The sequence below is a fragment of the Caulobacter sp. Root343 genome (assembly GCF_001425745.1).
Classification (GTDB): domain Bacteria; phylum Pseudomonadota; class Alphaproteobacteria; order Caulobacterales; family Caulobacteraceae; genus Caulobacter.
This window is the reverse complement of sequence record NZ_LMDF01000011.1, coordinates 217,244-273,043: the sequence shown is the minus strand read 5'-3', so window position 1 is coordinate 273,043 and position 55,800 is coordinate 217,244. Positions and strand designations below refer to the sequence as shown.

General features: G+C 69.2%; 52 protein-coding genes and 1 pseudogene (1 of these 53 running past the window's edge). 24 read left to right on the top strand and 29 right to left on the bottom strand.

Annotated elements, in window-relative coordinates:
• The 6 genes and pseudogenes from ASC70_RS23090 to ASC70_RS23065 form a co-directional block, all read right to left on the bottom strand.
• Positions 1–53 carry the 5' portion of a hypothetical protein gene (locus tag ASC70_RS23090; RefSeq protein ID WP_056055170.1) on the bottom strand. It extends 502 nt beyond the left edge of the window, so 53 of the gene's 555 nt are visible here — the first part of the coding sequence; the start codon lies at positions 51–53; its stop codon lies beyond the left edge, outside the window.
• On the bottom strand, positions 50–1,624 hold the full coding sequence (locus ASC70_RS23085; protein ID WP_056055168.1) for a hypothetical protein: 1,575 nt from the start codon (positions 1,622–1,624) through the stop codon (positions 50–52). The genes ASC70_RS23090 and ASC70_RS23085 overlap by 4 nt, the downstream gene beginning before the upstream one ends.
• The gene (locus ASC70_RS23080) at positions 1,621–3,159 is read right to left on the bottom strand and encodes a hypothetical protein (RefSeq protein WP_056055164.1); all 1,539 of its coding nucleotides are present in this window, start codon (positions 3,157–3,159) and stop codon (positions 1,621–1,623) included. The genes ASC70_RS23085 and ASC70_RS23080 overlap by 4 nt, the downstream gene beginning before the upstream one ends.
• Complete coding sequence (locus ASC70_RS23075) at positions 3,156–3,785, bottom strand: hypothetical protein (RefSeq protein ID WP_056055161.1); 630 nt, start codon at positions 3,783–3,785, stop codon at positions 3,156–3,158. Before ASC70_RS23075 ends, ASC70_RS23080 begins: the two co-directional genes overlap by 4 nt.
• Before the next feature lie 258 nt (positions 3,786–4,043).
• Positions 4,044–4,493, bottom strand: a complete 450-nt coding sequence (locus ASC70_RS26065) for a metallopeptidase family protein (protein WP_235522743.1) — start codon at positions 4,491–4,493, stop codon at positions 4,044–4,046.
• Positions 4,473–4,793 (bottom strand): annotated as a pseudogene (locus tag ASC70_RS23065) (metallopeptidase family protein); the annotation flags it as partial. The pseudogene ASC70_RS23065 and the gene ASC70_RS26065, both read right to left, overlap by 21 nt.
• A gap of 154 nt (positions 4,794–4,947) precedes the next feature.
• Between ASC70_RS23065 and ASC70_RS23060 the strand changes: the two are divergent.
• The 6 genes from ASC70_RS23060 (at position 4,948) to ASC70_RS23035 (ending at position 12,835) form a co-directional block, all read left to right on the top strand.
• The gene (locus ASC70_RS23060; RefSeq protein ID WP_056055158.1) at positions 4,948–7,260 is read left to right on the top strand and encodes an ATP-binding protein; all 2,313 of its coding nucleotides are present in this window, start codon (positions 4,948–4,950) and stop codon (positions 7,258–7,260) included.
• 1 nt (position 7,261) lies between these two features.
• Entirely contained in the window at positions 7,262–8,317 is a 1,056-nt protein-coding gene (locus ASC70_RS23055) for a DUF1176 domain-containing protein (RefSeq protein ID WP_056055155.1), read from the top strand.
• A 130-nt stretch (positions 8,318–8,447) separates the two neighbouring features.
• The gene (ahcY, locus tag ASC70_RS23050; RefSeq protein ID WP_056055152.1) at positions 8,448–9,839 is read left to right on the top strand and encodes an adenosylhomocysteinase; all 1,392 of its coding nucleotides are present in this window, start codon (positions 8,448–8,450) and stop codon (positions 9,837–9,839) included.
• A 166-nt stretch (positions 9,840–10,005) separates the two neighbouring features.
• Positions 10,006–10,854 carry a pyridoxal kinase gene (locus ASC70_RS23045; protein ID WP_056055150.1) on the top strand — a complete coding sequence of 283 codons (849 nt, stop codon included), beginning with the start codon at positions 10,006–10,008 and terminating at the stop codon, positions 10,852–10,854.
• Positions 10,851–11,975 carry a serine hydrolase domain-containing protein gene (locus ASC70_RS23040; protein WP_056055148.1) on the top strand — a complete coding sequence of 375 codons (1,125 nt, stop codon included), beginning with the start codon at positions 10,851–10,853 and terminating at the stop codon, positions 11,973–11,975. The genes ASC70_RS23045 and ASC70_RS23040 overlap by 4 nt, the downstream gene beginning before the upstream one ends.
• Positions 11,976–12,034: 59 nt before the next feature.
• The gene (locus ASC70_RS23035; RefSeq protein WP_056055143.1) at positions 12,035–12,835 is read left to right on the top strand and encodes a transporter; all 801 of its coding nucleotides are present in this window, start codon (positions 12,035–12,037) and stop codon (positions 12,833–12,835) included.
• Here ASC70_RS23035 and ASC70_RS23030 read toward each other — a convergent pair.
• The 5 genes from ASC70_RS23030 to ASC70_RS23010 all read right to left on the bottom strand — a co-directional run bounded on the left by ASC70_RS23030 (position 12,780) and on the right by ASC70_RS23010 (position 19,062).
• Positions 12,780–14,210: an MFS transporter gene (locus ASC70_RS23030; RefSeq protein ID WP_056055140.1), complete on the bottom strand. Its 1,431-nt coding sequence runs from the start codon at positions 14,208–14,210 to the stop codon at positions 12,780–12,782. The two genes, ASC70_RS23035 and ASC70_RS23030, sit on opposite strands and share 56 nt — an antisense overlap.
• A 33-nt stretch (positions 14,211–14,243) precedes the next feature.
• Positions 14,244–15,542 carry a serine hydrolase gene (locus ASC70_RS23025; protein ID WP_056055138.1) on the bottom strand — a complete coding sequence of 433 codons (1,299 nt, stop codon included), beginning with the start codon at positions 15,540–15,542 and terminating at the stop codon, positions 14,244–14,246.
• Between the two features lie 18 nt (positions 15,543–15,560).
• On the bottom strand, positions 15,561–16,475 hold the full coding sequence (gene rarD / locus ASC70_RS23020; protein WP_056055323.1) for an EamA family transporter RarD: 915 nt from the start codon (positions 16,473–16,475) through the stop codon (positions 15,561–15,563).
• Between the two features lie 94 nt (positions 16,476–16,569).
• Entirely contained in the window at positions 16,570–17,598 is a 1,029-nt protein-coding gene (locus tag ASC70_RS23015) for an aspartate-semialdehyde dehydrogenase (RefSeq protein WP_056055135.1), read from the bottom strand.
• A gap of 114 nt (positions 17,599–17,712) precedes the next feature.
• Entirely contained in the window at positions 17,713–19,062 is a 1,350-nt protein-coding gene (locus tag ASC70_RS23010; protein WP_056055132.1) for a TonB family protein, read from the bottom strand.
• 151 nt (positions 19,063–19,213) lie between these two features.
• On the opposite strand from ASC70_RS23010, the gene polA reads away from it, so the two are divergent.
• Positions 19,214–22,105, top strand: coding sequence for a DNA polymerase I (gene polA / locus ASC70_RS23005; protein ID WP_162247257.1), 2,892 nt, complete (start codon positions 19,214–19,216; stop codon positions 22,103–22,105).
• Between the two features lie 264 nt (positions 22,106–22,369).
• The gene (locus ASC70_RS23000) at positions 22,370–24,262 is read left to right on the top strand and encodes a methyl-accepting chemotaxis protein (RefSeq protein WP_056055127.1); all 1,893 of its coding nucleotides are present in this window, start codon (positions 22,370–22,372) and stop codon (positions 24,260–24,262) included.
• A gap of 61 nt (positions 24,263–24,323) precedes the next feature.
• On the opposite strand, the gene ASC70_RS25805 is transcribed toward ASC70_RS23000, so the two are convergent.
• Both ASC70_RS25805 and ASC70_RS22995 read right to left on the bottom strand, forming a co-directional pair.
• Positions 24,324–24,458: a hypothetical protein gene (locus ASC70_RS25805; RefSeq protein ID WP_255355057.1), complete on the bottom strand. Its 135-nt coding sequence runs from the start codon at positions 24,456–24,458 to the stop codon at positions 24,324–24,326.
• 297 nt (positions 24,459–24,755) lie between these two features.
• Positions 24,756–25,943, bottom strand: a complete 1,188-nt coding sequence (locus tag ASC70_RS22995; RefSeq protein ID WP_056055124.1) for an acetyl-CoA C-acyltransferase — start codon at positions 25,941–25,943, stop codon at positions 24,756–24,758.
• Positions 25,944–26,207: 264 nt separating this feature from the next.
• Between ASC70_RS22995 and ASC70_RS22990 the strand changes: the two genes are divergently transcribed.
• Positions 26,208–28,616 (top strand): TonB-dependent receptor, encoded by a 2,409-nt coding sequence (locus ASC70_RS22990; RefSeq protein WP_056055121.1) that lies wholly within the window; start codon positions 26,208–26,210, stop codon positions 28,614–28,616.
• Between the two features lie 36 nt (positions 28,617–28,652).
• Here the strand turns inward: ASC70_RS22990 and ASC70_RS22985 are convergent, their stop codons facing one another.
• From ASC70_RS22985 to ASC70_RS22970, 4 genes are all read right to left on the bottom strand, one after another.
• A complete protein-coding gene (locus ASC70_RS22985; protein WP_056055119.1) occupies positions 28,653–29,072 on the bottom strand; it encodes a DUF4440 domain-containing protein in 420 nt (139 codons plus the stop codon).
• 72 nt (positions 29,073–29,144) lie between these two features.
• Positions 29,145–29,846: a TPM domain-containing protein gene (locus ASC70_RS22980; protein ID WP_056055116.1), complete on the bottom strand. Its 702-nt coding sequence runs from the start codon at positions 29,844–29,846 to the stop codon at positions 29,145–29,147.
• 1 nt (position 29,847) lies between these two features.
• Positions 29,848–30,684 (bottom strand): YgcG family protein, encoded by an 837-nt coding sequence (locus tag ASC70_RS22975; RefSeq protein WP_082539912.1) that lies wholly within the window; start codon positions 30,682–30,684, stop codon positions 29,848–29,850.
• Positions 30,685–30,694: 10 nt separating this feature from the next.
• On the bottom strand, positions 30,695–31,345 hold the full coding sequence (locus tag ASC70_RS22970; protein WP_082539913.1) for a LemA family protein: 651 nt from the start codon (positions 31,343–31,345) through the stop codon (positions 30,695–30,697).
• Positions 31,346–31,651: 306 nt separating this feature from the next.
• On the opposite strand from ASC70_RS22970, the gene ASC70_RS22965 reads away from it, so the two are divergent.
• The 11 genes from ASC70_RS22965 to sugE all read left to right on the top strand — a co-directional run bounded on the left by ASC70_RS22965 (position 31,652) and on the right by sugE (position 40,007).
• Positions 31,652–32,068: a hypothetical protein gene (locus ASC70_RS22965; protein ID WP_082009404.1), complete on the top strand. Its 417-nt coding sequence runs from the start codon at positions 31,652–31,654 to the stop codon at positions 32,066–32,068.
• A gap of 444 nt (positions 32,069–32,512) precedes the next feature.
• A complete protein-coding gene (locus ASC70_RS22960; RefSeq protein ID WP_047412023.1) occupies positions 32,513–32,851 on the top strand; it encodes a hypothetical protein in 339 nt (112 codons plus the stop codon).
• Positions 32,852–33,004: 153 nt separating this feature from the next.
• Positions 33,005–33,244, top strand: a complete 240-nt coding sequence (locus tag ASC70_RS22955; RefSeq protein WP_047412020.1) for a hotdog domain-containing protein — start codon at positions 33,005–33,007, stop codon at positions 33,242–33,244.
• 181 nt (positions 33,245–33,425) lie between these two features.
• A complete protein-coding gene (locus ASC70_RS22950; RefSeq protein ID WP_047412017.1) occupies positions 33,426–33,980 on the top strand; it encodes a F0F1 ATP synthase subunit delta in 555 nt (184 codons plus the stop codon).
• Between the two features lie 53 nt (positions 33,981–34,033).
• Entirely contained in the window at positions 34,034–35,566 is a 1,533-nt protein-coding gene (atpA, locus tag ASC70_RS22945) for a F0F1 ATP synthase subunit alpha (RefSeq protein WP_056055111.1), read from the top strand.
• A gap of 34 nt (positions 35,567–35,600) precedes the next feature.
• A complete protein-coding gene (locus ASC70_RS22940; RefSeq protein ID WP_056055108.1) occupies positions 35,601–36,476 on the top strand; it encodes a F0F1 ATP synthase subunit gamma in 876 nt (291 codons plus the stop codon).
• Positions 36,477–36,523: 47 nt separating this feature from the next.
• The gene (gene atpD, locus ASC70_RS22935; protein ID WP_056055105.1) at positions 36,524–38,149 is read left to right on the top strand and encodes a F0F1 ATP synthase subunit beta; all 1,626 of its coding nucleotides are present in this window, start codon (positions 36,524–36,526) and stop codon (positions 38,147–38,149) included.
• The gene (locus tag ASC70_RS22930) at positions 38,149–38,400 is read left to right on the top strand and encodes a hypothetical protein (protein WP_047412008.1); all 252 of its coding nucleotides are present in this window, start codon (positions 38,149–38,151) and stop codon (positions 38,398–38,400) included. Before atpD ends, ASC70_RS22930 begins: the two co-directional genes overlap by 1 nt.
• Entirely contained in the window at positions 38,400–38,660 is a 261-nt protein-coding gene (locus ASC70_RS22925) for an ATP synthase F1 subunit epsilon (RefSeq protein ID WP_047412005.1), read from the top strand. Before ASC70_RS22930 ends, ASC70_RS22925 begins: the two co-directional genes overlap by 1 nt.
• A 167-nt stretch (positions 38,661–38,827) precedes the next feature.
• Positions 38,828–39,577, top strand: a complete 750-nt coding sequence (locus ASC70_RS22920) for a hypothetical protein (RefSeq protein ID WP_156396296.1) — start codon at positions 38,828–38,830, stop codon at positions 39,575–39,577.
• 106 nt (positions 39,578–39,683) lie between these two features.
• Positions 39,684–40,007: a quaternary ammonium compound efflux SMR transporter SugE gene (sugE, locus tag ASC70_RS22915; RefSeq protein ID WP_056055099.1), complete on the top strand. Its 324-nt coding sequence runs from the start codon at positions 39,684–39,686 to the stop codon at positions 40,005–40,007.
• A 168-nt stretch (positions 40,008–40,175) separates the two neighbouring features.
• Here sugE and ASC70_RS22910 read toward each other — a convergent pair whose 3' ends face one another.
• The 5 genes from ASC70_RS22910 to ASC70_RS22890 form a co-directional block, all read right to left on the bottom strand.
• Positions 40,176–40,925: an alpha/beta fold hydrolase gene (locus ASC70_RS22910; RefSeq protein WP_056055096.1), complete on the bottom strand. Its 750-nt coding sequence runs from the start codon at positions 40,923–40,925 to the stop codon at positions 40,176–40,178.
• Positions 40,926–40,979: 54 nt separating this feature from the next.
• A complete protein-coding gene (locus ASC70_RS22905) occupies positions 40,980–42,476 on the bottom strand; it encodes an alpha/beta hydrolase (protein WP_056055094.1) in 1,497 nt (498 codons plus the stop codon).
• Positions 42,477–42,505: 29 nt separating this feature from the next.
• Positions 42,506–42,994 carry an RNA pyrophosphohydrolase gene (locus ASC70_RS22900; protein ID WP_056055091.1) on the bottom strand — a complete coding sequence of 163 codons (489 nt, stop codon included), beginning with the start codon at positions 42,992–42,994 and terminating at the stop codon, positions 42,506–42,508.
• A gap of 39 nt (positions 42,995–43,033) precedes the next feature.
• Positions 43,034–44,218, bottom strand: a complete 1,185-nt coding sequence (locus tag ASC70_RS22895; protein ID WP_056055089.1) for a divergent polysaccharide deacetylase family protein — start codon at positions 44,216–44,218, stop codon at positions 43,034–43,036.
• Between the two features lie 85 nt (positions 44,219–44,303).
• Positions 44,304–45,689, bottom strand: a complete 1,386-nt coding sequence (locus tag ASC70_RS22890; protein ID WP_056055087.1) for a PLP-dependent aminotransferase family protein — start codon at positions 45,687–45,689, stop codon at positions 44,304–44,306.
• A gap of 130 nt (positions 45,690–45,819) precedes the next feature.
• On the opposite strand from ASC70_RS22890, the gene ASC70_RS22885 reads away from it, so the two are divergent.
• From ASC70_RS22885 to ASC70_RS22875, 3 genes are read left to right on the top strand one after another with little or no spacing between them, the layout of a single operon-like run.
• Positions 45,820–46,389 (top strand): DUF1579 domain-containing protein, encoded by a 570-nt coding sequence (locus ASC70_RS22885; RefSeq protein ID WP_200939253.1) that lies wholly within the window; start codon positions 45,820–45,822, stop codon positions 46,387–46,389.
• Between the two features lie 2 nt (positions 46,390–46,391).
• The gene (locus ASC70_RS22880; RefSeq protein WP_056055086.1) at positions 46,392–46,973 is read left to right on the top strand and encodes a hypothetical protein; all 582 of its coding nucleotides are present in this window, start codon (positions 46,392–46,394) and stop codon (positions 46,971–46,973) included.
• A complete protein-coding gene (locus ASC70_RS22875) occupies positions 46,970–47,479 on the top strand; it encodes a GNAT family N-acetyltransferase (protein WP_082539914.1) in 510 nt (169 codons plus the stop codon). Before ASC70_RS22880 ends, ASC70_RS22875 begins: the two co-directional genes overlap by 4 nt.
• On the opposite strand, the gene ASC70_RS22870 is transcribed toward ASC70_RS22875, so the two are convergent.
• The 7 genes from ASC70_RS22870 to ASC70_RS22840 form a co-directional block, all read right to left on the bottom strand.
• On the bottom strand, positions 47,411–48,241 hold the full coding sequence (locus ASC70_RS22870) for a PD40 domain-containing protein (protein ID WP_056055083.1): 831 nt from the start codon (positions 48,239–48,241) through the stop codon (positions 47,411–47,413). The genes ASC70_RS22875 and ASC70_RS22870 overlap by 69 nt on opposite strands.
• Before the next feature lie 129 nt (positions 48,242–48,370).
• Positions 48,371–49,762 (bottom strand): S41 family peptidase, encoded by a 1,392-nt coding sequence (locus tag ASC70_RS22865; protein ID WP_056055081.1) that lies wholly within the window; start codon positions 49,760–49,762, stop codon positions 48,371–48,373.
• 197 nt (positions 49,763–49,959) lie between these two features.
• Positions 49,960–51,030, bottom strand: coding sequence for a murein hydrolase activator EnvC (locus ASC70_RS22860; protein ID WP_056055078.1), 1,071 nt, complete (start codon positions 51,028–51,030; stop codon positions 49,960–49,962).
• Positions 51,031–51,045: 15 nt separating this feature from the next.
• Entirely contained in the window at positions 51,046–51,510 is a 465-nt protein-coding gene (gene rlmH / locus ASC70_RS22855; RefSeq protein WP_056055075.1) for a 23S rRNA (pseudouridine(1915)-N(3))-methyltransferase RlmH, read from the bottom strand.
• 111 nt (positions 51,511–51,621) lie between these two features.
• Positions 51,622–52,053, bottom strand: coding sequence for a ribosome silencing factor (gene rsfS, locus ASC70_RS22850; protein ID WP_162247260.1), 432 nt, complete (start codon positions 52,051–52,053; stop codon positions 51,622–51,624).
• A gap of 144 nt (positions 52,054–52,197) precedes the next feature.
• A complete protein-coding gene (locus tag ASC70_RS22845; protein WP_056055071.1) occupies positions 52,198–52,848 on the bottom strand; it encodes a nicotinate-nucleotide adenylyltransferase in 651 nt (216 codons plus the stop codon).
• A complete protein-coding gene (locus ASC70_RS22840; protein WP_056055068.1) occupies positions 52,814–54,088 on the bottom strand; it encodes a glutamate-5-semialdehyde dehydrogenase in 1,275 nt (424 codons plus the stop codon). The genes ASC70_RS22845 and ASC70_RS22840 overlap by 35 nt, the downstream gene beginning before the upstream one ends.
• Positions 54,089–55,279: 1,191 nt before the next feature.
• On the opposite strand from ASC70_RS22840, the gene ASC70_RS22835 reads away from it, so the two are divergent.
• Complete coding sequence (locus ASC70_RS22835; RefSeq protein WP_056055066.1) at positions 55,280–55,627, top strand: hypothetical protein; 348 nt, start codon at positions 55,280–55,282, stop codon at positions 55,625–55,627.
• The last annotated feature ends 173 nt before the right edge of the window (positions 55,628–55,800 follow it).

Here is a 55,800-nt window from a genome sequence, read left to right as displayed (position 1 = left end):
ATGGCCAGGAGACCGCTGGCGACCAACGGCGCAGCGCCGCCGCGCCGGTTCACGGGGCCGGCTCCGCCAGCGGCGCCTCGGCCGGCTGACGCCGACGGAACAGGCTGGCCACCCCGTCCCAGGCGCGCCGCTTCTCGGTGTGTTCCTTCAAGCGCAGCAGGGCGCGGATCAGCTCGGTGACCCCGACATGGCCCAGCCGGTAATTGATGGTCGTCGAGCCGCGCGCCACGCCTTCGAAGGCGGTGGCGAACTGGAAGCTGGCGAGGGCGAACCATTCGTCGATCTGGCGCGCGACCCCCGGCCGCAAGGCGTTGAGGGTCGCGAAGGCGTCGGCCTTGCGCGGCTCGCGCCGGAGAACGCGCAGCAGATGGGCCGCGCGCGGATGGCCCTGCAGTAGCCGGCGGATCGGCAATTGCACCGCGTCGGAGCGGTGGGTGAGGTCGTCGCTCTTGGAGAGGACGATGAACATCGGCTTGGTCGGCTTCTTGCGCTCGGCGTCGCGGCTGCGGTCGAACACGGCGTAGGCGTCGATCGACGGGTCCAGGTCGGGGCCGCCGCGCTCCTCCATCACCACCATCAGCTGGGCCATGAGGCCGACGCCGCTGATATATTCGCCGAGCTCCTCGTGCTTGGAGGCCAGGCGCTGCAGCGCCTGTTCGACGCCGCCCTCCAACAGGCGCCTGCGCTCGCGGACCAGGGCCTTGAGCTTGGCCTGAGCCTTGCCGTCGCCGGCCTCCGTCGCCTTGCGCGCCTGGGAGATCATCCGCTTCAGCGTGTCGACCCGGTCGATCAGCGCCTGGGGCGGCGGCAGGCCGGCCGGATCGACCGCCGCGGTCCCGCCAGCGGCGGCGCGACGCCACAGCACGTCGTGGGCCAGCTCCGACAGCAGGGTCTCGTCGGCCGGCAGCAGGGTCAGGAAGGCCTGGCCGGTATGGATCACGTGCCGCATCAGGGTGTTGGACTCACCGAGGAACGAGCCCTCCACGGCGCGCAGGAAACGCTCGCCCGGAATGTCGATGACGTAGAAGTCGTTGGCCCCCTTGCGGAAGCGGTGGGCCGTGAACTGCACGGTGTTCTCCACGTCGCCCGGCGGCGCGCGGCGCGGATAGCAGGCATAGGCGTCGCCCTCCTGCAGTTCATACTTCAGCCGGTTCAGAAACCAGGTCTTGCCGGCCGTCGGAAAGCCCAGCAGCACCACGGTGAACACGCCGGACTCGCGGATGCGGCGCAGGGTCTCGATGTCCAGCTCGCGGGCGGCCTGGCCGACGATGGGGCCGTTGGCGGCGGGCTCGGCCTCGGTCGGCTCGGACGCGAAGGTCGGCGCTTCCGACGCCGCGGCGGCGGCCTGGTCGACCTTCTGCTCGACCAGTGCGCGCAGGCTTTCGCTCAGGCCCTCGGGCGGCTGCGGCTCGGATGTCGGCGGCGCCTGAGGCTTGGCTTCGGGCGGCGTCATGCGGCGCAGGGTGTCGATCACCTCGCCCATGGTCACACCGGGCGTGGGGGTGGGCGCGTCGGAGGCGCGAACCGCGGGCGTGGCCGCGCGGCCCTCGGCCAGGGCGCAGTGCGGGCAGTCGGCGAAGTCTTCGCCGGAGAACGCGTTGGTGCACACTTCACAATAGATCATCGCGCCGCCCTCTCCGCGCCGGCCGCGGCGACCAGGGCCCAGGCGGCGCGGGTGAACTCGGCCGGATGGCGCGCTTGGCGCAGGCCGGCGGGGATGGCCCGAGCCGCCAGCGTGGCCGACAGTTCGGGGGCGAAGGCCTTGGCGACCTCCAGCACCTTCGGGTCGGCGAGGGCGGCGTCGGCGCTGGTCGGCGGCGCGGCGAGCAAGGCCGAAAGGGCGATGCGAAGGCGAGCGCCCTCCACCGCTCCGCGCGCGCATCGCAGGCGCAACAAGGTTCCGGCCAGCCACCGCGTGTCCTCGTCGTCGAGACGGGCCAGGGCGGCGTCGAGCGTGGCGTCGAGGAAGGCGGCCCCGACCGGCGCGATGGCCTCGGCGAAGGCGGGGTCGGCCGCGAGCCGCGTCGCCCACAGACGGACGACGCCGGTGAGGTCCAGGCGATGGACGATGTCGCCCAGCCAGGCCGCGACGGCGGGGCGGGCCATCACCTCGTCCAGGCCCGGCAAGGCCGTCAGGGCGACGGGATCAGCGCCGTCGACCAGGCCGCGCACATAGAAGGCGGCCCCCTCCGCGTCGGCGACCGCGACCACGGCGTTGAACGTCTCGGACACGCCCTCCCGCAGCGCCGCGCTGACCGCGTCGGCGCCGCCGGCATGGCGTATCACCGCGCGCAGCAGCGCGATCATCGCCGCGGGGGTCAGAGCGGCGCAGGCCGAGGCGATCTCCTCGAACATCACGTCGTCGGCGGGCAGGCGGGCCTTGTCCTGCGACCACCGGGCCGAGCGCAGGGCGGCGGCGGCCGGCTCTCGCTCCGCGATCGCGGCCAGCTTCAGCCAGGCCTTCCAGGCCAGGGACGGTTCGGCGAGCGCCCTGAGCGACAGCAGCTCATGCGTGGCCTGGAAAGCCGCCGGGCTCTCGGCCGAGGCGTAGGTCACGAGCTTGAAGGCGCGGGCCGGATCGAGATCGCCAGCCGGCGCGACCAGGCTGGTGCTGGCCCATCCGGTGAGGCGCGCCCGCCGGGTCGAGGACTCGACGCCCTCGACCAGGGCGCAGAGCACTGTTTCAGGATCCTCGTCGCCGACGTCGACAGCGACGTCGGCCCAGCCCACGCGCGATGCGGTCAGCGGCCGGGCGACGGCGCAGGTCAGGTCGCCGGGCGAGACCGTGATCGGCTCGAGGCCGAAGGCGGCGTCTTCCGGTTCGGGCAACAGACGCAACAGGCGGGGCGAAGCCCAGTCGAGCGCTTCGAGCAAGTCGGCGTCGACGACGAGCAGATGGGCGACGGCCACCGGGCCAAGTTCGCCCTCGCCCAGGTGACGCGCCCGCGCCACGGCGAAGCGTGAACCGTCGCCGGCGAGCGGCAGCATGGCGACGAAACGACGCCGTCGCAGCATGGCCCACCCGGCCAGGGAGAGGGCGAAGTCGGCGAGACCCGCCTGGCTTTCGGAGGTCAGGCGCGGACCGGCGTAGCGACGCAGGCCGTAGTTGCGGCCCTGGGCCTTCGGGCCGATGACGGCGGTTGGGACCAAGACGGTCATTGGGGCGTCGCCGGTGTCGGAGCGGCTGGCGGCGTCGTAGCGGCGCCGACCGGCTGGGCTGAATGCGCCGAGGCGTCGCCGCTGGCCGTGGCCGGCCGTCCCAGGGTGCGTGGCGGCGTCCTTGCGGCTGGCTTGGCGGGGACCGGGGCGGCGCGCTGAGCAGAGTGAGGCCGCTCGGCCGTGGGGCGGGGCGGAGCCTGCGCCGGCGCGTCGGGTTCCGGGACAAGCGGTGCGATTGGCGCGGCGACCGACGCGGCCGGCGGCGGCGCCGCCGCCAGGGCGCCTTCGGTTCTGCCCGTCCGCACCCCGAGGAGGAAGGCGGCGGCCAGCAGCGCGATCGCGGCGACGGCGATGAGGCCGAGGCCCCAAGGGGACGCGACCCGAAGAAGGCCGCCGCTCTTGCCGCGGCGTTCGAGCGCCTCGGCGATCCGATCGGCGGCGTCGGCGGTCAGGATCCGGTGCTGCTCGGCGACGGCGCCACGGGCGGCTTCGCTCACGGCGCGGGTCAGGGCGATCGACATCGCGCCGTCCGGGTCGTCCTTCACCGCCTTCCCGGCCCATTCGAGGATCAGGACCGCGAGTTCGCGCCGCAGAAGTTCGACGTCTGGAAAATGGCCGTCCGCCATTGCTCGGTCCTCGTCGCCGGTGGGCAGGCGCAGACGATCGCGAGCCCGTCGGGGCCTGCCGTCTGCGCGGGCCGAAGCATCTCCCTTCCAAGATGAAGCGCGCCTGAACGAGCTTGACCGTGGAAGCGGTCAAACCGTCGCGGACGCCAGCGCCGGTTTCGCGTGTTGTTCTAGCGCCAAGAGCCGGGGCTTGGCCGATCGGTAGCGATCGGCTGCAGGTGAAACTCTAAAGGCTGGGCGGGCTGGAGCCTTCGGCCGCTAACCCTCGGCGCGTTCGATGTCCGCGTCGCTGTACCCGAAGTGGTGGGCGACCTCGTGTACGAAGACGTGCTCGATCAGCGAGGCGATGCCGGTGTCGGAATCGAACCATTCGTCCAGGATCGGGCGTCGGAAGAGGCGGATGGTCGAGGGCATGGGCACGAGGTCGAGGACGCTGCGCTGGGTGAGGTCGACGCCTTCGTACACGCCGGTCAGTTCGAACGGATCCTCGATGTCCAAGGACGCCAGCAGGGCTTCGTTGGCGAAATCCTCGACGATCACACGCGTTTCGCCGACCGCCGACCGGATCGCGGGCGGAAGGCCTGTATGCGTCTGGTTCGCGATCTCCGCGAAATAGGCGGAGGACGGCGCCTTGAGGCCGAGCAACCCTTCGATGGGGGACGCGGCTCCGATGACACGCGCATCCCCGCCCAGTTCTTCGACTAGCACCTGGCTGATCAGGTCGCCGAGCGAGACGTCGCCGCGCTCGGCCCATTCATCGAGGATGGGGCGGCGGAAGAGCAACACCGCCGGGTCGGCGTTCTGGTAGAGGCCCGTCAGCGCGAACGGATCCTCGATCCCTTGGTCGTCCAGCATCGCCTCGGACGGGAAATCCTCGACGCGCACCGCCACCTGGCCCGCCACCCTGCCAGATCGGGCGCGGAAGTTGGCGGGCAGGGCGTCGAGCACCTGTTTGGCCAGGGCGGCGAAGTCGTCGAGCGACGGGGCGAGGCGGTCGGACCAGGTCATGACCCTCCAAATAGAGCGATTGAAGGCGAGCGCCATCCGGTCCTTCGGCGAAATAGCGACAGACCGTCACGTGCGGCCTTGATCGCGCTCTGGTCATGGCCGGACTAATCTGGGATTCTGATTCGACGACCCGCTGGGGTAAGCGACGCGCCTGATGACTTCGAATGACCTGATCCTCGCGGCGGCGGCCGGCGCGGTCTGCCTCGCCATTTGCGCCACCCTGTGGTCGCTGGGGCAGCGCCGGAGCTTCGAGGCCCGCATCGCCGCGCTCAAGGCGCGCCTGGCCCGGCAGGAGGGCGGGGCGTCCGGCGCCCAGGCGTGGGCCGAGGCCTTCGACACGGCCGTGATCGAGGTCGAGGGCGGCCAGGCCGGCCTGGTCTCGGGCGTCGAGAGCCTGTCGGCCTGCGCCCAGGCGCTGGGTGTCGGCCATGACGTCAATGCGGTGGTCGCGGCTTTGGGTCAGGCCGATCCCGACCACGCCCACAAGCTTTCGGCCCTGTTCGAGCGCGGCGAAGCCTGCGCCTTCGAGGTCCGAGGTCCGAGCGGTTCGGTGTCGGTCGAGGGCCGCGCGGCCGGGGCCCTGGCCTGGCTGCGGATGTCGGCGGTCACCGGCGCGGATTCCGGCCTGCCGTCGGCGGCCCGCTTCGCCGCCTTCGTCGACAGCGTCGCCGAACCGGCCTGGGTGGCTGGATCTGACGGCCAGGCGGTCTGGGGCAACGAGGCTTTTGTCCGCGCCGTCGGAGCAACCTCGGCCGCCGCGCCGGCCCTGGTCGGCAAGACCTTCGACCGCGCCGCCGACGCCCTGGTCATCGAGGCCGCCGAGAAGGGCGAACGCCGCGAAGCCCTGCGCTGGATCAATCTGGAGGGCCGCCGCCGCGCGTTCCGCCTGTCGGCCCAGCCGCTGGACGGCGGCGGGGTGGGCGTGTTCTGCGCCGACGTCACCGAGATCGAGGACGTCCGCGACGCTTTCAAGAAGCACGTCGAGGCCCACGACGAGACCTTGAACCACATCGCCGAGGCGGTGGCGATCTTCAGCCAGACGCGACGCCTGTCGTACCACAACACCGCCTTCGCCGAGCTGTGGGGCCTGGAGCGGGCCTGGCTGGACGAGCGGCCGACCCACGGCGAGGTGCTGGACCGCCTGCGCCAGCGCCGCCGTCTGCCCGAGACCATCGACTACGCCAGCTGGAAGGCGGCCGAACTGGCCCGCTACGAGGACCTGGGGCCCCAGGCCGACGACCTCTGGCACCTGCCCGACGGCCGGACCCTGAAGGTCGTGCGCCAGCCGCACCCGCTGGGCGGCATGCTGCTGATCTATTCCGACATCACCGGTGAGCTGAAGCTGCGGGCCCAATACAACGCCCTGATCCAGGTGCAGCAGGCCACGCTGGACAAGCTGAACGACGCGGTCGCGGTGTTCGGCTCGGACGGCCGCCTGCGCCTGCACAACGAGGCGTTCGAGACGTTCTGGAACGTCACCCCGCACGCCCTGGAGGCGGCCGGCGACTTCGAGGGCGTGGTCGAGCTGTGCGTGCCGCGCCTGCACGACCTGGCCTTCTGGCGCGACCTGAAGGGGCGAGTGGCCGATCCCGACCCGCAGATGCGCGCCCCCACCTCGGGCGAGGTGCGGACCTCGGACGATCGCATCGTCGTCTATCAGAGCCGGCCGCTGCCCGATGGCGCGACCCTGATCGCCTTCGCCGACGTCACCGACACCCGCGACCTGCAAAGCGCTCTTGCTGACCGCTCAGCGGCCTTGGCCGAGGCCGAACGGCTGAAGCGCGACTTCGTCGGCAACGTCTCGTACGAGCTGCGCACGCCGCTGACCACGATCATCGGCTATTCCGAGCTGCTGGAGCGGGCCGACGGCATTTCCGAGCGGGGCCGCAACCACGTCGCCGCCGTCCGCGCCGCCGCCACCCAACTGGCCCGCTCGATCGACGACGTGCTGGACATGGCCCAGATCGACGCCGGCGAGATGGCGCTGGAGATCGAGGACATCCGCGTCGCCGACCTGCTGCTGAACGCCCAGGAGCGCGCCCTGAAGGACGCCCAACTGGGTGGGGTGACGCTCGCGGTGGAGTGCGAGGAGGACGTCGGCTTGATCCGCGGCGACGCCAAGCGCCTGACCCAGACCCTGGACCATCTGGTCGAGAATGCCCTGCGCCAGACCCCGCCCGGCGGCCGGGTCACCCTGCAGGCTCGCCGAGCCCTGGGCGAGGTGCGGCTGGACGTTTCCGACACCGGCCGGGGCGTGCCGTTCCACGTCCAGGCCCACATCTTCGACCGCTTCGTCGGCCGCGACCGGGGCGGTCCGGGCCTGGGCCTGGCCCTGGTCAAGGCGCTGGTCGAGCTGCACGGCGGCTGGGTGGCGCTGGAAAGCGAACCGGGGGCCGGATCGACCTTCACCTGTCACCTGCCCGAGACCCAGCAGCCGGGGGCGATGCAGCCCGAGCTGGGCTTCTAGGATGATCCGGCTGGTGGTCCCGACGCCGGCCCCATGGGCCGTACTGTGCGCCGTCCTCCTGCTGGCTGGGCCGGCCGCCGCCCGCGACAAGCTGGAGATCAAGGACTGGTGGGGCGCCTGCGACAATGTCCGGGCCTGCACGGCCTACGGCTTTTCGTCGGATGATGTCGACGGCGTGGCCCTGCGCGTCCGCCGCGACGCCGGACGGAACGCTCCACCCCTGTTCGACCTGGTGCTGGGACCCGAGCAGGGCCGAGGCGTCGCGGGGGCCCTGGACCTGTTCATCGACGGCAAGGCCGTGGCGCGAACCGACGCTCCGGAAGGCGGCAACGAGGACTTCCGCACCTGGGCCGTGGCGGACGGCGCGGCGCTTTCGGCGGCGATCGCGCGGGGCGCCGGGCTAGAGCTGAGAGCCGGCAAGAAAGCCGTGGCGACGGTGTCGCTGTCCGGCGCTTCGGCCGTCCTGCGCTGGATCGACGACCGGCAAAAGCGAGTGGGCGGCGTCACCGCCCTGGTCGCCAAGGGGGCCGCGCCCGCCGCCGCCGTTCCCGCGCCGCCGCCGGCCCCGGTCATCCGCGCCGCTCGAGCCGTCAGCCAGAAGGGCCTGACCGACAAGCTCCCGGCCTTGGTGCGCAAGCGCATCGCGGGCCTGGACTGCACGTCCGACAATCCGGCGCTGGAGGCTCCGGAGTCGAGCCGACTGGGGCCGGGCCTGGTGCTGTGGGTGATCCCCTGCTGGGTGGGCGCCTACCAGACCGCCTCGGCCCTGGTGCTGGCCGACGAGGCGGGCGGCCATGCGCGTCTCGCCGACCTGGGCGATGGGGAAGGGGGCGGTCCGCGCGCCGCCGACGAACGGGCCATGGCCACCAACGCCAACTACGACGCCGACCAGCAGAAGCTCTACAGCTACGCCAAGGGCCGGGGCGTCGCCGACTGCGGGATCACCGAGACCCGTGTCTGGACCGGCAAGGCCTTCGTCCTGGCCGATCGCAGCGAACTTTCGGTTTGCCGAGGCCTGCCCGAAGAGTTCTGGGTCGAGACCTATCGCAGCCGTTAGCGACGGCTCGCGACCCGCACCACCCACATCGCATAAGGATATCTTTATGCGTTAATTGCTCGGAAGGGCTCGGGGCTGTATAAGCCCCGCCCAAGACACTTCATTCTCACGACTTCCGCAGGAGCCGACCGTGGCCGACTATATCGTCAAGGACATCTCGCTCGCCGATTACGGCCGCAAGGAAATCGCCATCGCCGAGACCGAGATGCCGGGCCTGATGGCCACGCGCGCCGAGTACGGCCCGGCCCAGGTCCTGAAGGGCGCCCGCATCGCCGGCAGCCTGCACATGACCATCCAGACCGCCGTCCTGATCGAGACCCTCACCGCGCTTGGCGCCGAGGTCCGCTGGGCGTCGTGCAACATCTTCTCGACCCAGGACCACGCCGCGGCCGCCATCGCCGCCGCCAACATCCCGGTCTTCGCCTTCAAGGGCGAGAACCTGGTCGAGTACTGGGAATACGCCCACAAGATCTTCGAGTGGCACGACGGCGGCTACCCGAACCTGATCCTCGACGACGGCGGCGACGCCACCCTGCTCTGCGTGCTGGGCCCCAAGGCCGAGAAGGATCCCTCGATCCTGAACAACCCGCAGAACGAGGAAGAAGAAGCCCTCTATGCCGTGATGAAGAAGTACCTGGCCGAAAAGCCGGGCTTCTATTCGGCCATCCGCAGCGCCATCACCGGCGTCTCGGAAGAGACCACCACGGGCGTCCACCGCCTGTACCAGATGGCCGCCAAGGGCGAGCTGCCGTTCCCGGCCATCAACGTCAACGACAGCGTCACCAAGAGCAAGTTCGACAACCTCTACGGCTGCCGTGAATCGCTGGTCGACGCGATCCGTCGCGGCACCGACGTCATGCTGTCGGGCAAGGTCGCGGTGGTCTGTGGCTACGGCGACGTGGGCAAGGGTTCGGCGGCCTCGCTGCGCCAAGGCGGCGCCCGCGTGATCGTCACCGAAGTCGACCCGATCTGCGCCCTGCAGGCGGCGATGGAAGGCTACGAGGTCCAGACCCTGACCGACGTCGCCGACAAGGCCGACATCTTCGTCACGGCGACCGGCAACAAGGACGTCATTACGGTCGAGGACATGCGCCGGATGAAGAACAACGCCATCGTCTGCAACATCGGCCACTTCGACTCGGAGATCCAGGTCGCCGGCCTGAAGAACTTCAAGTGGGACGAGATCAAGCCGCAGGTCCACCACGTGGAATTCCCGGACGGCAAGAAGCTGATCCTGCTGTCGGAAGGCCGTCTGGTGAACCTGGGCAACGCGACGGGTCACCCCTCGTTCGTGATGTCGGCCTCGTTCACCAACCAGACCCTGGCCCAGATCGAGCTGTGGACCAACAAGGCCAAGTACGAGAACCAGGTCTACACCCTGCCCAAGCACCTGGACGAGAAGGTCGCCTTCCTGCACCTGGAAAAGCTGGGCGCGAAGCTGACCACCCTGCGCAAGGATCAGGCCGACTATATCGGCGTGCCGGAAGCCGGCCCGTTCAAGCCGGACCACTACCGGTACTAGGCCTGGGGACCAGGAGGCTTGTCGCTATAAAGAGCGACGTTTCCGCTACGGAAATTGCCTGATTTTCCAAAGGGAAGGCCCGCTGGCGACGGCGGGCCTTTCTCTTTTGGCCTCCCCCGCGCAACCGCCCTATTCAAGTCCTCAATGCTCCGCTAATCGCTTTGCCATGCCGCTAGCCTTGATCATCTCCAGCCATGTCGCCGGCAGCCAGGTGGGCGCGACGGCGCAAGCCACCGCCCTGGCCCAGTTCCGGATCGACTCGATGGTCGTGCCGACGGTGCTGTACGGCCGGCATCCCGGCTGGGGCTTGCCCGGCGGAGCCCCGGTGCCGATCGAGGTGTTCGAGGGCATGCTGGACGGCATCGAGGCCAACGGCCTGTTCGGCCTGGTGGACGTGGTCATCACCGGCTACTTCGCCACCTCCGCCCAGGCCCGGTCCGCTGCGCGCGTGATCGACGCGGTGCGCGCGAGCCCGCGCCAGGGCGCGGCCACCCGCAAGCCGGTCGTCATCGTCGATCCGACCATGGGCGACGCCGGCAAGGGCCTCTACATCCCGGCCGAGACCGCCGACGAGATCATCGCCGACCTGATCCCGCGCGCCGACGTCGTGGCCTGCAATTCCTGGGAGCTGAAGAAGCTGACCGGAACCGACGCCCGCGACCCGGTCTCGGCCATGAAGGCCGCCCGGCTGCTGGGCAAGACGACCCTGGTCTCCTCGGTCCAGCGCGGAGCCGAGATCGGCGTCGTGCTGGCCGACAAGAAGGAGGCCTGGCTGGCCGCCCACGCCAAGGCCGAGCGCTCGCCCAACGGCACCGGCGACCTGCTGACCGCCCTCTACGCCGCCTCGATCCTGGAGGGCCAGACCTTCTCGTACGGCCTGGCCCGCGCCGTCGGCGGGGTGGCCGAGACGGTCACCGCCGCCAACATCTGGAACGCCCCCGAGCTGCCGATCGTGGCCATGGGCGCGCGGATCAAGCAGACCTCGCCGACCGTGCGCATCGAGCGGCTTGCATGACCGAGATCACCGGCCTCTGCCCCGACCGCTTCGCCCGCGTCCGCGACGCCTTCGAGGCCAATTTCGCCAATAGTGGCGAGCTGGGCGCGCGCTTCGCCTTCGCCATCGACGGCGAGATCGTCGTCGACCTGATGGGCGGCTTCGCCGACCGCAAGCGGGAGGTCCCGTTCGGTCCCGACACCCTGACGGCCCTGTTCTCGACCACCAAGGCGATCGCCGCCCTGCTGGTCGCCCGCCTGGTCGATGAGGGCCGCCTGGCCTACGACCAGCCCGTCGCCGACGTCTGGCCCGAGTTCGCCCAGAACGGCAAGCAGGCGGTCACGATCGAGCAGGCGCTGTCGCACCAGGCCGGCCTCTCCGGCTTCCCCGACGAGACCGACCCGGCCCTGTGGTTCGACTGGGACGCCACCTGCGCCAAGCTGGCGGCCATGGCCCCGTTGTTCCCGATCGGCTCGGCCAGCGGCTATCACCCTGTCACCTTCGGCTACCTCGCCGGCGAGATCTTCCGCCGCGTCGACGGCCGCACCATGGGCACGGCGCTGCGCGAGGACATCGCGGTTCCGCTGGGCCTGGACCTGTGGATCGGCCTGCCCGACAGCGAGCACGGCCGTGTCGCCGAGTTGATGCGGCCGACCGCCCTGCCCAAGTTCGGCGAGCTCAACGCCGCCGTGACGGCCGCCTTCCTGAAGCCGTGGTCCTCGCCCGGCGGCAGGGGCGCGGCCGAGTGGCGGCGGGTCGAGATCCCGTCCGCCAACGGCCACGCCACCGCCGCGGCCCTGGCCCGGCTGATGGGCGCCCTGGCCAGCGGCGGCAGCCTGGATGGCCGTTCGCTGATCACCCCGGCCGGGATCAAGGCCGCCACGGTCCAGCGCATCGTCGGTCAGGACCTCGTCCTGCCCTATGTGATCAGCTGGGGCGCGGGCTTCATGCGCAACGAGCCCAACATGTTCTACGGCCCAACGGCCGAGGCGTTCGGCCATTCGGGCTGGGGCGGCTCGTGCGCCTTCGCCGACCCGACGCGTGGGGTGTCGGGCTCGTATGTGATGAACAAGCAGGGCAATGCGCTGATCGGCGACCCGCGCGCCGTGCGCCTGATCGAGGCCGCCTACGCCTCGCTTTAGCGGCCGTCGCGGCCTAGCTTATGGCGTTGCTTGTCGTGTTTCCGGGCGAAGGAGAGAGCATGGCCCCGATCCGCATCGCCTCGCTGGCGCTCACCGCTCTTGTGCTGGCTGGCGCGGCCGACGCCCAGGACCGTGACTTCTGCGCCGACCGGCCCGGCAAAGGCTCGCCGCCTTGCGTGCTGGACGCGGGGCGCTTCCAGGCCGAGCTGGGCGGGGTCGACGCGGTCTTCAGCCGCGGCGGCGGGACCTCGGTCGACGACGTTTCCTACGGCGGCCTCGAATTGCGCCTCGGCCTGGCCTCAACGCTCGAGGGTCAGCTGAGCTGGACCGCCCGCGAGCGGGTGCGGACCAAGACCGGCGGCGCGACCTCGACCGTCTCAGGCGCCGGCGACCTGGGCCTGGCCCTGCGGTGGTCGCTGCGGAACCCGGCCGGCGACGGCGTCTCGGTCGCGGTCCAGCCCTTCGTCGTCGCCCCGACGGGCGCGGAGGGGATCGGCGCCGACGCTTGGCAAGGCGGCGTCATCGTCCCCGTCTCGATCCCGCTGAACGCCGACTGGTCGCTGAGCCTGGCGCCCGAGCTGGACGCGCGGGTCAACGCCAGCGGCTCCGGGCGTCACGCGGGCTATGCCCTGGCCGGCGGCGTGGGCCGCGCGGTCGGGCCGGTCAACTTGGGCGCGGAGCTGTGGGTCGATGTCGACGACGATCCTTCGGGGCGGATCACCCAGGCCAGCTTCGACCTGACCGCCGCCTGGACGCCCAAGGCCTGGCCCGACGTCCAGCTGGACGCCTCGGCCTATGCCGGTCTCAATCGCCGGACTCCGGACCTGGAGCTGGTGATCGGTCTCGCTCACCGCTTCTAGGCGCATCGGTTCTGATCGTGGCCGCACCGACGAGACCCGCCACGATCGCCGCCACGGCGCTGATCCCCATCACCCACGGATAGCCTCCGCCGCCGGGGGCGAAATAGACGAGGCCCAGGACCGCCACGGCCAGCAGGCCCGCGACCCGGGCGACGGCGTTGTTGATGCCCGAGGCGACGCCGGCATGGCTGGACGGGACCGCCGCCATCACCGTGCTGGTCAGCGGCGCGACGCTGATCGTCATGCCCAGGGCCAGCACCAGCAGGCCGGGCAGCACCCCGGTCCAGAAGCCGCTTCCCAGCCAGGGCGCGGCCAGCAGGGCGAAGCCGAGGCCGGCGACGATCGGACCCACGGTCAGCATGGCCCGCGCCCCGACCTTGTTGGCCATCCGACCGGCGAACCCCGACAGCGTCCCCATCACCGCCGAGATCGGCAGCAGGGTCGCCCCGGCCCCGGCGGCGCTGTAGCCGTGCTTGGCGATCAGTTCGTAGGGCAGGAAGAACATCGCCCCGGTCAGACCGAAATACAGCGCCAGGGTCAGCAGGTTGGCGCCGCTGAACGTGGTCGAGCGATAGAGGGTCAGCGGCATCATCGGGTGCTTCTCGCGACCCTGCAGCACGACGAAGCCGACCAGGATCGCCGCGCCGGCCGCGAGGGCGCTCCACACGGTCAGGCTCTGCCAGCCGCGGGCGCCGGCGGCCGTCAGGCCCCAGGTCAGGGCGCCCAGGCCCGAGGCGGCGAGGACGGCGCCGCGCCAGTCCAGGTGCTCGACGTCCGGGTCGCGGCTCTCGGGCACGGCCTTCAGGGTCAGCCAGACGGTGGCGGCGGCGATCGGCAGGTTGATCAGGAAGATGGCCCGCCAGGAGACGGCGTCGACCAGCCAGCCGCCCAGCACCGGTCCGAACGCCCCGGTCACCGCCCCGAAGCCGGCCCAGGCTCCGATCATCGGGCCGCGCGCCTTCTCGTCGAACGCGGCGCCCAGGATGGCCAGGCTGGCCGGCACGACCATCGCCGCGGCGATCCCCTGCAGGGCGCGGGCGGCGATCAGGAAGGCGATGCTCGGCGAGAGCGCGCAGCCCAGGGAGGCGAGGGCGAACAGGGTGACGCCGATGACGAACACCTTGCGCCGGCCCCAGCGGTCGCCGGCCGAGCCGCCGATCAGGACCAGCGAGCCCAGCAGCAGCAGGTAGGCGTTGACGATCCACTGGATCTGCTCGGGCCGCGCGTTCAGCGCCTGGCGGATGGCGGGCAGGGCGACATTGACGACCGAGCCGTCGATGAAGGCCAGGCTGGAGCCCAGCACGGTGGCCGCCAGGATCAGGCGGCCGCGCGCGGGCGAGATCGTCTCGTCGGGGGAGGTCTGCTCTCTGGTCATGGCCGTGACGATGACCCGGCGCGCGGCAGCTGGCTAGAACGCTTCGATCAGAAGACTCGCCAACCGCTCTTCCTGGCGGGTCAACATCGAGCGGCCCTTGTTGGTCTTCAGCGGCGCGGCCTGGCCGGTGATCAGATAGGCGATCCCGCGTCCGGACCTCGGATCGACCCAGAGGCCCGAGGTGAGGCCATAGGCGTCGCCGGCGTGGCCGAACCAGCTCGCGCAGCCGTCGAAGACGTTGTCGCCCGTTCCGCCGGTCAGGGTCTGGACGCCCAGGCTGTAGGCGGCGATCAGGCCGCCATAGCCCTCGCCGTTCGGATGTTTGGGATCGAAGCGCCAGGCCGGGGCGGTCATTCGGACGAAGGTCGCGGGCTTCAGGATCGGCGCGCCCTTGGCCAACAGGACGCGACCAATGACGGCCAGGTCCATGACCGAGGCGCGCAGGCCGCCCTGCGGACCGAACACGAAGCCGTTTTCACCGGGGCGATAGCTGTCGAGGCTTCGTCCGGCAGCCTCGGGGGCGGTGCGGACGGCGGGCTCCGGCGCGGGCGGGACGGCGGCGTCCAACTGGGCGATCCACGGGCCCTTGGCGTCCCATGGCCCGTCGTCGGACGGGGCCTTGCGATAGAGGACGGCGCGGCGGTCGCGAACGTCTTGCGGAACGCCGCTCCAGTTGTAGCCGCAGGACAGGCCCAGCGGCGCGAAGACCACGCGCGCCATGAAGCGGTCGAACCGCTCACCGCTGACCGCCTCGATCAGCTGAGCGACCAGGGCGTAGTTGACGTCGGCATAGGCGAACCAGTCGCCCGGCGACTCGGTGGCGGGGCCGAACCAGGCTCCGTCGTCCCACTGGACGCCGCCGGGCGCCAGCGCCGCGCTTAGCGGGCGGCCGAAGGCGACCGGATAGCTGGGCCCATTGCGCAGGCCGCTGGTGTGCGAGAGCAGCTGTCGGGGCGTGATCCGCGCGGCCGGGAAACGCGGGTGGCGGAGGGGAAAGCCCAGGATCTCGCCGGCGTCGTCGTCCAGCCCGACCTTGCCGGCCTCTACGAGCGTCATGAAGCCAAGCGCCGCGACCAGCTTGGAGATCGAGGCGATGCGGGCCGGCGAGGTAGGCGTCATGGCCCGGCCGTTGGTCACGTCGGCCAGGCCGCGCGCCAGACGGAACCGGTCGCCGCCCCGGTCGAACGCGCAGCCGGCCAGGGCGGGCAGGGCCGCATTCGGATCGCCGTCGCCGGTCAGCAGCGCGTTGTAGGGATCGAGCGCGGCGGCGCCGGCGAACAAGGGAAGCGCGAGAGAGCCGCCGGCGGCGAGGACGAAGCGTCGGGTCGTCATTCCGCAGCCTAGATCGCTTCAGGCCGCCGGCGCCAGCGCCCGCGTTTTCTTCCACGCGCCATAGGCGAAGGTGGCCACGCCCAGCCAGATGAACACAAACGACAGGGCCCGCAGCGGCGTGAACGGCTCGCCGAACGCCACGCCCAACAGGAACTGCAGGGTCGGGGCGATGAACTGCAGGAAGCCGACCGCCGACAGCGGCAGGCGGCGAGCCGACCAGGCGAACAGGGCCAGCGGAACCACGGTGGCCGGCCCAGCCAGGGCCAGCAGGCCGGTGACGCCGGCCCCGGCGCCGAAATGGCTCTGGCCCGTCGACTGCAGGTGCAGGACGTAGAAGAGGCCGGGCAAGGCCAGATAGGCGCACTCGACGAACAGGCCGGTTTGGGCGTCGGCCTTCACCTGCTTACGCAGGATGGCGTAGGCGCAGAATGTCAGGGCCAGGCCCAGCGAGACGATCGGCAGGTGACCCAGGGCGATGGTCTGGATCGCCACCCCGACGGCGGCGAAGCCGATGGCGATCTTGCCCTCGGTCGACATGCGCTCGCGGAACAGCAGGGCGCCGGCCGCCATGTTCATCAGCGGATTGATGTAGTAGCCGAGGCTGGCTTCGATCACGTGGCCGGCGTTGACCGCGAAGACGTAGATCGTCCAGTTGCTGAAGATCGCCAGGGTCGACAGCGCCAGCACGCCGAGGGTCTTGGGCTGGCGCAGCACCGCCGCGACCTGGCCGCCCTGCCTGGCGATCAGCACCAGGCCGCCGGCCCACAGGACCGACCAAAGTGAGCGGTGGGCGATCATTTCCCACGACGAGACGCCCAGGTTCGACAGCAGGTGGAAATACAGGGGCAGGAAGCCCCACAGGACGTAGCAGCCGACGCCGGCGGCGTAGGCGGAGCGGCTTTCGGCCTCGGTCTCGTTCACGCTCGCCGACATGGCGTCGTCCTTCATGATCAGAAATGAAAAAGGGCTCCCGGGAGGTCTGCCCCGGGAGCCCTGATTTCCACCCGCTTGTTGCGGAGAGTGGTCTTTAGGCCGGGAGCTTCTGCTTGATCAGGCCCTTGTCGTGGAGGAGCTGGGCGATCTGCACGGCGTTCAGCGCCGCGCCCTTGCGCAGGTTGTCGGCGACGCACCACAGCGCGATGCCGTTCTCGACGGTGGGGTCGGTGCGGATGCGCGAGACATAGACCGGGAACTCGCCGGCGCTTTCCTTCGGCGTCATGTAGCCGCCGTCCTCGCGCTTATCGATGACTTCCACGCCATCGGCGTCGCGCAGGATCTCGCGGACGTCGTCCTCGTCCAGCGGGCTCTCGAACTCGATGTTCACGGATTCGGCGTGGCCGACCATGACCGGCACGCGCACGCAGGTGGCGGTCAGCTTGATCGACGGATCCAGGATCTTCTTGGTCTCCGCCATCATCTTCCACTCTTCCTTGGTGAAGCCGTCTTCCATGAAGACGTCGATGTGCGGAATGACGTTGAAGGCGATCTGCTTGGTGAACTTCTTGGGCGGCGGAGCGCCCAGGACGAACACGCCCTTGGTCTGCTCCCACAGCTCGTCCATGCCTTCCTTGCCCGCGCCCGACACCGACTGGTAGGTCGAGACGACGACGCGCTTGATCTTGGCTTCGGCGTGCAGGGGCGCGAGCACCACCACCAGCTGGGCAGTCGAGCAGTTGGGGTTGGCGATGATGTTCTTCGGCAGCGTGTTGACCGCCTCGGGGTTCACTTCCGGCACGACCAGCGGCACGTCCGGGTCCATCCGGAAGTGGCTGGAATTGTCGATCACGATCGGACCGGCCGCGCCGATCTTCTCGCCCCAGGCCTTGGAGATCGCGCCGCCGGCGCTCATCAGCACGATGTCAACCTTCGAGAAGTCGAACTGCTCGAGGTCCTGGCAGCGCAGGATCTCGTTGCCGAACGAAACCTCGACGCCAATGGATTTGCGGCTGGCGATGGCGTGCATCTTGTCGACGGGGAATTTGACTTCCTCGAGGATGTTGAACATCTCGCGGCCCACATTGCCCGTGGCGCCGACCACCGCGACCCGGTAACCCATCGCGCTCTCCTGAATACTACCAAAAACGGCTGATGTTCCGCGACAGATCGCGGAGCCGGGTTCCGTTACGCCTCATGCCCTCCGGGCGCAAGGCGAGGAAAGCTGGCGGTCCAATCAGTCCGGCTTTGACGACGACGAAGGTTTGGCCGGCTCCGCCGGCGGGGCGTCGTCCTCGAACGTGAACTGGATCGGGATGGTGATGACCAAGCCGTCGACCGTGTCGCCTTCCTTGGTCCACGGGTTCATGCGCATCACCGAGACCGCCTTGATCGCCGCCGCGCCGAAGTCGAGGCCGGCGGGCTGCTCGCGGACGGCCTGGCAGGCGGTAAGTTCGCCCGTCGCGGTGACGGTGCAGGAGACCACGCCCAGGCCCGACTTGATCCCGGCTTTGATAGCCGCCTGCGGATAGACCTCGGCCATGCCCTCGGCGGTCAGGGTGCGGATCCAGCGCGGCTTGGTCAGCTTGCGGCCATCGGGCGTGGCCGGGTCACGGAAGCGGAATGGCAGGTCGACCTGATAGTCCCTGACCGTCTTGGCCTCACTGGGGTTCACGGGGATCTGGAACAGCTTCGACAGCTCTAGCGCGGCCTTGCCGAAGCCCTTGCCGCGCGGGTTCTCGGAGATGACGTCGCAGGACCGAAGCTGGCCAGTCTTCACGAGGTCGCAGCGCAGGGCCGCTTGGCCCGAGGGCGCGCCCGCCGCGGCCTTGGGCCAGGCGGCGTTGATCTCGGCCTGGGTCGGGACTCGGTTCCACGGCGGATCCAGCACGACCGGCGTGCTGGTGATCGTCGCGATCCCGCGTGGGGGTTCCCAATTGATCGGGATGGTGACTTGGCCGCCCGGCACGGCGTGGCCGCCGCGGATCTTCGGCGACATGCGGAACTGAGGGGCCAGCTGCAGGCCGGCGCCGCCGAAGTCCAGGCCCGCGGGCGATTCGAAGACAACCTTGCACGCGTCGAGGAAGCCTTCGACCGTGACCCGGCACTGGATCGTGGCGCGGCCGCCGACATGCTTGTCCAGCGCCTTCTTCGGGAAGACGTTGGCCAGGTCGCGCCCGTCGGGCTTGCGCACCCAGTCAGGATTGGCGTCACCGGGCGCCAGGAACTCGAAGCTGGTGCGGACGGGCCGGCCTTCCACCGAGGCCCCCGTTCCGTCTTTCGGGGCGATCCGTTCGTAGCCGACAACCGACAGCGCCGCTTCGCCGAAGCCCTGACCGACGGGGTCCTCGCGCACCACCTTGCAGTCGCTCAGTCGCCCGTCCTTGGCCGCGACGCAGCCGAGCACGGCCTTGCCGGTCATCGTCGCGCCCTTCGGGAATGCGGCCTTCATCTTCGAGGGCGGGACATGGACGACGAAGTTCGGCCGCCAACCTTTCGGCGCTTCGTCGTCATCATCGTTTTGTGCAAGGACGGCGGTGGAGAGGCTGGCCGCCAGCAAGGCCAGCAGAAGCTTACGCGAGAGCACGATAGAACCCCGAGCCAAGTCGGCGCGCGACCCCTTCGGCGCTCGACCCTAGGTGGAGGTTATGTGATCCTGTGGCGGCCCGCCAGAGGGTTCCTCCAAAGGTTTTTCCAGAGGGTTTTCGGGGCGGGTCGCGCCCCCTATGTTGCCGGCCATGACCGACGTCGCCGCGCCCCCCCTTCCGAACGTTTCCGAGCTGACCCAGGACGGCCCCGCCGTCCGGCTGTTCCTGGTGGACGGCTCGGCCTATCTGTTCCGCGCCTACCACGCCCTGCCGCCGTTGACCCGCAAGAGCGACGGCCTGCCGGTGGGCGCCGTCCAAGGCTTCTGCAACATGCTGTGGAAGCTGATGCGCGACATGCAGGGCGACACGCCCACCCATCTGGCGGTGATCTGGGACCACTCCGAAAAGACGTTCCGCAACAATCTCTACGACAAGTACAAGGCCCACCGGCCCCCGCCGCCCGAGGACCTGATCCCGCAGTTCCCGCTGGTGCGTGAGGCGACCCTGGCCTTCGGCGTGCCGGCCATCGAGCTGCCGGGCTACGAGGCCGACGACCTGATCGCCGCCTATGCCTGCAAGGCTCGCGACGTCGGCGGCGAGGCGATCATCGTCTCGTCCGACAAGGACCTGATGCAGCTGGTCGGCGACGGCGTCTCGATGTTCGACCCGATGAAGGGCGTGCGGATCGAGCGCGAGCAGGTGTTCGAGAAGTTCGGCGTCTATCCGGACAAGGTCGTCGACGTTCAGGCCCTGTGCGGCGACAGCGTCGACAACGTGCCGGGCGCCCCCGGCATCGGCATCAAGACCGCCGCCCAGCTGATCACCGAATACGGCGACCTCGACACGCTGCTGGCCCGGGCCGGCGAGATCAAGCAGCCCAAGCGCCGCGAGACCCTGATCGAGTTCGCGGACCAGATCCGCCTGTCGCGAGCCCTGGTGAAGCTGGACTGCGACACGCCGCTGCCCCAGCCGCTGGACGAGCTGAAGGTGCGTGAGCCCGACAAGGAGGTCCTGGCCGCCTTCCTGGAGCAGATGGAGTTCCGCACCCTGGCCCGCCGGGTCGGCGACGGCTCGGCCGCGGCGACGCCCGGTACGCTCGATCGCGCTCCCGCCCAGCCCAAGGCTCCGGTCACCAGTGTCTCGTACATGGGAGCCGCCGCGCGCGCCGCCGCCAATCCGGTGGCCGAGCCGATCAGCATCGACCACGCCACCTATGTCCGGATCCAGGATCTCGACACCCTGAAGGCCTGGGTCGCCAAGGCGACGGCCAAGGGCCTGGTGGCGTTCGACACCGAGACCGACGCCCTGTCCTCGGCCACGGCCGGCCTGTGCGGCGTATCGCTGGCCATCAATCCGGGCGAGGCCTGCTACATCCCGGTCGGCCACTGCGAGAAGGACGGCCTGGCGCTGGAAGCCGCCGCCGACCTGGTGCAGATCCCGCTGGACGAGGCGATGGCCGCCCTGAAGCCGCTGCTGGAAGATCCGGCGGTGCTGAAGGTGGCCCAGAACGCCAAGTACGACATCGCCGTGCTCTCGCGATACGGGATCCAGGTCGCGCCGATCGAGGACACCATGCTGATCAGCTACGTGCTGGAGGCGGGCCTGCACGGCCACGGCATGGACGAGCTGTCGGAGCTGTGGCTGGGCCACAAGCCGATTCCGTTCAAGCAGGTGGCCGGGACCGGCAAGGGCCAGATCAGCTTCAAGCACGTGGGCCTGACCGAGGCCACCGCCTACGCCGCCGAGGACGCCGACGTCACCCTGCGGCTCTATCAGACCCTGAAGCCGCGCCTGGCGCGCGAGGGCCTGTCGACCGTCTACGAGACGCTGGAGCGGCCGCTGCCGGCGGTGCTGGCGATGATGGAGAACAACGGGGTCAAGGTGGATCCCGAGGCGCTGCGCCTGCTCTCCAACGAGTTCTCGATGCGCATGGCCAAGTACGAGGAGCGGGCCCAGGAGATCGTCGGCCGGCCCTTCAACCTGGGCAGCCCCAAGCAGATCGGCGACGTGCTGTTCGGCGAGATGCAGATGAAGGGCGGCAAGAAGACCGCCACCGGCCAGTGGTCGACCGACAGCGACGTGCTGGAGAGCCTGGCCCTGGAGCACGAGCTGCCGCGCGTCCTGCTGGACTGGCGCCAGCTGTCGAAGCTGAAGGGCACCTATACCGAGAACCTGATCGCCGCCATCGCGCCGGGCACCGGCCGGGTCCACACCTCCTACGCCCTGGCCGCCACGACCACGGGCCGGCTGTCGTCGTCGGATCCCAACCTACAGAACATCCCGGTCCGCACCGAGGAGGGTCGCAAGATCCGCAAGGCGTTCATCGCCGACAAGGGCAGGGTGCTGATCAGCGCCGACTACAGCCAGATCGAGCTGCGCCTGCTGGCCCACATCGGCGACATCCCGCAGCTGAAGCGCGCCTTCCAGGAAGGCCTCGACATCCACGCCATGACGGCCTCGGAGATGTTCGATACGCCGATCGAGGGCATGGACCCAATGATCCGCCGCCGGGCCAAGGCGATCAATTTCGGCATCGTCTACGGGATCAGCGCCTTCGGTCTCGCCAACCAGCTGGGCATCGGCCAGGGCGAGGCCGGGGCCTATATCAAGACCTACTTCGAGCGCTTCCCGGGCATCCAGGCCTATATGGACGCGACCAAGGCCTTCGTGCGCGAGCACGGCTATGTCACCACCATCTTCGGGCGGAAGATCAACATCCCCGACATCCAGGCCAAGTCGGCCGCCCACCGGCAGTTCGCCGAGCGGGCGGCGATCAACGCCCCGATCCAGGGCGCGGCCGCAGACGTCATGCGCCGGGCCATGATCCGCATGCCCGCCGCCCTCGAGGCCGCCGGCCTGGAGTCGCGGATGCTGCTGCAGGTGCACGACGAACTGGTCTTCGAGACCCCCGAGGCCGAGGCCGACCGCGCCTGCGCCGTGATCCGCGAGGTCATGGAGAAGGCCGCCGATCCGGCGGTGGCGCTGTCGGTGCCGCTGACCGTGGAGGCCCGCGCCGCGCTCAACTGGGACGAAGCGCACTAAATCAATCCGTGTCCGGAGGGTTGCAGCAGTCTTCGCCGCCCTCTCCGGTCAGCAGCGCGCACGTGTCGAGAGTGCTTCTGCAACCAGAGGCAAGTGCTTGAGATCGCGACAGATTCTCAATGTCGAACTCTGCGACATTGCGCCACAGTAGAGTTAACAGCCCAGCAACCTTGCGCGGCCCAAACATGGAGCCGTGCTCGGTTGCGGAAGCGCCGTCGTGGCGAATCCGCCTGCCGAGCCTGCCCAAGAACCTTGGAGGCTGCGGTGAAGTTCGGCAATTTCAGGATCCCCACGAAGCTGCTGGTCGTGTTCGGCGTGCTGCTGGCGACCATCGCGACCATGGGCCTGGCGCTGTTCGTCAACTCCATGGTGCTGGAGAAGTCGGTCGCGCGGTCCGAGCGCGCCTATCAGGTGATGCAGGCGGCCGACACGGCCACCTATCGCCTGACCCGGCAGGAAAACTCGCTGCGCGGCTACCTGCTCTCGGGCGACGACTATTACGTCAAGCGCATCGAGACCGTGCACAAGGTCAAGTTCTTCGGCGCCCTGGACAAGCTGGACACGCTGGGCGCCGACCATGCCCAGGTGCAGGCGATCCGCGACGCCTATGCCGGCTACCGCAAGGAAGCCATCGACCCGGCCCTGCGCCTGGGCGCTGATCCGGCGACCCGTCCGCAGGCCGTGGAACTGGTCCGTAACGACGGCGTCGCCGACAAGGCCGTGGTGCCGGTCGAGGACGCCCTGGACGCCATCCAGGCCTCGGCCCAGGGGCGCATCGAAGCCGAAGCCCTGGCTCAGAAGAAGGCCCAGGCCATCTCGAACCTGGTGCTGATGGCCGGCATCCTGCTGAGCGGCGCCATCGCCCTGGGCGGCGGCCTGCTGCTGTCCAGCTCGATCGCCAAGCCGGTGGCCGCCATGACCGCGGCCATGCGCCGCCTGGCCTCGGGCGACAACGCCATCGAGATTCCCGCTGTCGACCGCGCCGACGAGGTTGGCCAGATGGCCGCCGCCGTGGTCCACTTCAAGGAAGCGGCCATCGCCAAGATCCGTATCGAGAGCGAAGCCGAACAGACTCGCACCGCCGCCGAGCGCGACCGCGCCGCCAATGACGACGAGCGCCGGGCCACCGCCGCCGAGCAGGCCCAGGTGGTCGAGGCCCTGGCCTCGAGCCTGTCGCGCCTGGCCGATGGCGACCTGACCTGCCGCATCGACGCGCCGTTCGCCGGCCGCTATCAGCAGCTGCGCGACGACTTCAACAAGGCCGTCCTGAAGCTGGAAGACGCCATGAAGGCGATCGTCGCGGCCACCGGCGGCGTCAACGCCGGCGCGGACGAGATCGCCTCGGCCTCCGACAACCTGTCGCGCCGCACCGAACAACAGGCCGCCAGCCTGGAAGAGACCGCCGCCGCCCTCGACGAGATCACCGCCACGGTTCGCAAGACCGCCTCGGGCGCTCAGGAAGCCTCGCAGGTCGTGGCCGCCGCCCGCTCCGACGCCGAGCGCTCGGGCCGGATTGTCAGCCAGGCCGTCTCGGCGATGACCGAGATCGAGACCTCGTCCACCCAGGTCAGCCAGATCATCGGCGTCATCGACGAGATCGCTTTCCAGACCAACCTGCTGGCCCTGAACGCCGGGGTCGAGGCGGCGCGGGCGGGTGAAGCCGGTCGCGGCTTCGCCGTCGTCGCCCAGGAAGTCCGGGCCCTGGCCCAGCGTTCCCTGATCTCGACCTCGACCCAGCAGGTCGGGGCCGGCGTGGACCTGGTCGGCCAGACCGGCGAGGCGCTGAGCCGCATCGTCGAGCAGGTCGCCTCGATCGACGCGCTGATGAAGGAGATCTCGGCCTCGACCACCGAACAGGCCACCGGCCTGAACGAGGTCAATTCGGCCGTGAACCAGATGGACCAGGTCGTTCAGCAGAACGCCGCCATGGTCGAGGAAGCCACCGCCGCCACCCATTCGCTGAAGAACGAAGCCGGCAATCTGGCTGAACTGGTCTCGCGCTTCCGCGTGGCTGGCGCGGCGCCGAGAGCCGCCGCTGCTCCGTCGCGTCCCACCGCGGCCGCGCGTCCGGCCTCGCGGCCGATGTCGCGCCCCTCCGCGCCCGTCTCGCGGGGCTCGGCCGCCGTGGCGGTCAACGAGGATTGGCAAGAGTTCTGATCGCGTCCTGATCGATGAGGATCAGCGGGCTCTCCGGGCGACCGGGGAGCCCGTTTCGCATTCAGCCGCGCTTCAGGTGCACGGTTTCGAATGCCGACTGGGTCGGCTGCGTCCGGTTCGCGTTGGGCGCCGGCAGCACGAGGCCGATCGCGACGGAAACGAAGAGGGCGGCGGTGAAGGAGGCCTTGATGGCCATGGCTCTTTCTCGGGTCTGGCGCCTTGGAGCGATCATCGCGGACGCTGACGGAGGCTCAGATGGCCCCGTCCGCGCCACGTTCAAGGTCCCACCGAACGAGGGTTTCTCGCAGGGCTTGAAGGTGTCCTGATCGAACAAAGAAGGCCGGAAACCGCCCAGGCGGTTTCCGGCCTTCTTACGCGTCTCGAGGGCGCGAAATCAGAAGATTTCGAACAGACCAGCGGCGCCACGCTGAGATCGCGAAAGCGATCTCAGCCACTTTTCGTTGATGGGCGCCGTCCTCCGTCCTGATCGAAATCAGAAGATTTCGAACAGGCCGGCGGCGCCCATCCCACCGCCGATGCACATGGTGACCACGCCCAGTTTGGCCTTGCGGCGCTTACCTTCCAGCAGCAGGTGGCCGGCGCAGCGGGCGCCGGTCATGCCGAACGGGTGGCCGATGGCGATCGAGCCGCCGTTGACGTTGTACTTCTCCGGATCGATGCCCAGGCGATCGCGGCTGTAGAGGCACTGACTGGCGAAGGCCTCGTTCAGCTCCCACAGGTCGATGTCCTCGACCTTCAGGCCGTGGCGTTCCAACAGGCGCGGCACGGCGAAGACCGGACCGATGCCCATCTCGTCGGGTTCGCAACCGGCGATGGCGAAGCCCCTGAACAGGCCCAGAGGCTCTAGGTTGCGGCGGGCGGCCTCCTTGGCCTCCATCACCACCACGGCGGCCGCGCCGTCCGACAGCTGGCTGGCGTTGCCGGCGGTGACGAAGTTGCCCGGGCCCTTGACCGGCTCCAGCTTGGCCAGGCCTTCCAGCGTCGTTTCGGGACGATTGCACTCGTCCTTGGTGACGACGTAGTCGACCAGGCTCTCTTCCTTGGTCTCCTTGTTGACCACCTTCATCTTGGTGGCCATCGGCACGATTTCCTGGTCGAACAAGCCGCTGGCTTGGGCCGCGGCGATGCGCTGCTGGCTGCGCAGCGAATATTCGTCCTGGTACTCCCGGCTGACACCGTAGCGCTTGGCGACGATGTCGGCGGTGTCGATCATCGCCATCCACAGGGCCGGCTTTTCCTTCATCAGCTTGTCTTCGGTGATGTGGAAGCGGTTCATGTGACCGCCGCCCTGAACCAGCGAGATCGACTCCACGCCGCCGCCGATCGCGACCGGGGCGCCGTCGTTGCGGACATAGTTGGCGGCCGTGGCGATCGCCTGCAGGCCCGAGGAGCAGAAGCGGTTGACGGTCTGGCCCGAGGTGGTGACCGGCAGGCCGGCCCAGATGGCGGCGTTGCGGGCCACGTTCATGCCGGTGGCGCCTTCGGGGCCGCCGCAGCCCAGGACCACGTCCTCGACCTCGGCGCCGTCCAGGCCCGCGCGGCTCACCGCATGCTGGATCGCGTGACCGGCCATGGCCGCGCCATGGGTGTTGTTGAACCCGCCGCGGTTGGACTTGGCCAAGCCCGTGCGGGCGTAAGAGACGATGACCGCTTCGCGCATGAGGGCGCACTCCCCGTTAAACGTTAGTTTGAATTGGGCCCACCCTAGACCGGCTTTTTCCGGTGCGAAAGGTCACGCGTGCGTAAAGGGAAATGGGACCGGTAACCGTACGGCTTTTTCGAAGGCGCGGGACACCGGTGTCTAAAATACTGATTTCTCTCAAGCTTCGTTTCGCGTTGACTTTCCCCGATTCGGGTATGAACGCTGGAGTTGCGCTCCGAGCTCGACCTCGCGGCGCGAAAAAACCAAGTCCGGGAGGTACCCATGACCATCGCTACACCGCGCCGCCGGGCGCGTCGGACGCTGCTGGGCGCCAGCGCGCTCTCGACGATCGTCGGAGCGGCCGTCCTGGCCGTTCCGACCCTGGCCGCCGCTCGACAGCAGGCCGACCAGAACGCCATCGAGGAGATCATCGTCACCGCCACCAAGCGCGACGCGACGATCCAGGACATCCCCTTCTCGATCAACGCCCAGACGGAAAAGGACATCCAGCGCTCCGGGGCGGTGACCCTTGAGGACCTGTCGCGCAACGTCGCCGGCCTGACGATCCAGAACCTCGGCCCGGGCCAGAGCCAGGTGTCGGTGCGCGGCGTCTCGGCCGGCCAGGTGGTTCGCGACCAGCCCGGCGTCAAGGAGCAGGTCGGGGTCTATCTCGACGAATCCGTGATCTCGCTGTCGCTGTTCACGCCGGACATCGACCTGTTCGACCTGAACCGGGTCGAGACCCTGCGCGGCCCTCAGGGCACGCTGTTCGGCTCGGGCTCGGTGGGCGGCACGATCCGCTACATCACTAACCAGCCCAAACTGGGCGTGTCCCAAGGCACGTTCGAGGCCAACGCCAACCTGGTCGGCGGCGACAGCTTCGGCGGCCACGTGAAGGGCGCGGTCAACGTCCCGATCTCCGACAAGGTCGCCATGCGGGCGGTCGGCTACCTGACGCGCTACGGCGGTTTCGTCGATGCTCGCAAGGAAGGCGGCAAGGTCGACAAGAACGTCAACGACGGCACGCGGCGCGGCGGGCGGATCGCGTTCCTGATCCAGCCGAACGAGACGTTCAGCTTCACCCCACGCGTAGTTTATCAGGAGATCCGGGCGCACGGCTTCAACCGCCAGGAATCGTTCAACCTGTTCGCCAACAACAACACCACGACCCGGCCGAAAATCCAGCTGGGCAAGCGCGAGCAGTACCTGCTGCTGGACGAGAGCTTCGCCGACGACACCCTGCTGGCCGACCTGACCGCCAATGTGAACCTCGGCGGCGCGACCCTGACCTCGGTGACCAGCTACATCAACCGCGACATCGCCGTGAACCGCGACGCCAGCGCTCTTTCGGGCAGCGTCTCGGTCGATCTCGGCTTCCCGGCCGCGGCGGTGCTGCTGCCGTCCAAGCTGGTCGACACCACCGACCTCGAGCAGTTCACCCAGGAGCTGCGCCTGGCCTCGACCGGCGACGGGCCGTTCCAGTGGGTGATCGGCGGCTTCTATTCGAAGGTCGACCGCGTCTACAACCAGCGCCTGCCGACCCCCGGCTACGACGCCTATACCGACGCCGTCCTGGGCGCCGGCACCTCGGCGGCGGTGGCCAACGGCTTCGAGGCCAACTCGCCCTACGACGCCTACCTGCCCTACGACATCAAGCAGAAGGCGGTGTTCGGCGAGGTCAACTACACCCTGGGCAAGCTGACCGCGACGGCCGGCGGCCGCTACTACGACTTCAGCGAGACGCGGCAGTTCAAGTCGGGCGGCCTGTTCGCCAACGGCGACAACCGCACCGACAAGACCTCGTCCGACGGCTTCACCCCGCGCTTCCTGCTCAGCTACGAGGCGGCCGACCACGTCACCTTCAACGCCCAGGCCTCGAAGGGCTTCCGCCTCGGCGGTGTCAACGACCCGCTGAACCTGCCGCTGTGCTCGGCCCAGGACGCGGCGATCTTCGGCGGCTATCAGAACTATGACGACGAGACGCTGTGGAACTACGAGGGCGGCGTGAAGTCGCGCTTCGGCGGCGTCACCTTCAACGGCGCGGTGTTCTACACCGACATCAAGAACCTGCAGACGACCCTGGACGCCGGTTCGTGTTCCTCGCGCGTGGTGTTCAACGTGCCCAAGGCCCACACCAAGGGCATCGAGGGCGAGCTGACCGCGCGCCTGGCTTCGGGCCTCGACATCGGCCTGTCGGGCAGTCTGCTCGAAGCCGAGTTCGACTCGACCGTGAAGGACGGCACGGGGGCGGTGATCGGCGGCATCCGCGAGGGCAACCGCCTGCCGTCGGTGCCGAAGTTCCAGGTCTCGTTCGACGTCACCTACAGCCGCGAGGTGCGCGACGGCGTCAACGGCTATCTGAAGGCCTCGGTCCAGCACGTCGGCAGCCGCTTCACCCAGGCCAGCGACCAGGAGAACAACCCGCGCTCGTTCATCTCCAACCTGCCGTTCGGCGGCGCGACGGGCCTGGTTCCGACCGTCGTCGACCTGAAGCTGCCGAGCTACGAGATCGTCAATCTCAGCGCCGGGCTGGAGATGGCCGACGGGGTCGACCTGACCCTCTACGTCAACAACCTGTTCGACGAGAACGCCCTGCTGTCGTTCGACCGGGAACGCGGCGGCCGGGCGCGCCTGGGCTACTCGATCGGCCAGCCGCGCACGGCCGGCGTGACGGTGCGCAAGTCGTTCTAGACCCGAAAGGCGGTCGTCCCGCGCGGCCGCCTTTTTCTAGCCCGCCTTTTCCTCGGCCTTTTCCTTGGCCAGGGGATCGGCGTGGCGATGGATCAGCTTCCAGGCGCCGTCCTCGCGTCGGAAGAGTTCGGTGATCCGCAGGTGCATCTCGATCGCCTCGTCGTGGCCAACCAGCCGCACCTTGGCGTGCTGCAGGCCGGTCCAATAGGCGAGGTCGCCGTCGGCGTCGCTGTGCAGGATCTCCAAGGTCGTCTCGCCGCCCTCGGCGAACGCGCCGGCGTCGTGCGCATAGACATCGGCCACCCGATAGGCCCCTTCCTCGCGCCCGCCGCCCGGGGGGAAGAAGGTGGCCGGGCAGGCCGTGGCGACCATCTGATCCAGCGGGCCGGCCTTGCCGTTCACATAGGCCTGGGCCGCCTGTCGGCGGATCTCCAGGAAGGCGTCGAAATCGGACATGGCGCTCTCCGCGGTCGTCACAAGAGGAAGCGCGCGAGCCCGCGTCCGTATCCTTTCGGCGTCTCGCGCAGGCTAGCGTTTCGGCAGGACGGTCAGCCCGTCCGGCAGTTCGTTGCGGTCGTCGCCGCGCGGCGGGACATGGGCGGCCAGGATGGCGCCGGTGCGGGCCACGGCGGCGACGAAGCCGTCGGCGGCCTTGCCGGCCCTCAGCCCGCCGACCAGGTCGGCCGCCACCTCGTCCCACACCGTGTTCGGCGCGGCCTTGTATATGCCCTCGTCGGCGATGACCTCGACCCGATGTTCGGCCAGGGCGGCGAAGATCAGCACGCCGGTGCGGTCGCGGGTGAGATGGAGGCCGTGGCTCAGGAACTGCTCCATCGCCGCGCGCCTGACCCGGGCGGTCTTCAGCGAACCAGGCGTCAGGGCGCGCCGGACCGCCGGGATCGAGACGGCCAGGGCCGCGACGACGAACACCACCAACTGCAGGGCGATATAGGTCGACAGGGCCGACAGGATGGCGCCGTCCAGGGCCGCGGCGTGGCCGATGCTCCAGCCGCCGAACAGCCGGGTCAGCATCTCGGGCCGGAAACCCGCGAACAGGGCCGCGGCCGGCAGAACCAGGGCCGCGGCCGCCGCCCAGACCAGCGGGGTTTCGCGATAGTCCGAAACCTCCGGCGCCAGGACGCAGAAGATCTCGCCGGCGGTGGTCTTCTCGGCCTGCGCCACCGCGCCGGCGATGCGGTCGAGGTCCTGAGGGGTCATGCGTATCGCCATCTCACCAGCTCCCCGAACTGCCGCCGCCGCCGAACGAGCCGCCGCCGCCGGAGAAACCTCCCCCGCCGCCGCCCCAGCTGCTTCCGCCACCGCCGCTCCAGCCGCCGCCTCGGCCGCCGTTGTTCAGCGCGCCCAGGATGATCCACGGCAGGGCCGAGCCCAGGCCGCTGCGCCCGCGTCGACCTCGGAACAGGCTGGAGAACAGGATGATCAGGAACAGGCCGATCATCAGGCCGACCAGAGGCGAGCCCTTGGCCTTGTGGCGTTCAGGCCGGCTGGCCTCGGCGATGCGGACCTTGGCCTGGTCGGCGGGTAGGCTGAGCTGCTCGACCAGGGCGTCCGTCCCGGCCACGACGCCGCCCGGCAGGTCGCCGTCGCGGAACTTGGGCAGGATGGCGCTTTGGATGATGACGCTGGACAGGGCGTCGGTCAGCACCGGCTCCAGGCCGTAGCCGACCTCGATCCGCACCTTGCGATCATTGGGCGCCACCAGCAGGATCGCGCCGGTGTTCTTGTCCTTCTCGCCGATGCCCCAGGTCCGGCCCAACTGGTAGCCGAAGTCTTCGATCGGATAGCCCTGCAGGCTGGGCACGGTGGCGACCACCAGCTGGCGACCGGTCGTGGCCTCCAGGTTTTCCAGCTTGTCGGTCAGGTCGCGCTCGACGTCGGGCGACAGCACCTGGGCCTCGTCGACCACCCGCCCGGTCAGGGGCGGGAACTTAGGTTCGGCGAAGGCGGGGAAGGCGAAAACGATCACCGCCAGCGCCAGGAGGCAGGCCCTCAGCCAGGCGGTCGAGGGCGCCTCCCCCGCGTGACGGGAGACGACGAAGGCGGCCATCGTCACAGCCCTACTGCACCTTCGGCGGCGTCGCCGTCGGCGGGGCGCTGAAGTCCACGGTCGGGGCGCTCTGCGCCGCCGCCGAGGCCTGGAACAGCTGGGCCGGCTTCTGGCCGCTGTACATCGTCTTGGCCCAGAACACGCTGGGGAAGGTGCGCAGGGTGGTGTTGTATTTCTGGGCCGTCGAATTGTAGTCGCGGCGCGCGATCGTGATGCGGTTTTCGGTGCCTTCCAACTGGCTCTGCAGGGCCAGGAAGTTCTGGTTCGACTTCAGCTCCGGATACTGTTCCTGAATGACCATCAGCCGGCCCAGCACGCCCGACAACTGGTCCTGGGCGGCGGCGAATTTCTGGAACTGGGCCGGGTCGGTGATGGTCGAGGCGTCGACCTTGACCTGGGTGGCGCTGGCGCGGGCCTGGGTGACGGCGGTCAGCACGTCCTTTTCCTGGGCCGCGTAGCCCTTCACCGTGGCGACCAGGTTCGGCACCAGGTCGGCCCGGCGCTGGTACTGGTTCTGCACCTCGGCCCAGGCGGCCTTGGTCGCCTCGTCCTGGGTCGGGATGGTGTTGATTCCGCAGCCAGCCAGAGTCGCCGGAACAGCGACGATCACGGCGACGCGGGCGGCGTTACGGACGAGACGGTTCATCAAGTATCCCTCCATGCGAACATGTATGCTCGCGTATCGCTGTTAGATAGCGCGTCCCTTGATACACGTCAGGTCGCGACGGATTAAACCTTGTCCATGAGCAAACGCGGCATCCCCGTTCGGGTTGAGGTCGGGGAAGAAAAGGCGCGAGTTTGCGCGAAAGTCTCATCGAGATAGGCCGAGAGGGACGGCGCGCGTGCGCGAGGCGCTCTTCCACGGAAGACTAGGCGCGACGAGTAGCCGCGGCCAGCCATGTCCTTGCGAAACAAGACCTTAACCCGCTCTTGACCAGGCCGGGCGTAGATTTCCGGCATGATTATCATGGCCGCCTTCGCGATCCTCGGCGCTGCGCTCGGACTTCTGGTCCGGCCGCGGATGCTGGGCGTCGCCCTGCCAGTCATGCTGGCGGCCATCGTCCAGGGCGGCGTCTTCTGGACGGTTGGGGTGATGGCGAAGCAGCCGAACCGCGAACTGCTGGTCGAGCGCCTGCAGTCGATCTTCGGCGAAGGCTGGATCGGCGCGATGGGGCCGGTGATCGCCGCCCTGATCGGCGCGCTGATGGCCGCCGTGATGAGCGCCTTCACCGATCCGACCAAGGTCGAGCCGCTGCTGACCGCCGACGGCATCCGCCGCCACGCGGGCAAGGACGGCCGCTATTCGCGTGTCCAGGGCATGGTCGAGGACCGCGCCATCCACGCCAAGGCCGAAAGCCGGATCGACCAGATCCTGGGGCTGTAGGCTGCGCTCCTCAAGAAACCCGGCCCTTCCTAGGCTTCATGCCTAGGCCCAGCGTTCAGCTTGCAATGTCTTGAGCCGAACGCACCCGCGCTGGCGGCGTTCACCGCTCATCTCCCGAGCCTAGCCGCGCCCTGGATCCTCGCCACGAGGGCGAGGAAGGCGGTTTTGGAGGTGGCGCGAGCCGGAGTGGGGCGCCGCACCCTCGCCGTTTCCGCTTAGCCCTCGCCGCGTTTCCTCAGGAATCCCCGTTTTCCGAAAAATCGACGCGCCCGCGAAATTCCGCTTGCGCAATTTCTTATCACTGATATCTAAGCGATGCTTAGTTCGGATCCGAAGCACCGGTGGGGATACCGGCGCTCCTAGTCCCCGGGTCCGGGCGGCCAGTACCGCTTTTCGCCGATCATCGATCTGACCGCAACTTCCCCAACACCGGAGGGCTTTCTGATGAAGCTCCGTTCCCTGACGGCCGTGGCCGCCATCGCCTTCTCCATGTTCGCCGGTTCGGCCTTCGCCGACGGCCGCATCGCCGCCGCCCTGGACGCGCCGGTCGCCGCCAAGACCAAGGTCGTCGCCGGCGGCGCCGTCTTCGTCTGCGAAGGCGCCGAGTGCGTCTCGACCCAAGCCCCTTCGCGGGCCCTCACCGCGGTGGCCTGCAAAGCCCTCGCCAAGGAAGTGGGCCGCGTCGCGGCTTTCGGCGGCGAAACCAAGTCGCTGGACGCCGACGACCTGACCCGCTGCAACGCCTCGGCCAAGGGCGGTTCCGCCCTGGCTTCGGCTAAGTAAGAACACGTATCGCTTTGCCTTAAGTACCGGACGCTTAGGGGCCGTCGTTTCTCCGGCCTCGTCTGGCTGTTTCCTCGAGCATTCGCCTGAACGGGGCGGCGGGTCCTTCCCGCCGCCTCTTTTCTTTTTCGGGTCAGGGATTAGTTGAAGGCCATGGACACGAGCCTCGCCGCCCAGCTGGAATCCGTTCTGCGCAAGGCCGCGGGCGAAGGAACAGCCTTGGCGTCGATGACCGTCGACTACGGAAGCGAGAGCCCGGCCGACGATCTGGAGCCGAAGGCTTGGGTCGAGCGGGCCACCCGCAGCCTGGTGTTCACACAAGGCGAGCTGCGTCGTCCCGACGGCGCGCTGGCGGCTTCGGCCTCGGCCGTGTTCCGCCGCGCCGGAGACTGAACGCGCCGGCTTGGTTGCGACTGCGAAAGGCCCGTGTTATCAGGCGCGCGGCTTCGGACGGGGCGGCGCGGCAGCGCCGGCCGTCCATGTGCTTTTCGCGAGCGCGCTCAAGCCTTTAAAGCCGCGACAGGGGTTAAACGTCTTGTCGGCGGCCATTTACAACGCACCGGGCGGATACCAAGTGGCGGACGAAACCAAGGCGACGGATGCGGGTCAGCGCTATGCGCAGTCCCTGTTCGAACTGACGATCGAGAGCGGCTCCCTGACCAAGGTCGAGGCCGATCTGAAGAGCCTGAAGGCGATGTATGCCGACAGCGCCGACCTGCGCCGCCTGATCGCCTCGCCCGCCTTCTCCGCCGAGGAGAAGGGCAAGGGCCTGGCCGCCGTCGCCACCAAGGCCGGCTTCCAGCCGCTGACCACCAAGTTCCTCGGCCTCGTGGCCGCCAACGGTCGCTCGGCCGACCTGATGGGCGCCATCACGGCCTTCGCCGAACTGTCGGCCAAGCACCGCGGCGTCGTCACCGCCGAGGTCGTCTCGGCCTCCGCCCTGTCGCCGGCCCAGCTGAAGGGCGTGCAAGCCGCTCTCGCCCAGGCCCTGGGCAAGACCCCCGAAGTTTCCACGCGCGTCGATCCGTCCCTGCTGGGCGGTCTGAAGGTGCGCGTCGGTTCGCGTCTCTTCGACGCTTCGCTCCGTTCGAAGCTCGATTCCCTGAAATTCGCCCTGAAGCGCGCCTAAGCCTTTTAATAAGCGCGCCCAAAAAGATTAGATCGCAGAGAGCCCAGAAGACCATGGACATCCGCGCCGCCGAGATTTCGGCCATCCTCAAGTCGCAGATCGCCAACTTCGGCGAAGAAGCCGCCGTTTCGGACGTCGGCCAGGTGCTGTCCGTCGGTGACGGCATCGCCCGCATCTACGGCCTGGACAACGTCCAAGCCGGCGAAATGCTGGAATTCCCGAAGGCCGGCGTGAAGGGCATGGCCCTGAACCTCGAGCGCGACAATGTCGGCGCCGTGATCTTCGGCGCCGACGCCGAGATCAAGGAAGGCGACGAAGTCCGTCGCCTGGGCGAGATCGTCGACGTGCCGGTCGGCCGTGGCCTGCTGGGCCGCGTCGTCAACCCGCTGGGCGAGCCGATCGACGGCAAGGGCCCGATCCAATACACCGAGCGTCGCCGCGTCGACGTCAAGGCGCCGGGCATCATCCCCCGCAAGTCGGTGCACGAGCCCGTGCAGACCGGCCTGAAGTCGATCGACACCCTGATCCCGGTCGGCCGCGGCCAGCGCGAGCTGATCATCGGTGACCGTCAGACCGGCAAGACCGCCGTCGCCATCGACACCATCCTGAACCAGAAGGCCGTCAACGCCGGCAAGGACGAGAGCGCCAAGCTCTACTGCGTCTATGTCGCCATCGGCCAGAAGCGCTCGACCGTCGCCCAGATCGTCAAGACCCTGGAAGAGCACGGCGCCCTGGAATACACGATCGTCGTCGTCGCCTCGGCCTCGGAGCCGGCCCCGCTGCAGTACCTGGCCCCGTTCTCGGGCTGCGCCATGGGCGAATGGTTCCGCGACAACGGCCTGCACGGCCTGATCATCTATGACGACCTGTCCAAGCAAGCCGTCGCCTACCGCCAGATGTCGCTGCTGCTGCGCCGCCCGCCGGGCCGCGAAGCTTATCCCGGCGACGTGTTCTATCTGCACTCGCGCCTGCTGGAACGCGCCGCGAAGCTGAACGAGGACAACGGTTCGGGCTCTCTGACGGCCCTGCCGATCATCGAAACCCAGGCCAACGACGTGTCGGCCTACATCCCGACCAACGTGATTTCGATCACCGACGGCCAGATCTTCCTGGAAACCGACCTGTTCTATCAGGGCATCCGCCCGGCCGTGAACGTCGGCATCTCGGTGTCGCGCGTTGGCTCGTCGGCCCAGATCAAGGCGATGAAGCAGGTCGCCGGCCCCATCAAGGGCGAGCTGGCCCAGTATCGTGAAATGGCCGCCTTCGCGAAGTTCGGCTCGGACCTGGACGCCTCGACCCAGAAGATGCTGGCGCGCGGCGAACGCCTGACCGAGCTGCTGAAGCAGCCCCAGTACGCCCCGCAGTCGGTCGAAGAGCAGGTCTGCGTGATCTACGCCGGCACCCGCGGCTATCTGGACAAGATCCCGACCTCGTCGGTTCGCCGGTTCGAGAGCGAGCTCCTGGCCCGTCTGCACAGCGCCCACAAGGACCTGCTGGACGGCATCCGCACCAAGAAGGCCCTCGACAAGGATCTGGAAGCGTCGCTGAAGAGCGCGCTCGACAGCTTCTCGTCGACCTTCGCCTAAGCCCCCTCGGAACGCTCGGAGAGAGTAGCGCCGAATGGCCAGCTTGAAGGAAATGCGCAATCGGATCTCGAGCGTCAAGGCGACGCAGAAGATCACGAAAGCGATGCAGATGGTGGCGGCGGCCAAGCTGCGCCGGAGCCAGGACGCGGCGGAATCCGCCCGTCCTTACGCTCGGCGCCTGGCCACTGTCATCGCCAACCTCGCCGCCGGCGTGTCCGGTGACGGCGCGCCGAAGCTCCTGGCCGGGACGGGCCGCGACGACCGCCATCTGGTGGTGGTCGCCGCCGCCGATCGTGGCCTGGCGGGCGGCTTCACCTCGTCGATCGTCCGCGCCGCGCGGGTCCACATCGACGGGCTGATCGCCCAGGGCAAGACGGTGCAGGTGATCTGCGTCGGCAAGAAGGTGACGGCGCAGCTCGCCCGTCCCTACGCCGGCAAGGTCGTCGAGACGTTCGACCTCTCGGCCTACCGCCAGTTCACGCTGTCGGTGGCCCAGCCGATCGCAGACGCGGTCACGCGCCTGTATGAAGCCGGCGAGACCGACGTGGTCACCCTGTTCTACAGCCGCTTCAAGTCGGTGGTGCAGCAGATCCCGACGGGCCTGCAGCTGATCCCCGCCACGGTCGAGGGCGTCGAAGCGCCTTCGGGCCCGACGGCGGTCTACGAGTACGAGCCCTCGGAAGAGGCCATCCTCGAGACCCTGCTGCCGCGCAACCTGACGGTCCAGATCCTGTCGGCCCTGCTGGACAACATGGCCGGCTTCTACGCCAGCCAGATGACCGCCATGGACAACGCCACGCGCAACGCCGGCGACATGATCAAGCGCTACACCCTCGAGTACAATCGTTCCCGCCAGGCCCAGATCACCAAGGAGCTGATCGAGATCATCTCCGGCGCCGAAGCCGTCTGATCCAAGCCTAACGACACAAGCACGCAGAGACCGAAAGACCGCACGCCATGGCCAAGACCCCCGCTAAGGCCCCCGCCGCCGCTGAAAAGCCGGCGACCGCCGCCAAGAAGCCCGCCGCTCCCAAGGCCGCCGCCGCGCCGAAGGCCGCTGTCGCGAAGGCTCCGGCCGCCGCGAAGGCCCCCGCCGCCAAGAAGACGGCCGCTTCGACCCCGGCCAACGCCGCCCTGAACCTGGACGGCGCCACCGGCCGCCTGGTGCAGATCATCGGCGCCGTCGTCGACATCGAGTTCGTCGGCGAGCTGCCGGCGATCCTGAACGCCGTCGAGACCGTCAACACCGCCACCGGCCAGCGCCTGGTGTTCGAAGTCGCCCAGCACCTGGGCCAGAACACCGTCCGCGCCATCGCGATGGACGCCACCGAGGGCCTGGTCCGCGGTCAGCCCGTGCGCGACACCGGCGAAGCCATCCGCGTGCCGGTCGGTCCGGGCACCCTGGGCCGCATCATGAACGTCATCGGCGAGCCGATCGACGAGCAGGGCCCGATCCGTTCGGACATCACCCGCACGATCCACCGCGACGCCCCGACCTTCGCCGAGCAGACCAACACCGCTGAGGTGCTGGTCACGGGCATCAAGGTCATCGACCTGATGTGCCCTTACACCAAGGGCGGCAAGATCGGCCTGTTCGGCGGCGCCGGCGTCGGCAAGACCGTGACGATGCAGGAACTGATCAACAACATCGCCAAGGCCTACGGCGGTTATTCGGTTCTGGCCGGCGTGGGTGAACGCACCCGCGAAGGCAACGACCTCTATCACGAGATGATCGAGTCCAACGTCAACACCGACCCGAAGGCCAACAACGGCTCGACCGAAGGCAGCCGTTGCGCCCTGGTCTACGGCCAGATGAACGAACCCCCGGGCGCCCGCGCCCGCGTCGCCCTGACCGGCCTGTCGATCGCGGAATACTTCCGTGACGAAGAAGGCAAGGACGTGCTGCTGTTCGTCGACAACATCTTCCGCTTCACCCAAGCCGGCGCCGAAGTCTCGGCTCTGCTGGGCCGCATCCCCTCGGCCGTGGGCTATCAGCCCACCCTGGCCACCGAGATGGGCAATCTGCAAGAGCGCATCACCTCGACGAACAAGGGCTCGATCACCTCAGTCCAGGCCATCTACGTCCCCGCCGACGACTTGACCGACCCGGCCCCGGCCACCTCGTTCGCCCACTTGGACGCCACCACCGTTCTGTCGCGCGACATCGCCGCCCAGGCCATCTTCCCGGCCGTCGATCCGCTGGACTCGACCTCGCGGATCATGGACCCGCTGGTCATCGGCGAGGAGCACTACACGGTCGCTCGCCGCGTCCAGGAAGTCCTGCAGCAGTACAAGTCGCTGAAGGACATCATCGCCATCCTGGGCATGGACGAGCTGTCGGAAGACGACAAGCTGGTCGTGTCGCGCGCCCGCAAGATCTCGCGCTTCCTGAGCCAGCCGTTCCACGTCGCCGAGCAGTTCACCAACACGCCGGGCGCCTTCGTCCAGCTGAAGGACACGATCCGCTCGTTCAAGGGCATCGTGGACGGCGAATACGACCACCTGCCGGAAGGCGCCTTCTACATGGTCGGCGCGATCGAGGAAGCCGTGGCCAAGGCCGAAAAGATGGCGGCGGAAGCTTGATGACCGAAGACGCCGATCTCGGCCATTTCTGCTGCGAGGAGCTGGCCGAAGCGGTGTCTCCGGACCCCGCCGCCAGCCTCATCGAGCATGACAGCGGCCTGATCCTGCTGAATCTCGGCGAACGGGAAGAAGAGGGCGAGACCGGCCTGGTGCTGGCCACGATTCGCTTCTGCCCGTTCTGCGGGACCGAGATCCAGACCGACGAGGACATCGAAGCCGCGCTTGGCGGCGTCGAGGAGACTTTCAACTGATGGCCAAGCTGCACTTTTCCCTTGTGGCTCCGGAACGGGAACTGTTCTCCGGCGACGTGGACCTGGTCCAGGCTCCGGGGACGGAAGGCGATTTCGGCGTCCTGGCCGGCCACGCCCCGTTCATGACCACCCTGCGCGAAGGCAAGGTGACCGTGAAGGACGGCGCGACGACCAAGGTGTTCGACATCCAGGGCGGCTTCGCCGACGTCGGCCCCGACGGCCTGACGATCCTGGCCGAGCACGCCGTCGAAGCGGCCTGATCCGTCCTGTCGTGACTTTTGAAACGCCCTTGGTCCTGCCGGATCGAGGGCGTTTTCGCGTCAAGCGCGAACCTTTCCGCCCGGGCCATAAGAAAATTACACCTGTGGCCCAATCTTGGTCTCAATCGGTAGCCATAAGGGTTGCGAGGGATCGTCTGTCGGTTTTAATGCCGACCTCTCGTCTTGTTGGGGATATCCAGCCTATGCGCCTTGCGCTCGTCAGCCTGATCGCCATCGGCGCGGTCTCGACCACCGCCCTTGCCCAGGAGCAAACCGCTCCGGCGCCCGCCCAGGCTCCCGCCGCCGCTCCGGCTCCGGCCGATCAGAGCGCTCCGGCTCAAACGACGCCGGCCGCGCCGGCCGACCAGACCGCGCCCCCGGTCGCCGCGCCGGCCGCCGGCCAGGCCCCGGCCGACAGCTATGTCGCGCCGACCCGCGGTCCGCGCACCACCGACCCGCTGTCGGTGCGCCTGATGGACGTGCTGGACAAGGTCTGCAAGCCGTCGGTCGCCGGCGGTGACTTCACCCAGCTGGTCAAGGACTACGGCTTCAAGAAGAAGAAGGAGCAGTGGGTCCTCGCCCTCGAGAAGCCGTACAACATCACCCTGGACAACCCGGGCTCGAACAAGAACGTCTGCACGGTCACCATCGACTATTCGCAGACCCCCGAGCAGGCCCAGGAACTGGCCAACGCCCTGCACGATTGGGCGACCTGGGAAAACAGCCCGCAGCTGCGCCTGATCCGCAACGACCAGACGGTCGGCAGCGACTTCCGTCGCTTCACCGTCTCGTGGGACGACGCCTGGGCCGGCGGCCACGCGGGCCTGGTCTATATGCGCCTGAAGAAGCTGGACGAAACCTCGGTCGGCAAGAACTTCGAGCGCGCCCAGATCCTGTACAGCACCACCAGCCGCTAACCCGGTTGCTCCGCCTTCGGGCGGACCTATCTGACGAAGGCGCGGGGACGACCCCGCGCCTTTTTCTATCCGGGGACGACCCCGCCTTTTAAGGAAAGGGCTCGTCGTGGCCTGGATCATCCTTCTCATCGCGGGCGTGTTCGAAGTGGGCTGGGCCGTGGGCCTGAAGTTCACCGAAGGCTTCACCAAGCCGATCCCGATCGCCCTGACGGCGATCAGCCTCGTGTTGTCCATGGGCCTGCTGGGCTGGGCCGTGAAGACCCTGCCGCTGGGTACGGCCTACGCGGTCTGGACCGGCGTCGGCGCGGTCGGCACGGCCATCGTCGGCATCATGCTGTTCAAGGAGCCGGCCACGGCCGCCCGGCTGGTCTGCCTGGGCCTGATCGTGGCGGGGATCCTGGGGCTGAAGGTGTTTTCGCCGGCGGCGTGAGATGACCGGCTAAATCTAGAAAACCGATCTCCCCGGCGAAGGCCGGGGCCCAGATTCATCCGGAGAGGCTCGCGCGTTCGCGCCACGGGTCTGAGCCAAGACCCGAACGGGCCATGGCTCGATCTGGACCCCGGCCTTCGCCGGGGAGGTCGGTTGAGGAGAGGGCTACTAAGCCGCCGCCCGGTCTTCCGCCGTGATGAACTCGAGGCAGCGCGCGGCCACCGCCTCCCAGCCAGGCTCGCCCGGCAGCCAATGGCTCATTTCGGGGAAGACTTCGACGCTGCCGCCCAGGCGCGCGGCCGTCTGGCGGACGGTGGCGGGCGGGTGGATGACGTCCTGGCCGCCGGCGACGGCCAGCACCGGGCAGCCGGGTGACGAGACTGAGGTGGTCATGAACGGGTCCAGCCACCAGTTCAGGGTCTCCCACAACGCCCGGCCGCTCTCGGCCGTCATGCGGGCGAAGATGGCCTTGCGTTCGGGGCGAGCCAGCCGGTCGACGCTGTAGCGGCGCACGACGCCATAGTCCGGGGCGACGGCCTGCAGCCAGTAGGGGCCCAGGGCGTAGAGGCTGACGGCCGAGACCGCCTCCTCCAGGGTCGCGCCCGAGACGCCCCAGGGGGCGGACGGGGCCAGCAGGATCAGTTTGGAGACCTTGGCGCGGCTGGCGGCCATCTGGGCGACCAGGCCGCCCATCGAGTGGCCGATCAGGATGGGCGGCGTCTCGCAGGCCTCGGCCAGGCGGGCGATCTGGCGGGCGTAGTCGCTCATCGACACGCCGGCCGCGCTGCTCTGGCCGTCGTGGCCGATCAGGTCGGGTGTAAGGACGTGATGGCCGGCCGCCTCGAAAGGGGTACGGAACACGTCGAAGGTCCAGCCGCCGCAAAAGGCGCCGTGGACCATGATCACCGGTGCGCGCATGGACGCCCTAAGCAAACCCCGCCGGCGAAGCAGCCGGCGGAGATCAGCCTACACTTACTTCTTGGCCTTGGGCGAGGTTTTGGCGGGCGCCTTTGTCGCAGGCTTGGCTGGAGCCTTGGCGGCCGCCTTGGGCGCGGCCGCGGCCTTGGCCGGAGCCTTGGCGACGGGCGCCTTGGCGGCGGCTTCGGCCTTCGGCTTGGCCGGCGCTTTCGCGGCCGGCTTCGGGGTGGCGGTCTTGGCCGGGGCCTTGGCCGGCGCGGCCGCCTTCGGAGCCGGCTTGGCGGCCACGGGCTTCGCCGCCGCCTTGGGCGCGGGAGCGGCCTTGGCTTTAGCAGCCGGGGCGGCTTTCGGAGCGGGCGGGGCCTTGGCGGCCGGCTTGGCCGTGGCCTTCGGCGTGGCGGCCTTCTCGGCGGCCGGCGCGGCGGGCTTGGCCGGAGCCTTGGCGGCCGGAACGGCCTTGGCGGGGGCGGCCTTCGGAGCCGCCGCCTTCGGGGCTGGCTTGGCGGCCGCGGGCTTCGCCGCCGCCTTGGGGGCGGGCGCGGCCTTGGCTTCCGTCTTCGGCTTGGCGGCGGCCTTGGCGGCCGGAGCCTTCTTCGGCGCAGGCGCGGGTTTGGCGGCCGGCGTCGCGGCGGCCGGGGCCGGCTCAGCGGCCTTCACCGGGGCAGGCGCCGGCGCCGGTTCAGGCGCCTTCACGGGCTCCGCCTTGGACGCTTCGGCCTTCGGGGCTTCGGCCTTGGGCGCTTCGGGTTTCGGCGCGGGCTCGGCGGCCGGCGTCAGTTTCTTGCCCGTCAACCAGGCGATCACGTCGTCGAGGATCTTCATCGTGTTTGGCTCGTCTATCAGGTAGTGGGCGTTGTTGGGATATTCGTTGTAGTCGGCATTCGCGTACTTCTTGCCGACCAGGCGGGTGTCCGAGGTCGGGGTCGTGCGGTCGAGAGCGCCGGCCAGCACCAGCACGGGCACGGTCACCTTGGCGGCGTCGACATGGGCGGTCTTGTGGGGATCCTTGGCGGGCCAGGCCAGATCGGCCAGCACCTGACCGCTGTCATAGACCATTGTCGCGTAAAGGTCGTCGTGGCGTGCGATCGGCACCGCGTTGACGACGCCGTACTTGAAGCCAGCCTTCCACATCTTGCCCGCCCGGGTCTCCGGCTTGCTCTGCAAGGCCAGGTTCAGGAAGGTGAAGACCGGCGAGAGCTTCGGCTTGCCGCGCGCGTCGGCGGGCGAGGCCGGGGCGAACAGAACCAGGCCCGCGGCGTGGCCGGCCTCGGCGATCTTCTGAGCGATCAGACCGCCCATCGAGTGGCCGACGACCAGCGGTTTCTTGCCGGTCTCCTTGGCCAGGGTCTGGGCCAGGGCGCTCATCTCGGCGACATAGTCGGCCAAGGTCAGGCCCGCCAGGCCGGCCCTGGGACCTTCGACGGTGCGCACCGCCGACCGGATGGTCGGGGCCACGACCCGATAGCCTTCGGCCTTCAGCCGCGCGGCGACAGGACCCCAGACGTCCCCCGCGCAGCCGTAGCCGTGAATCAACAGAACCGTTTCCGCCATTCCGTCTCCCCAGCGCGACGGGACCAGGATCAGCCCCTCCGCGCGAACCCCTGGAACGCGGCGACCACCGCTTCGTAGACCCCGCGCTTGAAGGGTACGATCAGTTCGGGCGTTTCGTCGAGCCTGCCCCACTTCCAGGCGTCGAACTCGACGTGCTCGTCCGCTTCCAGGTCGATCTCGGACTCCTCGCCGGTGAAGCGATAGGCGAACCAGACCTGCTTCTGGCCAAGCCAGCCGCGCGAGCGTTTTTCGTTGGCCAGGACCTCGGGCGGGAAGTCGTACGTAACCCAGCCTTCGGTGCGGCCCAGCAGTTCGACGGAAGTGACGCCGGTCTCCTCGGCCAGCTCGCGACGGGCGGCGGCCTCGAGGTCCTCGCCGTCGTCGACCCCGCCTTGCGGGAACTGCCAGTTGTAGGGCGGCGGCTGCTTGTTCCGGCGACCCAGCCAGACGCGGCCGTCCGGATGGAACAGGACGACGCCGACGTTCGGGCGATGCTGCGGATAGTCTAGCTCGGTCATGCCGAGCTCTTATCTCAGGAGACTTGCCGCTACGCCAGCCTAGCGGTGTGCGAGGGCCGAAGCGGGGGCCAGTTGCAGGCCGCGCGCCTGGAGGCCAGCGGCCCAGACGCCCACCTGGCTGATCGTCACCGGATAGGCGAAGCCCGAGCCCAGCGACTGGCCGCGACCGGCCGCGCCGTTCTCCAGCGCCCGCAGCTGAGCGTCGATGGCGCTGGCCGACAGCTCGTCGTCGATCACCCGGTCGGCCGAGGCGCGCGGGATCGGACCGCCGCGGCGCGACGCCAGCCCGTCGTCGACGAAGGCCAGGCCTCGCGCCTTCAGCACGGCGTTGAAGGTGTTCATCGCCTGGTCGTTCTCGACGAAGCGGGCGCCCAGATAGTTCGACAGGCCGAAATAGCCGGTGGCGCGCGACATCAGCCATTCCAGCTTGCGCACGGTGTCTTCCGGCCGGTTGGCGGCGATCAGGGTGTAGGGGCCCGGATCATTGGCCGGATAGTCGGCCGGCTCCATCGGCGTCTCCAGCAGGACCTCGTGGCCGTGGGCGCGAGCCAGGTCGATCCAGCCCTGCAGGCCGTCGGCATAGGGCGCGAACGACAGGGTGATCTCGCCCGGCAGGGTCTCGATCGCCGCGCGGGTGGTCTGGGCGTTGAGGCCCAGGCCGCCGATGACCACCGACACCTTGGGGCGGCCATTGGGCGTGAAAGGACGGGCATAGGCCTCGGCGGCCGTCCGGCCGTCGGCGGCGATGATCGGCAGTGGGCCGCCGCCGGGACCGGGGGCGGTCAGGTCGGCGATCGGCGCCTGGGCCAGGCCCGGACCCTGTTGGATCGGCGGCAGGACCTGCAGGCCGTCCATCGGCGGCGTCTCGCCTCCAATGCCGGTGGTCGAGGGGGCGAACGGATGGCTCGACAGGTCCAGCTGCCCCGGGACCAGGCTGGCCTCGTGCGCGCTCTCGGCGCCCAGCGCCTCGCGCCAGCCGTCGGGGATGTTCTTGGTGGCGCCGATCTTGGTCAGCGGCAGGCGAATCACCGGCGAGCCGGCGTGCGGGTCGCTGGTGATCAAGACGAGCGTCGCCAGCGAAGCCAGGAACAGGCAGGCCGCGCCGCTGGCGCTGATATAGGGATTGGCCACCGCCGCCATCAGCTTGGCGCGCAGCTCGCCCGACCCGCCCGAAGCGGGCGCGGCGGCGGCGTAGGCGGGCTTGCGCGAGAAGGTGACGGCCATGACCGCGAGGCTAGCGGATCAGGGCCGAACATATGGTTAACAAGACGTGTCGCGCGCCGCGTGGCGGTGCGGCGCGGCGACGCGGTCAGGCCTGCTCGCGCACCGCCTGGGCCAGACGGCGGATCGCCTCGTCGATCCGCATGGCCTCGACCTGGCCGAAGCCCAGGACCAGGCCCGGCGGCGAGGCCGCCCCGGCGGCGTAGACGTCCAGACCATCGACCGCCACTCCCAGGGCCGAGGCCCGCTGGACCACGCCGCGTGCGTCGATCGGCGGCCGCAGCAAGGCCGTGATGTGCAGGCCGGCCAGGGCGGGGATGGGCTCCAGCAGGTCTTCGGCGTGCGCGGTCAGGGCGGCCAGCAGCACGACCCGGCGCTCGGCGTAGATCCGCCGCATCTTGCGCACGTGACGGGCCAGGTGACCCTCGGCGATAAAGGCGGCCAGGGTGGCGTGCTCGATGGCCGGACCGTGCCAGTCGCTGCGCTCGCGGGCCGCTGTCAGGGTGGCGCGGGCCCGTTCCGGCGCGACGACGAAGCCGATGCGCAGGGCCGGCAGCAGGCTCTGGGAGAAGGTGCCGACATAGACCACCCGGCCGTCACGATCCTGGGCGCGCAGGGTCGGCTGCGGCGGACCCTCGAAGCGGAACTCGCCGCCATAGTCGTCCTCGACGATCAGGGTCTCGTTTCGCGCGGCATAGGCCAGCAGCGCCTCGCGACGAGCCGGCGAGAGCGGGGCGCCCAGCGGGTACTGCTGCGAGGGGGTGACGCAAACCAGGGCCGAGCCTTCCGGCAGGGCCTCGACGACCAGGCCCTCGCGGTCGACCGGGACGGCGACCACCCTGGCCCCGGCGGCCGCGAAGGCCTCGCGCGCGGCGGGATAGCCGGGATCCTCGACCACCACGGTCCGGCCGGCCGCGACCAGGGTGCGGGCGACCAGGTCGAAGGCCTGCTGGGCGCCGACCGTGACGACGATGTCCTCGGGCGTACAGGCCAGGGCGCGGGCGAAGGACAGGTGGCCGGCTATGGCCTCGCGCAGCGCGGGATGGCCGGCGGGCTCGCGGTAGTTCGTCGTCGTGCGGCTGAAGCGGCGCAGCGCGCGGCCCGTGAGCCGCCCCCAGATGTCGAACGGAAAGCTGGCGGTGTCGGGCCGCCCGGGGCGCAGGTTGAACAGCGCCTCCGCCCGCGGGCTCGCGCAAGGTTCCGGAGACGGCTTCGGCGCCGCGCCAGCCACGAAGGTCCCCGCGCCGGGCCGCGAGACGATGTGGCCCTCGCTCAGCAGCAGGTCGTAGACCGCCATGGCGGTGTTGCGCGAGACGCCCAGCTGCTCGGCCAGGGCCCGGCTGGCGGGCAGCTGGACGCCGGCGGCCAGGCGACCGTCCAGGATCGCCGCCTTCAGCTGGGCGTGCAGCCGCTGGCGCACGTCGCGCGATCCGGCGGGCGGCAGTTGCAGCGCGAGTTCCAGCACGACGCTCATCGCCGCCTTTGTGCGCGCGGGCGCGCGCCAGCTCAAGTCACGCCCCAATGGCGCCCCGAGGTTCGCCGGGATTGGCTCTCGTCCGCATTGCCCGGCGGTCGCAGAACCGTGGCGGCAGAGGAGGAACCTCATGAAGCGATCGATCGTAATGGGCCTGCTGGCCGCCGTGGCGCTGGCCGCGCCGGCCCGGGCCGACCAGGACAACGTCAAGCTCAAGGCCGGCCAGGACCTCTCCGGCCTGCACGCCTTCGACCTGCGGGTCGGCAAGTGGACCGCCACGCACCGTCGCCTGAAGGAGCGCCTGGTGGGCGACACCCGCTGGGAGACGTTCACCGGCGAGCAGGTCTGGTGGAAGACGCTGAACGGCCAGGGCAACGCCGACGACAATCTGCTGCGCCTGCCGGACGGCGACTATTGGGGCTTCACCACGCGAGCCTATGACCCGGCGACGGGCGAGTGGGCGATCTGGTGGTTGGACGCCCGCCGGCCGGGCGTGATCGACGTTCCGGTCAAGGGCAAGTTCGTCAACGGCGTCGGGACCTTCTACGCCGACGACACCCTGCGCGGAAAGCCGATCAAGATGCGGTTCACCTGGTCGGGCATCACCGCGACCACGGCCCACTGGGAGCAGGCCTTCTCGCCCGACGGCGGCAAGACCTGGGAGGTCAACTGGTACACCGACTTCCAGAAGGCCGATTGAGCATGAGCCTGGACCTCTGTCGGCGGGACCTGCTGGGTCTCGCCTTGACCACACCGGCCCTGATCGCCGCCCGCGAAGCCTTCGCGGCCGAGACGCCGCCGTCGAGCGCGCGCGGCTCGATCCACGATTTCGACTTCTTCCTCGGCGCGTGGACTGTTCGTCACCGCCGGCTGCGCAAGCGGCTGGCGGGGGACGCCGACTGGGAAGAGTTCAGCGGGATGACAAGATGCCAGAGCCTCCTGGGCGGCGTCGTGAACCTCAACGAGAGCCTGGCCCGCCGCGAGACCGGGCCCACCGCTGGCCTCGGCCTGCGGGCTTATGACGCCAGGACCGACACCTGGGCCGACTGGTATCTGAGCGCCGCCAATCCGCACACGATCGACACGCCCGGCATCGGACGGTTCGTGGGCGGCGTGGGGACCTTCCTGTCCGACGATAGCTTCGAGGGACGGCCGATCAAGGTGCGCGGCCAGTTCCGCTCGCTGTCGCCGATGGAGGCCCAATGGGAGCAGGCCTTTTCGCCGGACGGCGGGGCGACCTGGGAGACCAACTGGATCATGCGCTACAGCAAGGTGGCCGGATGATCGTGCATCGCGCCCTGCCGGCCGACCTCGACTTGGTCGCGCCGCTGTTCGACCGCTATCGCCAGTTCTACGGCAAGCCGTCCGACCTCGAGCGCGCCCGCCGCTTCCTGGGCGAGCGTCTGCGGAACGGCGAGTCGGTGGTGTTCCTGGCCGTCGAGGGGGAGACGGCGATCGGTTTCGTCCAACTCTATCCCGGCTTCTCGTCGATCGGGACCTCGCGGACCTTCGTCCTGAACGACCTCTATGTGGAGGCCGACCACCGACGGACCGGCGCGGGACGGGCCCTGGTCGAGGCGGCGGTCGCCCACGCCCGCCGGGTCGGCGCGGCCGGGCTGTCGCTGGTCACCGGGGTCGAGAACCGATCGGCCCAGGCGCTCTACGAAGGGCTTGGCTGGACCCGCGAGACGGCCTTCGTCGAGTACGGCCTGGCGCTGGCCTCAGCGGCTGGGAACGGGGACCTCGAAGATGTCCATCCGACCCAGGCCCAGGGCCGGGCAATAGGCTGAGTAGAAGAAGACTTCGGGCCGGCGCGGATCGATCGCCGGCCCGTTGTTGATCTCGGCCGAGCAGTTGACCGGCGCGGCCAGGGCCCGCCGGCCCGTGAACCTCCCGTCGGCGCCGCGCCGGGCGACGTGCAGCAGCACGCCGGTCTCGGCCTTCAGGTCGCCCGAGGCGAAGACCAGACTTTTCCCGCCAGCCAGCAGGGCGGCGTCGAAGTCGTCCTTGGGGCCGTTGACGCCGGGGCCGAGGTTGCGGACCGGCGCGTCTCCGGCCAGGTCGCCCTCGAACAGGTCCTGGCCGCCAGCCCCGCCGTGGCCGTTCGAGGAGAAGATCAGCTTGCCGTCGTTGGTGGGACTCGGCGCCCACTCGTCGCCGGCGGTGTTGAAGCGCGGACCGAGATTTCGTGGCGTCCCGAAGGCCAGGGTTCCGGGATCCCGTTCGACCGCCCACAGGTCGTCGCCGCCCGCGCCGCCGGGCCGGTTGGAGAAGAAGTAGACGGTGCGGCCGTCCGGTGAGAAGGCGGGGTCGAACTCGTTGGCGGGCGTGTCGAACGCTACCGGCGCGGGCTTGGACCATCCTTCACTTTCCCGACACGTCTGCAGGATCTTCCAGTCGCCCTGGGTGGTGATCGACCCCCACAGGATGCAGCGCCCGTCGGGGCTGAAGGCGGGGCGGACCTCGGTGGCCGGGGTGTCGACGATCCCGGGTAGCAACGGTTTGGGGGCGGTCGCGGCCAGGGCGAGGGCGGCGAGAATGGACAGGGACATGCGCTCTCCCGGAACGGTGTTCGGGGACCATAGCGGTGAAGCCGCCGCCGGCCAGGACAGAATTGCGGACATGAAAAACGCCGCCCCGGTTTCCCGGAGCGGCGCTGATCTTCAGTCAGGCGAGACGCCCTACTTGGTCTCGGTGACCGGCGTCTTGTTGGCCGCCGCGGCCGCCTTGGCGGTGACCTCGGCGATCTTGGCGGCGGGCTTGGGCAGCTTCGGCGTGGCGGCGACCGAACCGGCCTTCAGCACGGCGATGGCCCGCTGCAGCTGGAAGTCGTCCTTCTTGTCGTCGAAACCGGTCGGCGGCGCCTCGGCCGGGGTGTGGACGCCCAGGCGGGTCTTGCCCTCGTCGGCATTCAGCGCGTTCTTGAAGCTGGCTTCGCTGAACCAGACGCGGTTAGCGATGTCCTGGGCCTGGTCGCGGGTCTGGGCGACCTCGAGGTCCGGGGCGATGCCGGTCTTCTGGATCGAGCGGCCCGACGGCGTGAAGTAGCGGGCCGTGGTCAGCTTCAGAGCGCCGTCGGCCCCGCCGCGCAGCGGGATCACGGTCTGGACCGAACCCTTGCCGAAGCTGGTCAGGCCGACCAGTTCGGCGCGATGGCGATCCTGCAGCGCGCCGGCGACGATTTCCGCCGCCGAGGCCGAGCCCTGGTTGATCAGCACGACCAACTTCATGCCGTTCAGCAGGTCGCCGGGGCGGGCGTTGTAGCGCTGGATGTTGCGCGGGTCGCGGCCGCGCTGGCTGACCACCTCGCCGCCGTCCAGGAACACGTCGGCCACGCCGACCGCCTGGTCCAGCAGGCCGCCGGGATTGTTGCGCAGGTCGAGGATCAGGCCCTTCATCTGCGGGTTCTTGGTCTTCAGCTCGTTGATCGAGCTGACCAGGGCGTCGGTGGCCTTCTCGTTGAAACCGGGCAGGCGGACATAGCCGTAGTCGCCTTCCATCTTGGCGATGGCGGCCTTGGGCTTGATGACTTCGCGGACCAGTTTCACGTCGAACGGATCGGTCTTGTCGCGGGCGATGGTCAGGGTGACCGCTTCGCCGGCCACGCCGCGCATCTGCTTGACGGCTTCGGTGACGGTCAGGCCCAGGACGCTCTGGCCGTTGACGGCGGTGATGTAGTCGCCGGCCTGGATGCCCGCGCGCGAGGCCGGGGTGCCGTCCATCGGCGAGATCACCTTGACCACGCCGTCCTCGCTGGTGACCTCGATGCCGAGGCCGCCATATTCACCGCGGGTGGTGTCCTGCATGTCCTCGTAGCTGTCGGGCGACAGGTAGCCCGAGTGCGGGTCGAGGCTGGTCAGCATGCCGTCCAGCGCCGCCTCGATCAGCTTCTTGTCGTCGACCTCGGTGACGTACTGGTCCTCGACCGTGCCCAGCACGTCGCCGAAGAGCTCCAGCATCTTGTAGGTCTTGGTCTTGGGGGCGTTGTTCGCCTGGGCGATGGGACTGACATAGGCCATGGCCCCCGCGCCGAGGACGAAGGCCGAAACTCCGATGAGCAGATACTTGCGCATTAAGGCCCAGAAGGCTCCCTGGCGGCGCGTGGCGCCGCTTTCGATTGTTTAGCCCCGTCCAACCCCAGAGCGCGTTGAACGCGCTCCAACTTTGGATCTAGAGCCTGTTGATCGGGTTCAGATGGAAACATCAGAACCCGACAGGCTCTAGCAGTAGCCGTTGGTATAATTACGGCCACCATTACCGAAAAAGTCGTCTACCGCGACTCCTGTTTGAGCCAGCGTTCCGGGTCCGCCGGCGCGCCGTTCTCACGGACCTCGAGATAGAGTTCCGGATCAGAAGATACATGATCCGGCATCTTCCCGATGGGGGCGCCGGCCGCGACAGATTGTCCGGGTGAGGCGGTGATCTGATCCAGGCCGGCCAGGACCACGTGATAGGCGCCTTGTGACCGCAGGATGAGCACCGCGCCCCAGCCGTTCAGCGCGCCGGCATATTCGACGATTCCGGCGGCGGGGGCGTTGACCGTGAGGCCCTTGCCGGTGCGCAGGGTCAGGCCGGGCGACCGGCCGCCGGCCGGCATCTCCTGGCCGAAGCGGCGGACGATGGCCCCGACCGCCGGCGCGCGGAGGGTGAGAGGGCCGGTCGGCTCGACCCGGCCATCCCCGTGCGTGTTCAGGCCGTCGGTCAGGGCGCCCAGGGTGCGCAGTTCGTTATCCTGGGTCAGGGCTTCCTGGGCGTAGGCGCGTTCCAGCTGGGTCTTCTCGATGATCAGCCGCTCGATCTCGCCCTTGCGGTCGGCGACCACGCTCTCGGCGGTGAACAGCTCGGCCGAGGCGGCGGCGGCCTCGCGGCGCAGGGTTCCGACGGCCGTGGCTTGGCGAGCATAGGCGTCGGCGCGATGTTGCAGCTCCGGGGTCATGGCGCGGATCAGGATCGCCGCCCGCACCGCGTCGCGGGCGTTGGCGGGCGAGACCAGCAGGGCCGGCGGCGGATCGCGGCGGAACAGCTGCAGGGCCGACAGCAGCAGCGACAGCCGCTGCCGGTTGCGGCCCAGCTCGGCCAGGATCGAGCGCTCGCGGGCGTTCAGGGCCTCCAGCCGGGCGCGCTTGGCGCCGACGTCCGTCCCGGCGGAGATGCGGGCATGGTCCAGGCGGTCCAGCTCGGCCCGCAGGTCCTGGATCTCGCGGCGGGTGTCGGCGGCGGTCTGGCGGTCCCTCGCGCGCTGGGCTTCGATCGCCCGATCGGCGCGCTGCCAGCCGACCACGGCCGTGGGAACGGCGAGGGCGGCGACGAGAAGGCCAATGACCAGGGGGCGGCGAAGCATCGCGACCTTATTGCCCTAGTCGCGGTGGTAGGGCGAGCCCGAGAGGATGGTGGCGGCGCGATAGATCTGTTCGGCCAGCATCGCCCGGGCCAGGGCGTGCGGCCAGGTCTGCGGCCCGAAGGCCATGCTCTCGTTGGCAGTGGACAGGATTGAAGGATCCAGGCCGTCGGCCCCGCCGATCAGGAAGACGACTCGTCGCGTCCCGTCGTCGCGCAGCTTGGCGAGATGATCGGCGAAGACGCGGCTCTTGTGGACCTTGCCGTGCTCGTCGCAGGCGATGACGTGGGCGCCCTCCAGGTGCGGGCGGAGCACCTCGGCCTCGGCGGCCTTGCCGGGCTTGCGGGCCTCGACCTCCAGGATCTCGACCGGCCCGAGCGCCAGGGCGCGGCCCGAGGCGGTGGCGCGGGACGCGTAGTCGAGCGCCAGCTGCGCCTCGACCATGCGGCCCAGCTTCCCAACGGTGAGGACGGTGATTTTCATGGGCAAGCGTGGCAGCCGAAAGTGTGAGCGGTTTTGGCGCCCGCCACGCGCCAGGTCTCAAAAGCGCTCAAGGCCGCCGACCCTTTCAGGACGGCGGCCGAGCACGAGAGATCAGTTCGCCGCGGTGCGGTGCGGGGCGTCGACCGCCCAGATCTTCTCGATGTTGTAGAAGCTGCGCACCTCGGGGCGGAACAGGTGGATGACGACGTCGCCGGCGTCGATCAGCACCCAGTCGCAGTGCGGCAGGCCTTCGACCCGCGCCTTGCCGTAGCCGTTTTCCTTCAGCGCCCGCAGCAGGTGATCGGCCAAAGCGCCGACGTGACGGTGCGAACGGCCGGACGCCACGATTAGGCTGTCGGCGACCGAGCTCTTGTCCGTCAGGTCGATGTGGACGATGTCCTGCGCCTTGTCGTCGTCCAGGCGGGTCAGGATAAGGCGCTCCAGCGCCTTGATGTCGAGGGCCGGACTCAGGCCCGGCGTTTCAATCGAGGACTCGGCGCCGGCCGGTCCCTCGTGCGCACTGTGCGCGATGTCGCTACGCAGCGTCATGCTCCTTATGGGGTCGCTGTGGATAACCTCCATAGCATGGAATTGAGGAAAAGGTGAGGGGGCGCGCCAGAAAGGGCGCCGGCGCGTCGATTCGACCGAGCGCTTGAGGCGTTCGGGCAACGCTGAAAAGCTTGGCTTTTAGCCTTTTTGCCTCGATCGCATGGCGGTGGAGGACGCGAAATTCAGCGGTCCGGTCAGATAGACCCAGGCCGGCGCGGTGGCGTCCGGCAGCTTGGCGGCGGCGCTGGCGGGCCAGCGGGCGAAGGCGAAACGGCGGGCGGCGGGCGAGGTGCGGGCCTTCAGCGCCGCCCACGGCCGCGAGATCACCGCCACCGGGACCTCGCGCATGATCTGGGTCCAGCCGCGCCAGCGGTGGAAGGTGGCCAGGCTGTCGGCGCCCATCACCCAGACGAACTTCACGCCCGGAAAACGCGCCCGCAGCACCCGCAGGGTGTCGATCGTATATTGCGAGCCCAGGCGGGTCTCGGCGTCGGAGACGATCATCCCCGAGCCGCGCGCCCAGCGACGGGCCTCGGCCAGGCGCTCGGCCAGCGGGCGGGTCTCGTGGGCGGACTTCAGCGGGTTCTGCGGCGACACCAGCCAGAGGACGCGGTCCAGCTCCAGCCGGCGCATGGCCGTCTCGGCGACGTGGGCGTGGCCCTCGTGCGCCGGGTTGAAGCTGCCGCCGAACAGGCCGACGCGCATCCCGGGCTCCAGGTGGAACCCGAGGCGCTGGGCGTTGGGCCGACCGGCCTCAGGGACGAGTCTGGCCGGTCCCGCGAACCACATATTTGAACGTCGTCAGTTGCTCGGCCCCGACCGGGCCGCGGGCATGAAGCTTGTCTGTGGCGATGCCGATCTCGGCCCCGAAGCCGAACTCGCCGCCGTCGGCGAACTGGGTCGAGGCGTTGACCAGCACGATGGCGCTGTCGACCTCGCTCACGAAGGCGTCGGCGGCGGCCGCGTCCTCGGTGACGATGGCGTCGGTGTGGCCCGAGCCGTAGGCGGCGATGTGCGCCGCCGCGCCGGCCACGCCGTCGACCACGGCCACGGCCAGGATCGGGGCCAGATATTCGGTGGTCCAGTCCTGCGCCGTCGCCTTCCTCATGGTCGGCTCGATGGCCCGGGCCGTCGCGTCGCCGCGCAGCTCGCAGCCGGCCTTGATCAGGGCGTCGGCGATCGGCGGCAGCAGGCGCTCGGCGGCGGCCTTGTCGACCAGCAGGGTCTCTGCCGCGCCACAGACCGACACCCGGCGCAGCTTGGCGTTGACGACGATGTCCACGGCTTTCTTCGGATCGGCGGCCGCGTGGACGAACACGTGGTTCAGGCCCTCGAGGTGGCCCAGCACCGGGGCGCGGGCCTCGGCCTGGACGCGGGCGACCAGGCTCTTGCCGCCGCGCGGGATGATCAGGTCGATGGCCTTGTCGAGGCCCGAGAGGATCGCGCCGACGGCGGCGCGGTCGGACGTCTTCACCGCCTGGACGGCGGCGGCGGGCAGGCCGGCGCTCTTGAGGCCGCGCTCGATCGCCGCGTGGATGGCGAGGTTGGAGTGGATGCACTCCGAGCCGCCGCGCAGGATCACCGCATTGCCCGAGCGCACGCACAGCGCCGCCGCGTCGGCGGTCACGTTCGGGCGGCTCTCATAGATCATGGCGATCACGCCGATCGGGGTGCGGACGCGGCTGATGTCCAGACCGTTGGGCCGGGTCCAGCGCGCGGTGGCCACGCCGATCGGGTCGGCAATGGCGGCCACGGCCTCGACGCCGGCGGCGACGCCCTCCAGGCGCGCCTCGTCCAGCAGCAGGCGCTCCTGCATCGGCGCGGTCAGGCCGTTGGCGCCGGCGCGGGCCAGGTCCTTGGCGTTGGCGGCCAGGATCGCGGCGGCGTCCTCGCGGATCGCGGCGGCCATGGCCCGGATGGCGGCGGTGCGCTGCTCTGGCGTGGCCAGGCGCAGAGCGCGCGCGCCCTCGCGGGCCGTCCGGCCCATCCCCGCCATCGTCGCCTGGAGGCTCGCGCCCGCGTCGTCCATCTTCCTGGTCCCTGGTAAGTTATGCTCAGGTTGAGGCTTACCTAGGCGCTTTCAGGGCCGGATGAAACGGCTTTCGTCTGAAAGCGGAGGGAGTTTGCCTGGGGTTGGGTCAACCGCGACCATGGCTTCGCCGCTTCACGCGGCTTGCCGCTGAAGGTGTGTGGGGAGGCGACGGAGCGGCCGGGCGAACCCGGATGACCGTGGGTGTTTGTGTGTTTCGGCTCGCTTACCGCTCCGCCAGGCTGTTCTCTGCCGTGAGGACGGCGGGCGTGAGCGTTGTCTGCTCGGGCCTCCGCTACCCCCGGACGGGCGTGGACCAACTGGATCGGCTACTCCGTCTCCAGCTCGGCGATCCACGATAGGCGGCTTGTACGATCACCGCCCTGTCGTTTCGCCGCTCGGCCTTGTCCCGACAAGTCCGTCACCCACGTGCGCTCCTAAAGAGTAAGCCACGTGGCCTGACGAGCCAGCCGGGGACCTAACGGCGACCCCGCTCAGCCTATCCCCATCGCCGCTTCGGGCCGGATCCAAGCGCCCTCCCCTTGCGACGGGGACAGCGATGATTGTGCNCCTGACGAGCCAGCCGGGGACCTAACGGCGACCCCGCTCAGCCTATCCCCATCGCCGCTTCGGGCCGGATCCAAGCGCCCTCCCCTTGCGACGGGGACAGCGATGATTGTGGGGTGGTTTTGAACGCGGATCATTCAGGAGCGCGTAAAAGTTGGAAGTCTTTGATTTCGCTGGGTTCGATCTCACGAACGCCGGGGATACAGCGCGCCCAATCCCCGTACTTCCTTCTCCCCTTGCGGGAGAAGGTGTCGCCGGAGGCGACGGATGAGGGGTCGATAGTCCTGTCGGCCTGGCGCCCAGCATCCACCGCTTCAGCAGCGTCTCCGTCCATCAACCCCTCACCCGACCCGCTTCGCGGGCCACCCTCTCCCGCAAGGGGAGAGGGAATTGTGCGGGGAGAAGGAGCCCTCCTTACATCTCACGGCGAGACGATCGCAGGGCTGATCAGGTCACTCAAGGACCGCCTCCGGCGGCCGCGCGCGGCGACGCGAAGCGTCGTCCTTGACTGACCTGATCAGCCCTGCACGCTGCAGCCTCCAAGAGATGTAAGGATCGCACCCGACCCGGGAGGTCGGCTTGCGACCCTAGTCGGACCTCACCGCCATGGCCTAACTTGATCTCATGTCCGATCTCCACCGATCAGAGCACCGGCTCTTCGAAGCGCTCATTCAAGCCGATGGCGCGTTGAAAGCCACGGTTGAAGAGAACCGCGATGACGCCGGTGAGCTTCTTGAGTACCCGTATCTCGGTGACGTGGCGTCTTACGTGGCCGGCCTCGCAAATTCCGCCGAAGGGCAGGGATCGTTGAACGCGATCCTAGCGGCATTGGAAGATGCCTTGGATGGCGACGAACACGTCACAAATCTCGTCTGCGTAGGCTTTCTAGAGATGCTGAAGGCTAACGGCGGCCTAGCGACGGTGCGCGCGAGGTTCGGGCCAAGGCTGGGGTTTTGGGCCGATACGGTCTGACCCGACTTGGACCGCTCCCCACCCTGAGCGGCCGTTCCCAACGCCCACTTCACCACCACGGACCTGGCCAACCGGACAACGGCCGCGCTTGAGCTGAATGATCGCCGTCAGCTCAATCCGAGCGTCTGGTTCATCGAGCGCCACTTTACGCGCGCCGGGATCGCGTCGTGTTG

What these genes read in the sequence shown, in the direction of transcription:
- ASC70_RS23085 (WP_056055168.1), bottom strand. Translation starts at nt 1,624, where the DNA reads ATGATCTATTGTGAAGTGTGCACCAACGCGTTCTCCGGCGAAGACTTC.
- ASC70_RS23080 (WP_056055164.1), bottom strand. Translation starts at nt 3,159, where the DNA reads ATGACCGTCTTGGTCCCAACCGCCGTCATCGGCCCGAAGGCCCAGGGC.
- ASC70_RS23075 (WP_056055161.1), bottom strand. Translation starts at nt 3,785, where the DNA reads ATGGCGGACGGCCATTTTCCAGACGTCGAACTTCTGCGGCGCGAACTC.
- ASC70_RS23060 (WP_056055158.1), top strand. Translation starts at nt 4,948, where the DNA reads ATGACTTCGAATGACCTGATCCTCGCGGCGGCGGCCGGCGCGGTCTGC.
- ASC70_RS23055 (WP_056055155.1), top strand. Translation starts at nt 7,262, where the DNA reads ATGATCCGGCTGGTGGTCCCGACGCCGGCCCCATGGGCCGTACTGTGC.
- ASC70_RS23045 (WP_056055150.1), top strand. Translation starts at nt 10,006, where the DNA reads ATGCCGCTAGCCTTGATCATCTCCAGCCATGTCGCCGGCAGCCAGGTG.
- ASC70_RS23040 (WP_056055148.1), top strand. Translation starts at nt 10,851, where the DNA reads ATGACCGAGATCACCGGCCTCTGCCCCGACCGCTTCGCCCGCGTCCGC.
- ASC70_RS23035 (WP_056055143.1), top strand. Translation starts at nt 12,035, where the DNA reads ATGGCCCCGATCCGCATCGCCTCGCTGGCGCTCACCGCTCTTGTGCTG.
- ASC70_RS23030 (WP_056055140.1), bottom strand. Translation starts at nt 14,210, where the DNA reads ATGACCAGAGAGCAGACCTCCCCCGACGAGACGATCTCGCCCGCGCGC.
- ASC70_RS23025 (WP_056055138.1), bottom strand. Translation starts at nt 15,542, where the DNA reads ATGACGACCCGACGCTTCGTCCTCGCCGCCGGCGGCTCTCTCGCGCTT.
- rarD (WP_056055323.1), bottom strand. Translation starts at nt 16,475, where the DNA reads ATGTCGGCGAGCGTGAACGAGACCGAGGCCGAAAGCCGCTCCGCCTAC.
- ASC70_RS23015 (WP_056055135.1), bottom strand. Translation starts at nt 17,598, where the DNA reads ATGGGTTACCGGGTCGCGGTGGTCGGCGCCACGGGCAATGTGGGCCGC.
- polA (WP_162247257.1), top strand. Translation starts at nt 19,214, where the DNA reads ATGACCGACGTCGCCGCGCCCCCCCTTCCGAACGTTTCCGAGCTGACC.
- ASC70_RS25805 (WP_255355057.1), bottom strand. Translation starts at nt 24,458, where the DNA reads ATGGCCATCAAGGCCTCCTTCACCGCCGCCCTCTTCGTTTCCGTCGCG.
- ASC70_RS22995 (WP_056055124.1), bottom strand. Translation starts at nt 25,943, where the DNA reads ATGCGCGAAGCGGTCATCGTCTCTTACGCCCGCACGGGCTTGGCCAAG.
- ASC70_RS22990 (WP_056055121.1), top strand. Translation starts at nt 26,208, where the DNA reads ATGACCATCGCTACACCGCGCCGCCGGGCGCGTCGGACGCTGCTGGGC.
- ASC70_RS22985 (WP_056055119.1), bottom strand. Translation starts at nt 29,072, where the DNA reads ATGTCCGATTTCGACGCCTTCCTGGAGATCCGCCGACAGGCGGCCCAG.
- ASC70_RS22980 (WP_056055116.1), bottom strand. Translation starts at nt 29,846, where the DNA reads ATGGCGATACGCATGACCCCTCAGGACCTCGACCGCATCGCCGGCGCG.
- ASC70_RS22975 (WP_082539912.1), bottom strand. Translation starts at nt 30,684, where the DNA reads ATGGCCGCCTTCGTCGTCTCCCGTCACGCGGGGGAGGCGCCCTCGACC.
- ASC70_RS22970 (WP_082539913.1), bottom strand. Translation starts at nt 31,345, where the DNA reads ATGGAGGGATACTTGATGAACCGTCTCGTCCGTAACGCCGCCCGCGTC.
- ASC70_RS22965 (WP_082009404.1), top strand. Translation starts at nt 31,652, where the DNA reads ATGGCCGCCTTCGCGATCCTCGGCGCTGCGCTCGGACTTCTGGTCCGG.
- ASC70_RS22960 (WP_047412023.1), top strand. Translation starts at nt 32,513, where the DNA reads ATGAAGCTCCGTTCCCTGACGGCCGTGGCCGCCATCGCCTTCTCCATG.
- ASC70_RS22955 (WP_047412020.1), top strand. Translation starts at nt 33,005, where the DNA reads ATGGACACGAGCCTCGCCGCCCAGCTGGAATCCGTTCTGCGCAAGGCC.
- atpA (WP_056055111.1), top strand. Translation starts at nt 34,034, where the DNA reads ATGGACATCCGCGCCGCCGAGATTTCGGCCATCCTCAAGTCGCAGATC.
- ASC70_RS22940 (WP_056055108.1), top strand. Translation starts at nt 35,601, where the DNA reads ATGGCCAGCTTGAAGGAAATGCGCAATCGGATCTCGAGCGTCAAGGCG.
- atpD (WP_056055105.1), top strand. Translation starts at nt 36,524, where the DNA reads ATGGCCAAGACCCCCGCTAAGGCCCCCGCCGCCGCTGAAAAGCCGGCG.
- ASC70_RS22930 (WP_047412008.1), top strand. Translation starts at nt 38,149, where the DNA reads ATGACCGAAGACGCCGATCTCGGCCATTTCTGCTGCGAGGAGCTGGCC.
- ASC70_RS22925 (WP_047412005.1), top strand. Translation starts at nt 38,400, where the DNA reads ATGGCCAAGCTGCACTTTTCCCTTGTGGCTCCGGAACGGGAACTGTTC.
- ASC70_RS22920 (WP_156396296.1), top strand. Translation starts at nt 38,828, where the DNA reads ATGCCGACCTCTCGTCTTGTTGGGGATATCCAGCCTATGCGCCTTGCG.
- ASC70_RS22910 (WP_056055096.1), bottom strand. Translation starts at nt 40,925, where the DNA reads ATGCGCGCACCGGTGATCATGGTCCACGGCGCCTTTTGCGGCGGCTGG.
- ASC70_RS22905 (WP_056055094.1), bottom strand. Translation starts at nt 42,476, where the DNA reads ATGGCGGAAACGGTTCTGTTGATTCACGGCTACGGCTGCGCGGGGGAC.
- ASC70_RS22900 (WP_056055091.1), bottom strand. Translation starts at nt 42,994, where the DNA reads ATGACCGAGCTAGACTATCCGCAGCATCGCCCGAACGTCGGCGTCGTC.
- ASC70_RS22895 (WP_056055089.1), bottom strand. Translation starts at nt 44,218, where the DNA reads ATGGCCGTCACCTTCTCGCGCAAGCCCGCCTACGCCGCCGCCGCGCCC.
- ASC70_RS22890 (WP_056055087.1), bottom strand. Translation starts at nt 45,689, where the DNA reads ATGAGCGTCGTGCTGGAACTCGCGCTGCAACTGCCGCCCGCCGGATCG.
- ASC70_RS22885 (WP_200939253.1), top strand. Translation starts at nt 45,820, where the DNA reads ATGAAGCGATCGATCGTAATGGGCCTGCTGGCCGCCGTGGCGCTGGCC.
- ASC70_RS22880 (WP_056055086.1), top strand. Translation starts at nt 46,392, where the DNA reads ATGAGCCTGGACCTCTGTCGGCGGGACCTGCTGGGTCTCGCCTTGACC.
- ASC70_RS22875 (WP_082539914.1), top strand. Translation starts at nt 46,970, where the DNA reads ATGATCGTGCATCGCGCCCTGCCGGCCGACCTCGACTTGGTCGCGCCG.
- ASC70_RS22870 (WP_056055083.1), bottom strand. Translation starts at nt 48,241, where the DNA reads ATGTCCCTGTCCATTCTCGCCGCCCTCGCCCTGGCCGCGACCGCCCCC.
- ASC70_RS22865 (WP_056055081.1), bottom strand. Translation starts at nt 49,762, where the DNA reads ATGCGCAAGTATCTGCTCATCGGAGTTTCGGCCTTCGTCCTCGGCGCG.
- ASC70_RS22860 (WP_056055078.1), bottom strand. Translation starts at nt 51,030, where the DNA reads ATGCTTCGCCGCCCCCTGGTCATTGGCCTTCTCGTCGCCGCCCTCGCC.
- rlmH (WP_056055075.1), bottom strand. Translation starts at nt 51,510, where the DNA reads ATGAAAATCACCGTCCTCACCGTTGGGAAGCTGGGCCGCATGGTCGAG.
- ASC70_RS22845 (WP_056055071.1), bottom strand. Translation starts at nt 52,848, where the DNA reads ATGTGGTTCGCGGGACCGGCCAGACTCGTCCCTGAGGCCGGTCGGCCC.
- ASC70_RS22840 (WP_056055068.1), bottom strand. Translation starts at nt 54,088, where the DNA reads ATGGACGACGCGGGCGCGAGCCTCCAGGCGACGATGGCGGGGATGGGC.
- ASC70_RS22835 (WP_056055066.1), top strand. Translation starts at nt 55,280, where the DNA reads ATGTCCGATCTCCACCGATCAGAGCACCGGCTCTTCGAAGCGCTCATT.